Genomic DNA, 55,309 nt, shown 5'->3' with positions numbered 1-55,309 from the left:
TCGATCTCGCCACGCCACTCGTCGTAGGTCAACTGCGCGACCGGCCGCAGCACCCCCTGGCTGGCCCGGCTCGCCAGGCCGGCGTTGTTGACCAGCACCTCGACGTCACCCAACTGCTCGGCGACCGCGTCGGCCAGCGCGCCGACCTCCGACTCGTCGGTCAGGTCGGCGACGAAGCCGGTCACCCCCAGCTCGCCGGCCCGCTCGTGGATGCGCCGGGTGGTGGAGACGATCGCCACCCGCGCCCCCAGGTCGGCGAGCCGCCGGGCCGTCGCGTACCCGATGCCGTCCGGGCTGCCCGCCCCCGTCACCAGGGCGACCCGACCGTCGAGCCGCATGGTCACCGGGTCGGGTAGCGCGACCGGCTCGTCGGGGCCGGGAGCGCCGGCCGGCGTGGCCGCACGGCCGCGTCGGGCCACACCTGGCCGGCTCACGTCCCGTCTCGGTCGACTGCCGGAACGGTCCGCGGCGCGCGAGTCGATTGCCATGCCAGGGATCCTGCCCGTTGCGACCGGCCCGGGCAACGCGGCACCCGGGAGCGGGGGCGTCGGGTTTGGTCACCTCTGGCTACCCTGACGGCGCACCCGAGCCGACGGAGAGTACGCATGACCAATCCCCCGCCCCCCGGCGACTGGAACGACCCCACGTGGTCGGCTCAGCCGTCGAGTTCACCGCCGGACCCGACCCTGGTGGCCGGTCAGCCGGTGCCCACCCAGCCCGGCCCCGCGGACCCGTACGCGCCGGTCGACCCGTACGCCGGTGGGCAGACGCCGCCCGGGCAGCCGGCATACCCGGGACAACCGATGGCGTACGCCCCGCCCGGCTATCCGCCGTCGTACCCCGGTTACGGCTACCCGACGCCGCCGAAGACCAACGGATTGGCCATCGCGTCGCTGGTGCTGGCTCTGGTCGGCGTCACGTCCTGCGGCATCACCTCGCCGATCGGGGCGATCCTCGGCCACGTGGCGCAGAAGCAGATCCGCGCCAGCGGCGAGGGCGGCGAGGGCATGGCGAAGGCCGGCATCATCGTCGGCTGGATCCTCACCGCGCTGATGGTGCTGGGCATCGGCGCCTACATCGCCATCATCATCTTCGCGGTCGCGATGGACGCCGCCAGCGACAGCAGCTACTGAGGGGACGGCGGGTCGGCGTACCACCGCCTGTCGGGCCGGGTCGACAGCCGGCGGCGGTCGACCCGGCCCGGCCACTCACTCTGCCGGTGGGGTGAACGACGAGGTACGGCTCATCCCGGCGGCCCGGCCCTTTGCGGCGATCACCAGCGCCATCTTGCGGGACGCCTCGTCGATCATCTCGTCGCCGAGCATCACCGCGCCGAGCTTGCCGCCGGCCTCCGAGGTGAAGTGCTCGTACGCGTCGAGGATCAACTCGGCGTGGTCGTAGTCGGCCTGTGCCGGCTGGTAGACCTCGTTGGCGGCGTCGATCTGGCCCGGGTGCAGCACCCACTTGCCGTCGAAGCCCAGCGCCGCCGAGCGCTTGGCCACCTCACGGAACCCGTCCACGTCCCGGATCTGGAGGAACGGGCCGTCGATGGCCTGCTTGTCGTGCATCCGGGCGGCCATCAGGATCCGCATCAGGATGTAGTGGTACGGGTCGCCCGGGTAGTCCGGGATCAGCGCGCCGACCACCAGCGACTTCATGTTGATCGACGCCATGAAGTCGGCCGGGCCGAAGATGATGGTCTCCACCCGGGGCGAGGCGCCCGCGATGGCGTCCACGTTGACCAGCCCGGCGGCGTTCTCGATCTGCGCCTCGATGCCGATCCGGCCGACCTCCAGGCCGAGCGTCTTCTCAATCTGGGTGAGCAGCAGATCCAGCCAGTGCACCTGCTCGGCGGTCTGCACCTTCGGCAGCATGATGCAGTTGAGGTTCGCGCCGGCACCCTCGACGACCTCGATGACATCCCGGTAGGTCCACGGGGTGGTCAGGTCGTTGACCCGCACCACGCGGGTCTTGCCGGCCCAGTCGCCCTCGTTGAGCGCGGCCACGATGTTCTTGCGCGCATCCGGCTTGGCCAGCGGGGCGACGGCGTCCTCCAGGTCGAGGAAGACCTGGTCGGCGGGGAGGCCCTGCGCCTTGCCGAGCATCTTGACGCTGGACCCCGGTACGGCGAGACAGGACCGGCGGGGACGACCGACTATGGCCATGGATGCACTCCTTCCAGCGTTCGGCGGGCACGCCGACGCCACCTGACGACAGATCCGAGAAACTTAACGATCCCAAAGGGCGTGGTGACGCCACGGTAACCTCGCGCCATGACCGGGGTGAATGGACCTGTGGAAGATCTCACTGAGCGTCGACTGGTGGTGGTGACCGGGGCCAGTTCCGGCATCGGGTTGGCCGCCGCCGTGCACCTCGCGTGCCGTGGTGACCGGGTGGTGCTGGTCGGGCGGGACCCGGCCCGCCTACAGGCTGCGGCGGAACGGGTACGGGAAAACTCGGGTGAGCGCCCGGAGCTGTTCCGGGCCGACTTCGCGGTGCTCGACGACGTGCGTCGGCTCGCCGAAGGGCTGCGCGACGCGTACGACCGGATCGACGTGCTGGTCAACAACGCCGGTGCGATCGCGCTCCAGCCACTCACCACCGTCGACGGCTTCGAACTGTCGATCCAGGCCAACCACCTGGCCCCGTTCCTGCTGACCAACCTGCTCGCCGACCGGGTCGGCCGGATCGTGGTCACCGCCTCCGGCGCCCACCGCTTCGGTGCGCTCGACCCGGACGACCTGAACGCGCCGCTGCGGGGCTACCGGCCGATGGGCGCGTACGGCACCAGCAAGCAGGCGAACATCCTGTTCACCGCCGAGGCGGCTCGCCGCTGGCCAGGCATCCCGGCGCACAGCTTCCACCCCGGCGTGGTGCGGACACGGTTCGCCAACGACAGCCGGCTGGTCGCCCTCGGCATGCGGGTCCTGCCGTTCCGCAGCCCGGAGAAGGCCGCCGAGACGCTGGTCTGGCTGGCCAACCAGGACCGCTCCCGGCTGGTCGACGGCGGCTACTACTACAACCGTCGGTTGCGCCGGCCGTACCGCAAGGCCGCCGACCCGCAGCTCGCGGCCCGGCTCTGGGCGGCCAGCGCCACGGCCGTCGGCATCGATGGGTAGCGTGGCCGCCAAGCCGCCCCGACCACCCGAGTCATCGAGGTGAACGAGGTCTAGGAACGTCGTCAGCCGTTCAACGGGGTCGCGTCGGTCGGCAGCGCGGTGGGTGCGGTCCGGCGGCCACCGAGCACCACCACCGCCACACCGACCAGCAGCAGCGACATGCCCAGCAGCGCGTACGGGCGGGGTGACTGCTCCAGCCAGACCCAGGCCAACAGGGCGGCACCGGGCACCTCCAGCAGGATCAACACGCTCACCGTGGTCGCCGGAATCCGGTGCAGGGCGTAGTTGAACATCGAGTGCCCGAGCAGTTGGGCGCCGGCCACCAGCGCCAGGATGGCCAGCCAGGTGCGTCCGTCGAAGCCGGTCAGCCGGACCCCGCCGAGCAGGCAGATCACCAGCAGGATCAGCGCGCAGATGCCGTAGCAGATGGTCGTGTAGGTGGTGGTGCTGATGCTGGCCCGGGCGCGCTCACCGAACGCGGTGTAGACGGCGCCGAACACGCCACCGGCCACCGCCAACAGGTCGCCGACGACAGCCTTCGCGGAGATGCCCACGTCCGCGCCGGTGGCGATCACCGCGCCGCCCACCGTCACCGCGATGCCGACCCAGACCACCGGTGGGAGCCGACGACCCTGGGCGCGGGCGATCAGCCCCTGCCAGACCGGCTGGGTGGCGACCAGAGCGGTGGCTGCGGCAACCGAGGTGAGCTGGACGCTCGGCATCCAGGCGGCGAAGTGCGCGGCCAGCGCGACCCCGGAGAGGACGCAGAACAGCCCTTCCCGTCGGCCCGCCCGCCCTACCAGTGCGCGGAACTCGGCACGTCGTCGCGCCAGCGAGAACGGGCTCAGCACGGCCACCGCCAGCAGGTTGCGCCAGAACGCGATGGCCAGCGCCGGGGCGGCCGCGTACGCGATCAGCGGCGCGGACGACGACACGGCGACCACGGCCAGACCGACCGCGCCGGTGGTCAGCGGGTCCAGGGGCGGGCGATGCGAAGCAGGGGGCACGGGAAGCAATCTTCACATGATCACCACCGACACAGATGGTCAGCGCTCCGTTACGATCAGGCAGCGTCGCGCGAGCGACCCGAAGACCGCCCGGAGGCGTACCCCATGCCCAGCTACCAGGCGGTGCTGTTCGACTTCTTCGGCACTCTGACCCACTCCGTGCAGCGCGGCGCCGCGCACCTCCGCACCGCCGAACTGCTCGGCTGCTCCACCGCCACGCTGTACGAGGTGCTGAACCGCACCTTCTACGAGCGGGCCACCGGTCGTCTCGGCAACGCGGAGGCGACCATGCGCTGGGTCTGCGCCCAGGCCGGCGTACACCCCAGCGACCATGCGGTGCGGGCGGCCGTGGCGTCCCGGCACCGGGCGGTCCGCGCGGACACCCGGCTGCGGGCCGACGCGGTGCCGGTGCTGGCGACGCTGCGCCACCGCGGCCTGCGCACGGGCGTGATCAGCGACTGTACGCACGAACTGCCGGCCTTCCTGCCCCAACTCGCGATCGCCCCGCTGCTCGACGCACGGGTCTTCTCCGTGCAGGTCGGACGGTGCAAGCCCGACCCGGCGCTCTACCTGACCGCCTGCCAGCGGCTCGGAATGACACCGGCCGACTGCCTGTACGTCGGCGACGGCGGCAGCCAGGAACTGACCGGCGCCGAGCGGGCCGGGATGACCGCGGTCCGGCTGGCCGCGCCCGACCTGGCCGGGCACATGGTGTTCAACGCCGACCGGGATTGGCGCGGCCCGACGCTGGGCAGCCTGCGCGAGGTGCTCGACGTCGTGGGCATCACCGACCTCGCGGGGGTCGCCACCGAAGCCGTGGGCGTGGGCGCCGCCACCGGGGTCGCCGGGGTGGGCGGCCCGGCAGGCTGACCGATACGGGCCGACAGGTCAACGGTCAGCGGCCCGGTGGGTCAGGGGTCAATGGTCAGCGGCCCGGTGGGTCAGGGTCAGCGGCGGCGGACCCGGTGCAGGCGAAACGGCTTGCGGGTGGCGCGGACCGCCGGTGTCTCCCGGGGCGGCTCGGCCTGCGCGTCGGACGGCAGATCGGCGCCGGACAGCGGCGCACCGGCCGGGGCGAGTCGGTTCACCGCGCAGCCGTCGGCGGCCCACCGGGCCACCAGGTCGGCTGTCGGGCCGTGCGCGTTCAGGCGCTTGCCGGCTACCAGCGGCGCCGTGGTGTCCCACGCCTCGGTGCCCGGCGACAGCCTGGTGACGCGGGCCGGCCAGGTGACGATCCGACCTCCGTGGTCGCCGCGCAGGGTGACCTGCGCCTCGGCGGCGTCGGCCAACCCCGGGGCGGCCTGCTCGCCCGGCCCGCTCACCACGAAGAGCGCGCCCTCCAGCGGGGCGCACCAGAGCGCGAGCGCCGGCCCGCCGGACACGCTGACCCAGGCCATAGCGGCCTTCTTCATCGCCTCGTCGACCAGCGGCGTGCCACCGGTGGCATCCTCGTCCGTCACACCCGCATTCTCCCGCATCGAAGCCCGCGCGCCGCTCAGCCCACGAACGGCGGTACGGCGATCTCGCCCCGGGCCACCGGCATCACCTGGCCGGCGACGGTCGCGCCGACCGCCACGCCGTTCGCCGCCGTCACCGTGCAGGCCAGCGCGGAGGGACGCTTCATCTCCACACCCTGGCGCACCGCGTAGTGGGACAGCCCGTCCCCCGGCAGCAGGCCGGTCGCCACCAACCAGACGCCGAGGCCGAGCGCCGCCGAACCGGTCGCCGGGTCCTCCGGGACACCGAGCCCAGGCACGAAAACTCGGGCGTGCGCGGTTTGCGTGGCGGCGTCCCAGGAGAAGACGCTCACGTGATCCACCCCGTACCGCTCCGCAGCCGCCGGGTTCACCCGGGCCCGGGCCACCGCATCTGGAAACACCGGCAGGTACGGGAACTCCAGCCCGCAGCCGGCAACCCGGGGTGCCGGCCCGCTGTGGTCGTGGTCGCCGGCGACCAGACCGGCGATCTCCAACAGCGGCTCCGGCTCCAACTCGGGGCCGAGGGTTGGAGTCCCCCCGGTGAGCGTCGCGCCGGAGGTGGTCACCTCGATCGGCAGCACCCCGGCACCGCACTCCTGGGTGACCTGCCCCACGCCGAACATGCCGCGCCGGCTCGCGGTGACCGCCGCACCGACGCTGGGGTGCCCGGCGAACGGCAACTCCTCGGTCGGGGTGAAGATGCGCGCCCGGTAGGTCGCGCCCACCTGGGTCGGTGGCAGCACGAACACCGTTTCGGAGAGGTTGAACTCCAGCGCGAGCGCCTGCATCTGCTCGGTGGCCAGCGCCTCCGCGCCGAACACCACGGCCAGCGGGTTGCCGGCGAACGGGCGGTCGGTGAAGACGTCCACGATCTCGTAGGCCAAGGTCGACATGTTGCTAAACACTAGGCGCTTAGGCTGGTGCCCGTGAGCACGCCGACCCGGATCTACATCGCCCGCCTCGCCGGAGTCGCCGTTTTCGATCCGAACGGTGACCAGGTGGGCCGGGTCCGTGACGCGGTGGCCCGGCTGCGGTCGACCGCCCGTCCCCCGGAGGTCGTGGGTCTGGTCGCGGAGATGCCGATGCGCCGGCGGATCTTCCTGTCCATCAACCGGATCACCTCGATCGACGCGGACGCGGTGGTGCTCGGCTCCGGCACCCTCAACCTGCGGCGCTTCGAGAAGCGACTGAACGAGCTGCTGGTGCTCCAGGAACTGCTGGACCGGCGGGTACAGCTCGAACCGGGCGGCCAGCCCGGCACGGTGGTGGACGTCGCGATGGAGTGCGCCCGCGGCGGCGAGTGGTCACTCACCCGGGTCGCGGTCCGCGAGCAGACCGGCCGGCTCACCCGCCGTGGCCACCTGCACCAGGTCGAGTGGGACCGGGTGCGCGGGCTCAGCGGCATCGCCGACAACCGGGGTACGGCGAATCTGCTCGCCGTCCTGGAGGACATGCGCCCGGCCGACCTGGCCAACGCCCTGCAGGACCTGCCCGACGCGCGGCGCAACGAGGTCGCGGCAGCGCTGAACGACGAGCGGCTGGCCGACGTACTCAGTGAACTGCCGGAGCACGACCAGGTGGAGATCCTCGCCGCGCTGGACCGGGAGCGGGCCGCGGACGTGCTGGAGGAGATGGACCCCGACGACGCGGCGGACCTGCTCAACGAACTGCCGCCGCCGGAGCAGGACGTGCTTCTGGACCTGATGGAGCCGGACGAGGCCGACCCGGTGCGGCAGTTGCTCAAGTACATGCCGGGTACGGCGGGCAGCGTGATGACCTCCGAGCCGGTCATCCTGCCGCCGGACGCCACCGTCGCCGAGGCTCTGGCCCGGATCCGGGAGCCGCAGCTCTCCCCCGCCGTCGCCGCGCAGGTCTTCGTGACCCGGGCACCGCAGAACACCCCGACCGGCCGCTACCTGGGCATGGTGCACTTCCAGGCGTTGCTGCGCGAACCGCCGGCCGACCTGCTGGGCAAGGTGGTGGTCAACGACATCGACCCGCTGCGCCCGACCACGCCACTACCGGAGATCACCCGCCGGATGGCCACCTACGACCTGGTCGCGATGCCGGTGATCGACCGGAGCAACCGGCTGGTCGGCGCCGTGACCGTCGACGACGTGCTGGACCACTCGCTGCCCCGGGACTGGCGGGACCGGGACGCCCTCGGTGTCCCGGGCGCCACCGATGCGGTGCTGGACGGCACCGATGGCTGACCAGCGGCGGACGGAGCGGCTCGACCAGCCGCGCGAGCCCCGGGCGATCAAGCTGCCCCGGTTCGACGCGGAGGCCTTCGGCCGGTGGTCGGAGGGCATCGCCCGCGGCATGGGCACCGCGAACTTCATCGTCGTCATGACGGTGGTGATCGCCATCTGGTTCGCCTGGAACACCCTCGCCCCGGCCGAAATGCGCTTCGACCCGTACACCTTCACGTTCCTCACGCTGGTGCTGTCGTTGCAGGCCAGCTACGCGGCACCGCTGATCCTGCTGGCGCAGAACCGGCAGGCCGACCGGGACCGGGTGGCGCTGGAGGAGGACCGGCGACGGGCCACCGCACAGAAGGCGGACACCGAGTACCTGGCGCGGGAGATCGCCGCCCTGCGGATCGCGCTCGGCGAGGTGGCGACCCGCGACTTCCTCCGCTCCGAGCTGACCCGGCTGGCCGAGGAGCTGGACGAGGCGGGGCAGCGCCGGCAGCGGCTGGAACGCCGCCAGCAGGAGAAGGACAGCCGGCAGGAGAGGCGCGCCCAGCGGGCGACCGACGGCGCGGGGCTCGACGAGCCGCGCGACGACCTGGACGGCGACCTCCCCCGAGGCGCCCAGTCCGACGGCACCGGCCCGCGTTCCCAGGACGGTTGATCAGCCAGTCGAGGCGGGTCATCGATTGGCTCACACCGTTCCCGGCCAGCGGTCGGAACGGATGCCCCGCGACGTAGCATTGCGGGCATGTCAGCACCCGTCAGCACCGTCGAGGACGCGATCCAGGCCGCCCTGGCCACCGTCAACGACCCGGAGATCCGCCGGCCCATCACCGAGTTGGGCATGGTCCGCTCCGCCACGATCGGCGCCGACGGCGTCGTACGGGTCGAGCTGCTGCTCACCGTCGCCGGCTGCCCGCTCAAGGACAAGCTGCGTACGGACATCACCGCCGCGGTCGCCGCGGTGCCCGGTGTCACCGGCGTGGAAATCGACTTCGGTGTGATGAGCCCCGAGCAGCGGCAGTCGTTGCAGTCGCAGCTGCGCGGCGGCGGTGCAAGCGAAGAGCCGGTCATCCCGTTCGCCCAGCCGGGCTCTCGCACCCGGGTGTACGCGGTGGCCAGCGGCAAGGGTGGCGTCGGCAAGTCCAGCGTGACGGTCAACCTGGCGGCGGCGCTCGCCGCGCGTGGGCTCTCCGTCGGCGTGGTCGACGCCGACATCTACGGCCACTCGGTGCCCCGGATGCTCGGCACGGACGCCCGGCCGACCCGCGTCGAAGACATGATCATGCCGCCGCAGGCGCACGGCGTGAAGGTGATCTCGATCGGCATGTTCACCTCGGGCAACGCGGCCGTGGTGTGGCGTGGCCCGATGCTGCACCGGGCGCTGCAGCAGTTCCTGGCCGACGTCTACTGGGGCGACCTGGACGTGCTCCTGCTCGACCTGCCCCCGGGCACCGGCGACGTGGCCATCTCGCTGGCCCAGTTGCTGCCCAACTCGGAGATCCTGATCGTCACCACCCCGCAGACCGCAGCCGCCGAGGTCGCGGAGCGGGCCGGTGCGATCGCCCTGCAGACCCACCAGCGGGTCGTCGGCGTCATCGAGAACATGTCCTGGCTTGAGCTGCCGGATGGCTCCCGCATGGAGGTCTTCGGTGCCGGCGGCGGCGCGGTCGTCGCCGAGTCGCTGAGCCGGACGATCGGCGCGCAGGTGCCGCTGCTCGGGCAGATCCCGCTGGACACCCGGGTCCGCGAGGGCGGCGACGCCGGCAACCCGATCGTGCTGGCCGAGCCGACGTCCCCGGCCGCGCAGGCGCTCGGCACAATCGCCGACCGGCTCGCGCTGCGCCGTGAGTCGCTGCTCGGCAAGCCGCTCGGCCTCAAGCCCGCCGGCCGCTGAGCCAGCACGACCCGCCGAATTCGGTAGGGGCCTGCCCGGGTTCCGGCACGCTCCGGGGTTCGGGCACGCCCGGGTTCGGGCACGCCCGGGTTCGGGCACGCCCGGGTTCGGGCACGCCCGGGTTCCCACGACCCCGGTCCCGCGCGCATTCCCTACGGCCCCCGTCCCGCATGGCCTGGGCTCCCCGCGGCCCGGATTACCCACGCCCCGGGTTCACCCGGGTCCCGCACGGATCCGATCCCGCCTCCCGCACGGACCGGGTCCCGCACGGACCCGGTCCTGCACGCTCGGGGTCGGGTCCCCCTTGTTGTCGTCCTTTGGAGCTGATGTCGTAAACGGATCGACCCAGGCGGACTCGCTCGGTCGGAGGTGAGGACTCGCGCGGACCGCACCGGCCGTCAGCCGGCCTCGACAGTGACGATGCACACGGAGCGATCAGCGTCGCCCGGCACCGGCACCGACACCGACACCGACACCGACACACGATGACGCAAACGATTCAGCTCCAAAGGACGCGACCTAGGTGGGGCGGGCCGAGGCGCCTTAGCCGGTGAGAGGGGTCAGGCTGCGGCAGCGCATCTGGCCTGAGGCCCGATGGGGTCGGATCAGGCCGCGCCTTCGCAGCTGGGCATAGGGCCAGGGCCGGGGGGCGGTGTCAGGCCGCGCCGCCATAGCTGGCCTGAGCGCCGGCGGGGCCGGATCTTCACAGCTGGGCTGTGGGCGAGGCCGTGGGGCGGGTCAGGCCGTGTCGTCGCAGCCGGCCCGAGGGCCGGTGGGCGGGGTCAGGGTCGCGTCGTCACAGCTGGCCTGAGGGCCGTGGGGCGGGGTCAGGTGGCGTCGTCGTAGCTGACCCGGGGGGCCGGCGCCGACGGGGTGCTGGTGACCGTGCCGGGCCGGGAGCCGTTCGACCGGATGTCCGCGGCCTTGGCCACATCCTTCAAGTCGTTGTGCACGCCGCTGACGTCGGCGCGCAGGTCGTCGTAGACGCCCTGCAACGGCTTGCGGATCGCCGCCTCGTCCTCCTCGCTGAGGAGGTGCTTCCGGATGAAGGCCTTCGGGTGCAGATCCTCGAGCTGGATGTCGGTGCCCAACTCCCGACTGAGGTCACCGGTGGCGTTGCGGGCCATGTTGCGCAGATTACGGACCATCCGCAGGCCATCGCTGATCACAGCGGGCAACCGGTCACCAAAGATCAACAGCGCCAGGAGCAGCAGCGCACCGATCTCCCACCAGTTCAGGTTGTCGAACATTCCGCGGGCCTCCTATCGGCGTCAGCAGCAAGACTACGCACGTGAGCCGACTTTCGGGTAAGGGGTGACCCGCTGTTCACTTGGCATCCGCGGCCAGGGTGACCGAGGTGTTCTGCCGGGCAGTGCCGCGCCGGTACTCGACCGTCACCACCGAGCCGGGAGCGAACTTGCGGACCAGGGCGATCAGGTCCGTCGGCTCGGTCATCGGCCGGCCGTTGAGCTTCATGATCACGTCGCCGACCTTCAACCCGGCGTCGGCCGCCGGCCCGGACGGTTCCACGGCGGCCAGGCGTACGCCGCCACCGGTCCCCGCACCCGGACCACCGACCTGGGCACCGATAACCGTACGCCGGGCCTTGCCGGTGCCGATGATGTCCTGGGTCACCCGCTTGGCCTGGTTGATCGGGATGGCGAAGGCGAGCCCGATGTTGCCGGCCTCCTGCCCCTCGGCCACCAACGACTTGATCGTGGAGTTGACCCCCACCACCCGTCCGGCGCCGTCGACCAGTGGGCCGCCCGAGTTGCCGTGGTTGACCGCGGCGTCGGTCTGGATGGCCGCGTAGTAGCGCACCGGGCCGCCCGGCTCACCGGCCTGCATCGTCCGGTCCAGGGCGCTCACGATGCCAGCGGTGACCGTGTTGGCCAGCGAGAGCGGTGAGCCGATGGCCAGCACCGGGTCGCCGACGGCCAGCGCCTCGGAGTCGCCGAACTCCACCGGACGCAGCCCGGTCCGGTTGACCTTGATCACCGCGACGTCCGACTCCGGGTCCTGACCGACGATGGTCGCCGGCGCGGTGGTGCCGTCGTTGAAGACCACCGAGGCCTTGCCGCTGCCACCGGCCACCACGTGGTCGTTGGTGATCACGTGCCCGTCGGCGCTGGCGATGAAGCCCGAGCCCTCGCTGGTGCCGCCGAGGCTGCTCACCCGCACGGTGACCACGCTGGGCAGGACCCGTGCGGCGACCCCGGCGAGCGACTCCGGCTTGCGCTGGGCCAACGCTGGCGGCTCGGCCGGCTCGGCGCCGAGCACCGTCGGGCCGGCGCCGCCGCGCACCGCGAACGCGTAGCCCAACGCACCGCCCAGCGTGCCGGCCAGCAGCGCGGTGATCAACGGGATGAGCAGCAGGTGGCGCAGCGTCGGTCGGCCCGGAGCGTCCGGGTCGGTGACCGGCTCGGGCTCGGTGCCGGGCGCCACCACCCCGGGCACCACCACCGCGGCCGGTGCCGCCGGGTCGCGCCACGGATCGCCGAGCGCGTCGGACCACCAGGGTGAGGCACCGGCCGCACCGGTTCCGCTCGCGGTCGGTGCCGGCCAGGTCGGCGCCGACCCGGCGTACGGCACACCCGCCCCGGGCGATGACCCGGCTGGCGGTGACCCGGCTGTGGGCACGTTGCCGCTCCCCGGCATGGCCGGCGACCCCGCCGGAGGGGCCCCTGCCCCGGGCGGTCGCGCCGGAGCCGGAGTCTCACCGCCCCGGCGCCAATCCCAGCCGTCGGTCACGTCGGTGCCTCCCAGTCCCGTCCCCGGATCCCGCGCGGCGTCGCCCGGCCACGGTTCGGCGCGGTCGAGGCCCACGGAATACCGCTTCCAGGATTGCACGGATGCGCGCGGTGGAGTCAGCGGTTGCGGCCGGTGATCGCAAGGGACGGAGGCGCGGCTGCGCCTCTCGGCGGTCGCCTCTACGCTCACAGTGCCCACCCGCCCCCGCACCACGCACCGCCCGGAGGTGCCCCATCGCCACGGTCGCCGGTTCCGGCAGTTCGACGACCCAGGCTCAGCAGTTCGCCGAGTCGTACGTGACCGAGGATCTCGTGCTCCGCACCGCCCGCAGCCTGGCCCACGAGGTGGGTCTGGACGCGGTCACCCCCGGCGCAGGCGCGGCGCTGCGGCTGCTCGCCGCCGCCGGCAATGCCCGCGCGGTGGTGGAGATCGGCACCGGCACCGGGGTGAGCGGTGTCTGGCTGCTGCGCGGCATGCGCGCCGACGGCGTGCTCACCACCATCGACCTGGAGGTGGAGCACCAGCGGATCGCCCGTCGGATCTTCACCGAGGCGGGCTTCGCCGCAGGCCGCACCCGGATCATCACCGGTCGCGCGCTGGACGTCCTGCCCCGGCTCGCCGACGGGGCGTACGACCTCGTGTTCGTCGACGCCGAGGCGACCGGGTTCCATGCCTGCGTGGAGGCGGCTCTGCGGCTGCTGCGCCCCGGCGGCGTGCTCGCGCTCAACGGGATGCTGGCCGGCGGCCGGATCGCTGACCCGGCCGCCCGGGATGCGGAGACGGTGACCGTCCGCGAGACGATCAAGGCGGTCCGGGAGTCGGAGCACTGGATCCCCGCGCTGCTCCCGGTCGGGCACGGGGTGCTCGCCGCCGTGAAGTGCTGACTGCTGACCCTGCGGTCAGTCGATGCTGGCCAGCCAGCGCAGCAGCGAACGTACGCCCCAGCCGGTCGCCCCTCGGGTGAGCTCGGCGTGATCGCCGTCCGCCCAGGATGGGGCCGACATGTCCAGGTGTAGCCAGCGGTCCCGCAGCTCACCGGTGAACTCGCGCAGGTAGAGCGCGGCGAGCACCGATCCGGCGCCCTGGGTGGGCGCGCTGTAGAGGTCGGCGATCTCGCTGCCCAGATACTCGACGTAGTCAGTGTGCAGGGGCATCCGCCAGGCCGCCTCGCCGGCCGCGTCGATCGCGGCCAGCACGTCGACGGCCAGTTCGTCGTTCTCGCTGTACAGGGCGGCGGTGCGCTTGCCCAACGCGACGGCGTTGGCTCCGGTGAGGGTGGCCAGGTCGATCAGCAGGTCGGGTTTGAGCTGCTGCACCGCGTACGTCAGCGCGTCGGCGAGGACCAGGCGGCCCTCGGCGTCGGAGTTGGTCGTCTCGCTGGTCATGCCGCCGTAATGCCGGATGACGTCACCCGGGCGGAACGCCGAGCCGCTGACCATGTTCTCGGCGAGCGGGGTCAGGGTGGTGACCCGGACCGGCAGGCGCAGCGCAGCGGCGCCGAGGGTGGCAGCGATGACCGCGGCCGCACCTGCCATGTCCTTGCGCATGAGCTTCATCGCCGGCACCGGCTTGATCGAGATGCCGCCGGTGTCGAAGGTGATGCCCTTGCCGATCAGCACCACGTGGGTACGCGCGTCCGCCGGGTGCCAGTCCAGCTCGACCAGGCGCGGGCCGCTGGCGGAGCCGCCGCCCACCGCGAGGATCCCGCCGAAGCCCTCGGCAGCGAGTTCGGCCGGGCCACGAACGCGTAGGCGCAGGTCGGGCAGATCGGCTGTGGCGGAGATCACCTGATCGACGAACCACTGCGGGTTCTTCTGCGACGAGGGGGCGTTGGTGAGGTCGCGGGCGAGGCAGGTCATCGCGGCGGTGGTCCGGGCCGTGGCCACGGTGCTGTCGTGCGCGGCCGGGTCGGCGAGCAGCAGGTCGACGCCGCTCAGCGCGGGTGGGTCGCCGGCGTCGGTCAGCCGGAAGCGGTACGAGGCGAGCAGCAGCCCCTCGGTCAACCCGCGAATCACGTCGGCCGTCACGTCGGCCGGCAGCGCGATAGTGATGTGCGTCTCATCTGCCGCAGAGCGGGCCAGGGCCGCGCCGGCGGACCGCCACGCCGACTCGCTGCCGTCACCGATGCCGAGCAGGAGCAGCCGGCCAGGGCTGCGACCGGGGCGCAGTTGCGTACGGATCTCGCCGGCCCGGCCACTCAGCCGGGCGACCGGCACCAGCGCGGCGGCCTCCTCGGCGGTGCCGTCCGGTGGCGACACGGCGGTGGGCACCGGCACTGCGGAGGCATCGCCCTCCGGCGCCGCATCGGAGGGGCGGACGGGCAAAACGAGGACGTCGAGCCCGTCGGGCTCGGCGATCGGACGGATGACGAGCACGCGGAACCGTACCTCCAGGGAGTGTCGCGGAGCGGGAGCCGGACCCGCCTGTCCGCACGGATGAAGACCCTGAGCCACCGGCGGTGCCGGTGGCTCAGGGTCAGGGAGCGTTCCGGGCGGCATACGCCGCCCGGGGCGCTCCTCACTCAGCCGGCGGCTGCCTTCAACGCGTCACCGAGCGCATTGGCCTCGTCGGGAGTCATCTCGACGACGAGCCGGCCACCGCCCTCCAGCGGGACTCGCATGACGATGCCCCGGCCCTCCTTGGTGACTTCCAGCGGACCGTCGCCCGTCCGCGGCTTCATCGCCGCCATGTTGTCTCCCCTCAGACCTACACCAGGGTCGGTGGGTTGCCCCACAGCCACTTCGTCACGCCACCCGCAAAGGTCGCGGGGGTGTCGACCAACGATTTTCCCTGATGAACACCGCCGGACCCAAACCGGAGCAGTATTGATGTAACAGCATCTAGCTTATCTTGAGAAGGCCTGTCACAATGTGCGGTCATGCAGGCACGGTCGGCACTCTTCGACCTGTACGGCGACCATCTCCGACCGAGAGGTGGCCGCGCACCGGTCGCCGCCCTGGTCAAGCTACTGGCACCGTTGGGAATCGCGCCGCCCGCCGTTCGCACCGCCGTGTCCCGGATGGTGCGTCAAGGCTGGCTCGACCCGCTCCGACTGGCCTCCGGACCGGGATATTCGATCACACCAAAAGCCGCCCGGCGACTCGACGAGGCGGCGGCCCGGATCTACCGGACGGGCCGGGTCACCTGGGACGGCCGGTTCGATCTGCTCGTCCTGGAGGCGCCGGGCTCCCGCCGGGACCGACAGCGCCTCGCGGCGAACCTCAGCTTCCTCGGCTACGGCACCCTCGACGAACAGACCTGGGTGGCCACCCGGCCCGCCGAGGACGTCGACCTGCTGCTCGCCGAGGCCGGCATCCGGTTCGAACGGTTCACCGCCGCGCACTTCTCCGGCACCCCGGGCGCGATGGGTGTGGTCCGCCGCGCCTGGAACCTGACCGAGATCGGCCACGCCTACGAACGGTTCGTCGCCGACCAGCGCCCCCTGCTCGCCACGGTCACCGTGCGCAGCAGCGACGAGGAGGCGTACGCGGCCCGGTTCCGGCTCGTGCACGCGTGGCGTACCTTCCTGTTCCGGGACCCGCAGCTGCCCCCGGCGCTGCTCCCCGAGCGCTGGCCCGGCACCGCCGCGGCCAGCTTCTTCGACCGGCACGCGGCCCGCCTGCGTCCGGCCGCCGACCGGTACGTCGAGCAGTGCCTCGACGCCGGCAGCCGCATCGTTCGACAGAAGGGTCGTTAGACAGTGACCGAACCGTTGCTCGTCGACCGGACCGACGCCGTCGTCACCCTCACGCTGAACCGGCCGCACGCCATGAACGCGCTCGACCTGGCGCTCAAGGAGGCGCTGCGGGACACGCTGGCCGAGCTGGAGACCGACCGCTCCTGCCGGGCGGTCGTGCTGGCCGGGGCGGGTGGGGCGTTCAGCGCCGGCCAGGACCTGCGCGAGCACGTGTCGACCCTGGAGAAGTCCGCCGGCCCGCCGCTGGACACCGTACGGATGCACTACAACCCGATCGCCGCCCGGTTGGCCAATCTGCCCAAGCCGGTGGTGGCCGCGGTCCGGGGGATGGCCGCCGGGGCGGGCGCGTCGCTGGCCTTCCTCGCCGACATCAGGATCGGCGGCCCGAGCACCAGCTTCCTGATGGCCTTCGCCAAGGTCGGCCTCGCCGCCGACACCGGCGCATCCTGGACGCTGCCCCGGCTGGTCGGCCACGCGAAGGCGGTGGAGCTGCTGATGCTGGCCGAGCCGGTCCGCGCCGAGGAGGCCTGCCGGCTGGGGCTGATCACGCGCCTCACGGACGACGACGAGCAGGTGCTGCCGACCGCGCAGGAGCTGGCCGCCCGCCTCGCCGCCGGCCCCACCGTCGCGTACGGGGCCATCAAGCGGCAGCTTTCCATCGCCGACGCCGGCACCCTCGACGACGCCCTGGCGGCGGAGGCGCAGGCGCAGGCGATCTGCGGTGCCACGGCGGACCACCGGGCGGCGACCCTGGCGTTCGTGGCCAAGCAGAAGCCGGTCTTCGAGGGACGCTGAACCCGCCGGTCAGTCGTCCTCCTCCGGGTCCTGGTTGGCCTCCGCGCCCAGCACGAACGCCTGCATGGCCAACTCGTCGCCGGACGGTGACACGAACGCGGGCAGCTCACGCGGCCCCAGGTCCTGCACGTAGGACCAGAACAGCCGGACCGCCTCGGCTGGCGTGCCGGCCTCGATCGGCAGGTCGAGGCTGACCAGCCAGGTGCGCCGCGCCGGGGGCGGGCCCAGCTGGTCGGCCAGCGCCCGGAAGGCCGCCGGGGCCAGTGCGGTGAGTGGCCCGTCGAACGCCAGCAGGTCGGCCGGCACCGGCTCGTCGAAAGATCGCCGGGTGTACGCCACGACGAGCGTCCCGGGCTCGACCGGGGACTGCGGGTCGTCCGGGTCCTCCCGGTGCCGCTGGGCGGGCGCGGTGACCCGGCCGAGGGCCACCAGTCGGGGCGGCTCGTCGGCCAGCACCGCCACCTGGTCACCCGGGCGCGGCCGGCCCACGTCGGTCAGCCCGGTCAGCTCCAGCGTGTCGTGGTGCACGAGTCGCTCGGCCTCGTAACGCTCGGCGGGCAGGAGCACGGCCCAGGTGCCAGCCCCGTCAGCGTGGCCCGTCCCGCCGGCCCGGTGCGCGGTCTCGGTCGTCATGCCTGCCATCCCATCACGCCGCCGTTGCGAGCGGGACGTGACAGCCGACGATGTGATCGTCGACCATTCCGGTGGCCTGCATGAGCGCGTACGCGGTGGTCGGGCCGACGAACCGGAAGCCGCGCTTCTTGAGCGCCTTGGCCATCGCCGTCGACTCGGGGGTGATCGCCGCGACCTCGGCGAACGAGGCGGGGCGGGTCGACCGGGGTGCCGGGGCGAACGACCAGAGCAGCGCGGACAGCCCGTCGGGCAGCTCCAGCGCGGCGCGGGCGTTGGCGATCGCCGCCTCGATCTTGGCCCGGTTGCGGACGATGCCCGCGTCGGCGAGCAGCCGGGCCACGTCGCCGTCGTCGTAGCTGGCGACGGTCGGAATCCGGAACTCGTCGAAGGCCAGCCGGAACGCCGGGCGCTTGCGCAGGATGGTCAGCCAGGACAGGCCGGACTGGAACGCCTCCAGCGTCATCCGCTCGTAGAGCGCGTCGTCACCGCGCACCGGCCGACCCCACTCGGTGTCGTGGTAGATGGCGTAGTCGGGGGTGCTCGACCCCCAGGCGCAGCGAACCAGCCCGTCGGCACCGATCACCAGGTCAGTCACCTCGTACACGCTAGGGCATCACACCGACAGCCCCTTGCCACCGGCCCGGGGCCCCCGCGCCGGGTGTGGTCAGGGCAGCCGGCCCTGCTCGACCAGACGGGCGAACCTCTTCAGCGCCTGGGTGAGGCTGAACTTGGAACCGGGCCAGAGCACCGGCCAGGCCAGCCGACCGGCCCGGCCGCCGGGCAGGTGGAACCACTCGTGCCAGACGACCTGGGTACGGGACCGGTCGAGCTGGGTGCAGCGCAGCACGCCCGGGCCGCGCAGCAGTTGGCCGCAGTGCACCACGCCGATCTCGTAGGGCTCGTCGACCCGGACGACCCGCATCTCGTCGCGCAGCACGGCCGGGCCGAGCGCGGTCACCGCCTCGATCCGGCTGCCCTCCCGCCCGTCGCCCTCGATCACCCGCACCCGGGTGAACGGGATCCAGTCGGACTGCCGTTCCCAGGCGAGCAACGCGGTGAAGACCCGGGCCGCCGGGGCGTCGACGATCACCGTGGCCGTGACCTCACCGGCACCGGGCTGGGCCACCTCACCAAGATCGCCAGCGCCCCGCGGGTCGGTCACGCCGACTCCGACCGGACCACCGCGCCGCGCTGCTCGGTGCCGTCGGCCGGCACGCCGTCGGCCGGCACGCCGTCGGCCGGGGTCCCGTCGCCGGCCGGGGCCACGCCGTCGGCATCCGCCATCGAGGATGTGGCGGCGGGCGGCTGGCCCGCCTCGGTCGAGCCGGCCGGGGCCACGCCGTCGGCCTCCGCCGTGGACGAGGTGGCGGCGGGCGGCGCGCCCGCCACGGTCGAGCTGGCCAACGGCGCGTCGTCGACCGGGGTCAGGTCAGCGCTCGCCTCGGCCGTGCCCGGCACCGCCGCGGCGGATTGCTCCCGGGCCTGGCGCAGCACGTCCGCGTCGTCGGTGCGCCCCTCACGCAACGCGGCGACCTCCGACTCCAACACGCCGATCAGCTCGGACTTGTAGCCGATGTCGTAGGCGGCACGGTGCAGCACCTGATCGACCTGGGCCATCCGGTACCCGCGCAGCGCGGTGTCGAAGCGGACCGCGCCCACATCGGATTCGCGCAGCGGCCGGGTGCCTGGCAGCGGCATGGCCTGCGAATCCGGCTCGGCGGGCACCAGGCCGGGATCGCGGCCGCTGACCAGCACCGTCACGCCGAACACCACCGCCGCGACGGTCAACGCGACAACCAGGTAGAGCAGAAGCTGACCCATGCACTGATCGTGGCACGACCGCCGGCCCGGAGCGACCCCACACCCCGATCACAATCGACGCCCACGCCCGCCCCGCGTACCGGTCGATCGACCGGCTAGCGTCGGGATCGGCCGGCGCGGCGGCGCTGGTGCGGAATCTCAGGAGGCGGCATGGCCGGGGCACTTCGGCTGGGTGGGCGGACGTTCGCCCCCGGTGAGCTGGTCGTGATGGCCATCGTCAACCGCACGCCGGACTCGTTCTACGACCGTGGCGCCACCTTCGCCCTCGACAGCGCGCTGCGCGCGGTCGAGCGGGCGGTGGACGAGGGCGCGGAGATCATCGACATCGGCGGGGTGAAGGCCGGCCCCGGCGCCGAGGTGGACGTCGCCGAGGAGATCCGACGCACGGTGGACACCATCGCCGCCGTACGAGCCGCGTTCCCGGAGGTGGTGATCTCCATCGACACCTGGCGGGCCGAGGTGGCGACGGAGGCGGTGGCGGCCGGCGCGGACCTGCTCAACGACACCTGGTCGGGCGCCGACCCGGCGCTGGCCCGGGTGGCGGCGAGCACCGGCGCCGGGCTGGTCTGCTCACACGCCGGAGGGCTGGTCCCGCGGACCCGGCCACACCGGGCCGCCTTCGACGACGTGGTCGACGACGTGGTCGCGACGGTGACCGGGCTCGCCGAGCGTGCGGTGGCGGCAGGGGTACGCCCGGACGGCATCCTCATCGACCCGGCCCACGACTTCGGCAAGAACACCCGGCACTCCCTGGAGATCACCCGTCGGCTGGACGAGTTGACCGGGACCGGTTGGCCGGTGCTGGTGGCGCTCTCCAACAAGGACTTCATCGGCGAGACGTTGGACCAGCCGGTGGCCGAGCGGTTGGAGGGCACGCTCGCCGCGACGGCGGTCTCCGCCTGGCTGGGCGCCCGGGTGTTCCGGGCGCACCAGGTCGGGCCCACCCGCCGGGTGCTGGACATGGTCGCGTCGATTCGCGGTGACCGGCCACCCACGGCGACCCGCCGGGGCCTGGCCTGACCGGTCGTCGGGGCGACCGACCATGAACGGCCGGCGGACCGGCACGATCGCCGGAGGTCGGGGCGGTCAGGTCCAGCGCAGGATGTTCCTACGCCAGGCATAGAGGATGCCGAGCGCGAGCACCGCCACGAACACCGCCATCTCCACCACCGTCACCAGGCCGAAGCCCGGTCGGTCGAAGACCACCGCCCACGGGAAGAGGAACACGGCCTCGACCGCGAACAGCACGTACAGGTAGGCATAGACGTAGTAGCGGATCTGCATCTGCGCCCAGTCCGCGCCGACCGGGTCGAGCCCACACTCGTAGCTGGTCCGCTTGCCGACCGGGTCGGCGGGACGGGCCGGACGCAACACGCGGTTGGCCCCGAACGCCGCAACGAAGAACAGGACGCTGACGAGCAGCAAGAGACCGAGCGTCGCGTACGAGCCCAGGTAACCGGTCACGCCGGGAGCCTACCGCCCGGGCTGGAAGGCCCGTACCAAACACGTTACGGATTTGTTTCCGGTTGAGACTAGTGCACATGGGCAACTGTTACCGAATATTGGACTTCCATCCATGGCACCGGAGGTCAGATGGCCCGCGTGAACGTTTCGCCCCGGCACCGGGCGACGGGGCTGCGTCCCACGCGCCTGCTGGCGACCTCCCTCGCGGTCGGCCTGCTCGCGGCGCTCGCCGTGGCGCCGGCCTGGGCCAGCGCGGCGGCACCGGCCGGCGAGCCACTTTCGGCCGTGACCGACCCGTCGGCCGAGCCCGGGGCCGACCCGGAGACCACCGCACCCTCGCAGGAACCCACCCTGACCCAGGAGCCGAGTGACGGCCCCACGCCGACCATCCCCGCCCCGGAGACCACGGCGCCGCCGCCGGTGACGACGCCACCGGCGCCGCAGACCACCGCACCGGACGTACCGCCGCCCACCACCGCCCCCGCGCCGGGCGGCACCACGCGGTCGCCGACGCTCGGCCCACCGGCGCCCCCGGTCCTGCCGATGCCACCGGGCGGTACGCAGGTGCCACCGAGCCCGCTCGGCGTGCAGGTCACCACCGAGGACATCACCCTGCCCGGGGCGTACTGGAACGCGGCCAGCACGGCCACCACGCTGCGGGTGACGGTGGCCAACACCGGCACCACCGCACAACAGATCCGGCTCTCGTACACGCTGCCGGCCGGGCTGACCGACGCCGGGACGAAGGGGTGCGTCGCCGCAGGCGGTGGCGCGTACCGCTGTGGAGCCTGGACGGTCGGGGCGGGCACCCGGTTCAGCAGCCTGATCCGGTTGCGGGTCGCCGGCACCGCCTGGGAGCAGATGCCGCTCAGCGGCTCCGTCCAGGTCATCGCGGACGCGCCCGGCGTGCCTGGCCAGGCGACCGACGACCATGGGTTCGCGGTGCTGTTTCCGCCCGGCCCGCCAGCACCCGGCATCTCGCTTGCGGCCGACGAGGTGGCGTTCGACATCAGCGGCGCGGCGAGCAGCCTCGCGGTCCGGCTGGTCAACACCGGAACGGTGGACGCCGCCGGCCTGATCGAGGTGGTCCTGCCGGTCGGGGTGAGCGTGCCGACCCCACCGGCCGGCTGCGTGGCGGTCGACCCGACGCGGACCCGGTGTGACGCGGGTCTGTTGCCGGCGGGTCAGACCGGTGAGCTGCGGCTGCCGGTGGAGGCAAGTCCGCACGCCCAGAGAAACGCGCCGCTGTCCGGTGCGGTGATCGGTCAACTCGACCCGCGCAGCGGCCCGACCCGTCGGGTGCAGATGAGTTTCCGCATCACCGCGGCGGCCGCGCTGGCCACCCCGGTGGTGTCGCCGCCCGCGCCGACCGGCTCCCAGGGCGTACTCCCCGCGGGTGCCACCCGCGACGACCAGGCGATGACCTCGGTGCAGCGCACCGCGATCATCCTGGTCACGGTCTCCGCGCTACTGGTGGTGCTGGCCCTCGCGCTGGCCACCACCGCCCTGCGTCGCCGGCTCAGCGGGCCCTCGACCGGACCCACCCCCGAGCCCACTGACTGATCGATCACCCGCGACCCCGAACCGACGCCCGGCCAGAGTCACCGGGCGGCCTTAGCTGGTGATCTGAATTACGGCGCGCGGTGCGAAAGCCCGTAATTCAGGGCATTTCTCACCCCGATCCGGTCCCAGTTGGCCTACCTACAGGAAGGCTCAGGGGTCCGTTGGACGTAGGCTCTCGGTGAGGAACAACAGCGGACCGAGCCAGCCTGGGCGGTGCGGTCCAGCGTTGCGTCAAGGAGGTCCCGTGACCGGGCAAGGCGAGGTCACCATCATGCTCAGCCGCCCGCGCGACCACGCGCAACGAGGTGCAGGCGTGAGCGCGAGGATTGAGCCGGTTTTGCGAGCCCCGCAGCCGCGAACGAAGGTGGCACAGTGACCAAGCAGATCCGTCAACTCGACCGGGTGGTCATCCGGTTCGCCGGTGACTCCGGCGACGGCATGCAACTGACCGGCGACCGGTTCACCTCCGAAACGGCGCAGTTGGGCAACGACATCTCCACGCTGCCCAACTTCCCCGCCGAGATCCGGGCACCCGCCGGCACCCTGCCCGGCGTGTCGAGCTTCCAGGTGCACTTCGCCGACTACGACATCCTCACCCCGGGCGACGCGCCCAACGTGCTGGTGGCGATGAACCCGGCGGCGCTCAAGGCCAACCTGGCCGACCTGCCGCGCGGCGCGGACATCATCGTCAACACCGACGAGTTCACCAAGCGCAACCTGGCCAAGGTCGGCTACCAGGCGAGCCCGCTCGACGACGACTCGCTGGCCGGCTACGTCGTGCATCCGGTGGCGCTGACCTCGATGACGGTCGGCGCGCTCGCCTCCTTCGAGGTGTCCAAGAAGGACGCCGAGCGGTCGAAGAACATGTTCGCCCTCGGCCTGCTCTCGTGGATGTACTCCCGGCCGTACGAGTCGACGCTGCGCTTCCTGGAGCGCAAGTTCGCGGCCCGCCCCGAGCTGGTCGCCGCGAACGTGGCCGCGTTCCGGGCCGGCTGGAACTTCGGCGAGACCACGGAGGACTTCGCGGTCCGCTATGAGGTCAAGCCGGCGAAGATGCAGCCCGGCACCTACCGCAACATCACCGGCAACGCCGCGCTCTCGCTGGGTCTGGTCGCCGCCGGGGTCCGCTCCGGGCTGCCCGTCTTCCTCGGCGCGTACCCGATCACGCCGGCGTCGGACATCCTGCACGAGCTGAGCAAGCACAAGCGCTTCGGCGTGCTCACCATGCAGGCCGAGGACGAGATCGCCGCGGTCGGCGCCGCGCTGGGCGCGTCGTACGGCGGGTCGCTCGGCGTGACGACCACCAGCGGTCCGGGTGTGGCGCTCAAGAGCGAGACGATCTCCCTGGCGGTGGCGCTGGAGCTGCCGCTGGTGATCGTGGACGTGCAGCGCGCCGGCCCGTCGACCGGCATGCCGACCAAGACCGAGCAGGCCGACCTCAACATGGCCCTGTACGGCCGGCACGGCGAGGCGCCGGTCGCGGTGATCGCACCACGGTCACCGTCGGACTGTTTCTTCGCCGCGCTGGAGGCGGCCCGGATCGCGCTGACCTACCGCACCCCGGTGATCCTGCTGTCCGACAACTACGTCGCCAACGGCTCGGAGCCGTGGCTGCTGCCCGACGTGGAGTCGCTGCCCGACCTGCGGGTCGATTTCGCCACCGAGCCCAACGGCGAGGACGGCACCACCTTCCTGCCCTACCTGCGCGACCCGGAGACGCTGGCCCGGCCGTGGGCGATCCCGGGCACGGCTGGGCTGGAGCACCGGATCGGCGGCCTGGAGAAGGCCGACAAGACCGGCGACATCTCGTACGACCCGGCTAACCACGACTTCATGGTGCGTACCCGAGCGGCCCGCATCGAGACGATCCCGGTGCCGGACATCGAGGTGGAGGACCCGGACGGCGACGCCCGGGTGCTGGTCCTCGGCTGGGGCTCCACGTACGGGCCGATCGGCGCGGCGTGCCGCGGGGTCCGCCAGCGCGGCCTTTCCATCGCCCAGGCGCACCTGCGGCACCTGGCCCCGATGCCGGCCAACCTCGGTGAGGTGCTGCGCTCCTACGACCGGGTGGTCATCCCGGAGATGAACCTGGGCCAACTCGCCCACGTCATCCGGGCCCGCTACCTGGTCGACGCCATCAGCTACAACCAGGTCCGCGGCCTGCCGTTCACGTCCGCCGAGCTGGAGACGACGCTGGAAGAGGTCCTGAAGAATGTCTGAGCCCGTCGCCCTCAAGCTCACCGCCAAGGACTTCAAGTCCGACCAGGAGGTGCGCTGGTGCCCCGGCTGCGGTGACTACGCGATCCTGGCGGCCATCCAGCAGTTCATGCCGGAGCTGAACATCCCCCGCGAGCGGACCGTCTTCGTCTCCGGGATCGGCTGCTCGTCCCGCTTCCCGTACTACATGAACACGTACGGGATGCACTCGATTCACGGCCGCGCCCCGGCGATCGCGACCGGCCTGTCGGTGTCCCGGCCGGACCTGTCGGTCTGGGTGGTCACTGGCGACGGTGACGCGCTCTCCATCGGCGGCAACCACCTGATCCACGCGCTGCGGCGCAACGTCAACCTCAAGATCCTGCTGTTCAACAACCGGATCTACGGTCTGACCAAGGGTCAGTACTCGCCCACCTCCGAGGTCGGCAAGATCACCAAGTCGACGCCGGCCGGCTCGGCGGACGCCCCGTTCAACCCGCTCTCCCTCGCCCTCGGCGCGGAGGCCAGCTTCGTCGGACGGACCATCGACTCCGACCGCAAGCACCTGCAGTCGGTGCTGCGGGCCGCCGCCGAGCACGAGGGCTCGGCCTTCGTGGAGATCTACCAGAACTGCAACATCTTCAACGATGGTGCGTTTGACCAGCTCAAGGACCCGTCCACCCGGGACGACTACCTGATCCGCCTGGAGCACGGGCAGCCGATCACGTTCGGCGCCGACGGGCGGTTCTGCGTGGTGCACCCGCCGGGCGGTTTCGGCCTGGAGGTTCGGGAGACCAGCTCGGTCCGCCCGGAGGAGATCGTCGTGCACGACGCGACGGTCGCCGACCCGGCGTACGCCTTCGCGCTGTCCCGGCTGCCCGGCCTGGACCTGCGCAACACTCCGATCGGTGTGTTCCGCTCGGTGGACCGGCCGTCCTACGACAGCGTCGTGCAGAGCCAGTTGGCCGCCGCCAAGGCGACGGTCACCGAGACCCCCGAGCAGCAGCTCGCCGGTCTGCTGGGCAGCGGCGACACCTGGACGATCCTCTGACGCGTACGGCATGACGTAACGGCCGTCCCCGGAAGCGGGGGCGGCCGTTTCGTCATGCCGGGTGCTGTTCAGCGCTGGGCGGAGGCGAGCACCCAGAGGTTGTCGATCTCCTTCTCGGCCGCCGCGAGGCTCGCCTCGTGCAGCGGGATCAGCTCGGCCATCGCCGGGACCACGGGGGCCAGGGTCAGCTCGGCGGTGATGAAGCGCGGCTGCAGACCGGTCAGGGACAGGCCGTGCGGGAGCCAGGGCTCGGCGTGGTCCCAACCGTTGCGCGGGGTGCCCTCGCCGTAGCCACCGCCCCGGCTGGCCAGCACGATGAAGTTGCAGTTGCTGAGGTGACCTTCCTGGGTCGTCGGGTCGTACGACAGACCGGCCATGATCAGGTGGTCGACCCAGGCCTTGACGCTGCTGGGTGCGCCGTAGTTGTAGAGCGGCAGGCCGAGCAGCACCGTGTCGGCCTGCTTCACCTCGTCGATCAGCCGCTCGCTGAGCTGCCAGACCTCGCGCTGCGCCGGAGTGTGCTGGTCTGGCGGCGTCACCCGGGCCTGGGCGGCAATCGGGTCCAGGTGCGGCAGCGGTTCGGCCCCGAGGTCGCGGTAGGTCACCGTTCCGTCCGGGTGAGCCGCACGCCAGACGGCGGCGGCGCGGGCGGTGAGCCGCCGACTCACCGACAGCTCACCCTGGATGCTCGAATCGATATGCAGCAGGTGCATGGCTTCTCCCTCAAGGATCGTCTGCGCTGGGTCAACTATTTATAGCAGGCCGATGTTCCCTGGTGTCGGTAGACTGGCTCACATGTCCGCCCCACCCCTTGATCCCGCAGAGCACCGCTCAGGTGCCCTGCTGGACCATCTGGCCCGGCGGATGCGGCTGCGGTCGGAGTCGGTGCTGGCACCGTTGGGCCTGCGCCCCCGGCACCTCGTCGCGCTCACCGTGTTGCGCGACGGCGGCGGCACCAGCCAACAGTCGCTGGCCACCGTCCTGGAGATGGACAGCACGAACATCGTCGGGCTGCTCAACGACCTCGAAGCCGAGCATCTGGTCGAGCGACGCCGCTCACCCGAGGACCGTCGGCGACACGTCGTCGACCTCACCGCCGAAGGGGTCAAACGGCTCAGCGCGGCGGAATGTGCCCTCGCGGGTGCCGAGGACGAGGTCCTGGGCGCACTGGATCCCGCCGAGCGGGAGACGCTCTACGAGCTGCTCCGGCGGGCCGCCAACACGTCGCCGGCCATCTGCACCGACGCGCTCCGGAGGGACGTCGACGCCTGCTGACGGCGGCGGGGGTCAGGCCGTGGTGCTGGACTCCGGGCGGTCGTCGCGGACGTGCACCAGCATGTCGCCGGTCTCGATCACCGCACCGGCCCGGTCGGCCAGGGTGACCACCTTGCCCCGCCGCACCAGGGCGATCACCAACGATTCCAGCTCACGCGGCGAGCGACCCACCTCGTCCCGCTCCGCCGAACGCATCGCCAACGCCATGCCCTGACCCGGCGTGAGCAGGTCCTCCACCACGTCGATCAGCGGCGGTGCCGAGGTGGACAGGCCGAGCAGACGACCGGCGGTCGCCGAGGAGACGATCACGTGGTGGGCGCCGCTCTGCTTGAGCAGCGGGGCGTTCTCCGCCTCCCGGGCCGCCGCGATGATCCGAACCTGCCCGGCGGTGAGCTGCCGTACGGTCAGCGCCACCAGCACCGACGCGTCGTCACTGTCGGTCGCGATGATCACGGCCTTCGCGTTGCGGACATGCGCCTCGTTGAGGACCGACGACCGGGTGGCCGACCCTTCGATGGCCACCAGCCCGGCCGACGTGGCCTGCCGCAGGGCGGCACCGTTGCGCTCCACCACCACGATCCTCGACCGGTCCAGCCCGTTCTCCATCAGGGCGTTGACCGCGCTGCGGCCCTTGGTGCCGTAGCCGCAGATGATGACGTGGTCCTTCACGCTTCTCCTCCACCGCGACAGGCGACGGCCGGTCCGGTACTGCTCGGTCAGGACTTCCAGTGTGGTGCCGACCAGGATGATCAGGAAGAGCACCCGGGCCGGGGTGATGAAGAGGACGTTGACCAGTCGGGCCGACGGTGAGGCCGGCGTGATGTCGCCGTAGCCGGTGGTGGAGAGCGACACGACCGCGTAGTAGAAGGAGTCGAGCAGGGTGAGCCCGTCCTCGTTGACGTCGCGGTAACCGTCCCGGTCCAGGTAGACCGCAGCGACCACGGCGAAGACCAGACCCAGGGCGGCAGCGAGCCGTAGGCTCAGCGCGCTCAGCGGACCCCGCCGCTGAGCTGGGAAATGGATCACCGTCGAACCTGCTCCGCCACCGTCGCCTGCACGCCCACAACATAGCGGGTACGCCGCACACCGCACGCCCGGGCTGCGCAGCGGGCAACCGAGCCGGCCCCGCGTGGCGAGCGGCAGCGCGGGTCCGCAGGGGCAGCCGGTCGGCCCGGCAACGGGCATGATGGGGATGTCCCCGACGACGATCGCGAGAGTGAGGCCCGCATGTCGTTGCTGCGACGAGTGATCGGCGGGGTGCTGCGGCGCCACCGCCAGCGTCAGGGCCGCACGCTGCGCGAGGTGGCCGAGTCGGCCGACGTCTCGGTGCCTTACCTGTCGGAGGTCGAGCGGGGCCGAAAGGAGGCCTCCTCGGAGGTGCTCGCGGCGATCTGTCGAGCGCTCGGCATCAGCCTCGCCGACCTGCTCGGGGAAGCCCGCGACGACATGCGCCGGGTCGAGCCCCGCCTCCCGGCCGCGCCGCGCGCCGCGCTGACCCATCTGGAACGGGTCGACGCGGCCCGACGCGAGATCGGCAACGCCACCTTGCTGGCGGGTCCACGCATCAGCGGGTTCGCCCTGTGTCACGGGCCGGGGGCGGACGAGCCGGCCCTCAGCGTCGGCGCGTCGGCCTCCGCTGGTGGCTTGCGCACCGTTCCGCGTACCTCCGTTCGGGCTGGCGACGCCGCGGCCCAGACTGGCGCGCGGCGGCTGACCGCCGCGTAGGCCGCGCGGTTCTGCCGTCGGCGGATCTGCCGGCGGCAGAATCCCTGGGCCACGACCGCAGGCCGCCGCACGCTGGAAGGGCCGGTCCACCGGGCGGTCCCGCCGCCCGCCGGCACGGCGGAAGGCGGCAGCGAATGATCGGGTACGGCGTGCGAATGCTGGATGGTGGGCAGCCATCCTTCGGTGACCACGTGTTCGAGCGGCTGCTGCGGGAGCGGATCATCTTCCTCGGCAACGAGGTGACCGAGGAGTCGGCCAACCAGATCTGCGCGCAGATCCTGCTGCTCGCCGCCGAGGACGCGGACCGGGACATCTTCCTCTACATCAACTCGCCGGGCGGGTCGGTGAGCGCGGGGATGGCGGTCTACGACACGATGCGCTACGTCCGCAACGACGTGGCCACGCTGGCGCTCGGGTTCGCCGGCTCGATGGGGCAGTTCCTGCTCTGCGCGGGCGCGGCCGGCAAGCGGTACGCGCTGCCGCATTCGCGGATCATGATGCACCAGCCGTCCGGCGGGATGGGCGGCACCGCCTCGGACATCACCATCCAGGCGGAGAACATGCTGCACGTGAAGCGGACCATGCAGGAGTTGATCGCCCAGCACAGTGGACGAGATCTGGACGAGATCCAGCGCGACTGGGACCGGGACCGCTGGTTCACGGCCGTTCAGGCCCGCGAGTACGGCCTCATCGACCAGGTGCTCACCCGAGCCGATCAGCTGACGGCGCTCTGACCCGCGGTGGCGGCCGGCGTTGGTCCCGCCGGCCGCCACCGCGACCCGCAAATCCGCGCAGGTAACCCGCGCCGGTGCCGGACGCGGCCCCCTCGATCCGCGCCCAACAGATACAGACGACCCTATTCCCACGGGTGGGAATAGGGTCGTCATCGAACCGCAGCGCGTTTCTGCACAATCTCGTTACACGGACAGGCACGAATGCGAAAGACGCGGTCTGTCCGGCTGCCCTCCCCCGGATCACGACGCCGCAAGCTCCACACCCGGGAAAATCGGCTGGCACCGGCCCGTTAGGGTCACGTCTATGCGTCGACTGATCCCAGCCTTTTCGATTGCCCTCACCGCCGTCCTCGTGGCCGGCTGCGGCACGACCTCCAGCGACACCGGAGGTTCCGCGCCCTCCGCCGCGCCCGAGACGACCAAGGTCGAGCCCGTCGCCGCCATCCGACAGGCCATGGACCGCAGCCTCACCGGCACAGTCACCATGGACGCCTCCGTCAAGGCCGGCCCTCAGGCGATCACCCTCAGCGGAAAGATGGACCCCGTCGCCAAGGCGATCCAGGTCACCGGAAACGCCCCGGATCCGATCGAGGCCCGCCTGATCGGCGACATCGCCTACATCAAGTCGGATTCGCTCGACGGCGACAAGCCGTGGATGAAGATCGACCTCAACAAGCTCAAGCCGACCAGCTCGATGCGCCAGTCGTTCGACCTCAAGGCGCAGACCGGCATCATCGGCGGCGTCGTGACCGCCCAGGAGGTGAGCCCCGGCCGTTACACCGGCGTCGCCGACCTGGGCAAGGCGGCGGAAGCCGCCGGCGCCGACGGCGGAATGCGCGAGGGCCTCGAGTCAACCGCCAAGCTGGCGAAGGACCCGGCGGCGATCCCGTTCGAGGCGACCATCGACGCCGACGGCCGACTCACCGCGCTGTCGTACACCATCGCCACGAAGAGCGTCGGTGACCTCGTCACCGAGATGAAGATGAGCGGCTTCGGCGAGCCGGTCTCGGTGAAGGCCCCGCCCGCCGGCGACACCGAGGCGGCCTCCGAGGAGATGTACAAGTTCCTCTGACCAACCGGGACGACGGTGCCCTCCGGAGGAATCCGGAGGGCACCGTCGCGTCGCTGGGCCAGGCGTCTCCCGCGCCGACGATCACGCGCTCCGTTGCCCTGGTTTCGGCGCGAGCCGGCTGTTGGGCATGTGCACGACCCGGAGGAACGCGGGCAGCCGCCACGGCCTCGGCCCGCCGATGACGACGTCGCGGCGCAGCACCGCGTGCGCGATGCTGATCCGGCCGAACATCATCAGGTTGAACCGGGCGGGACGGAACGTCACGCGCGCGTCGATCGGGCCGTCGGGCGGCGCGATCCACACCCTGCGATCACCCAGGGTCAGCGTCGTGGTCGCCGTGTAAGGCGATCGGAACTGCACCGACACGGGCTGGCGGGGCATCGGCAGCTCGGTGTTGAGCAGCACCCCGTACGTGTCGCGCAGCATGTCGAACATGAACAGGTCCCAGTAGAGCGCGGCGTGGTCGTCCGGCATCGGCCACGGCCGGCGCAGCGCCCGTGCGATGTCCCAACCGTGCACGAGCAGCTCGTTGGTCAGATGGGCGAACAGACCGCCGACCGTCACCCGCGCGTTGCCCAGCCAGCTCACCGTCGATCGTTGATCCGCCGTTGTGGCCAGCAGGCTGTCGACAGCGGTGTTCAGCTGCGACAGCAGGACCCCCAGGTCGCGCTCGGTGAAGTGTGCGAGCACATGGGTGTTGACGTCGGCCACCGTGTCGACGTTCGTGACGGCCAGCATGTCCTCCAGGCCCGGCACGGGAATGGCGACCTCGGTGCCCTCCAGCCTCGACACGTACAGCATCGCGATCGACACCACGTGCGCGACGGTGTCGGCCACAGTCCAGTCGGCGGTCACCATGACCCGGGGCGACCGCGCGGCGGCCACCAGATCGGTGAACCGATCGGCAGCCGCCCGCAGTGCCGTGTTGGCCAAGCTCCAACGATCTGGATCCGCCACGTCAGTCACATCGAACAGCATCGAGCATCTGCCCCGCCGCGACTTCTTCGCACGTGCACTCTTTCGCGCGGATGTCAGTTGTAGAACATGGTCGGGAACCAGCCGAAGCCGAAGATGGCGGGCACCCGGACATCCCAGTACACGACGGTGAACACGCCCAGTGCGATGAGCAGCGCGCCGCTGAGCACCATGCTGCGCCGCACGTCGGCGGTGAGCCAGCCGATGAAACGGCCCCGGGTGAGCACGATCAGCAGCGCGAACAGCGCGGTGACCACGACGATGTTGCCGAGGGACTGCAGCACGAACGCGGCCGAACCGTACAGCGGGTTGCCGCTGTCGACCGCCCAGTGGAAGAGCTTGTTGAACAACGGATAGGGCCGACCGATGAGGAACCCGCCGATGAGCGCGCCGAGGGTCACCACCCGTGCGACAGGTCGGTCAGCGAACACGTCCGGCACCGCCCGGATCGCGGCCAGCCCCAGATAGATGAGGGCCAGCCCGATGAGGCCGAACACCACCGACGACTGGATGATGCGTACCGGCACCCCACCGGCGGTCTCGGTCGACAACTGCGGCAGCCGGTCACCCAGCAGAACCCCGACGAACCCGTACACCGCCGCGACGACGACCATTCCCAGGGTGAGGTAGCCGACCGGCCGCAGCAGCAACCGGAGCCGGTCACCGCTGCCGCTGCCGGCCGCGCCGAGCGGCCCGATGGACGCGAGCATCGCGATGTTGCACGCGGTGAACGTGCCGGCGAGGCCCGACACGAACGCGAACACCAGGCCCGCGGCGGTACCGGAGATCGCCGTCGCCTTCGCGTCGTGACCCAGGAGCCCGCTGGCGACACTGTCACCGATGACCGAGTCGACGAACTCGTACGACCACAGCACCGCCAGCAGAACCCCGGCCGCCGCGCTGGCCGCGATGATGACACCGTTGCGCTGTGGTGGTGGCCCTTCGGTGGGAACGCTCACGAGGTTTCGGGTGGCTGTGGTTGGCGTATCCGTCATCAATCTCTCCCCAGACCGATTGGCGTCCGATGACTGTGCGCGGCGAGGATGTCACTCAGAGCACCAGGGGTGCATCTCCGAACGTGCGCAATCGGTGGCAGGGAGTCACGGCTTCGGTCTCATGTGGTCTGGGGCAACCTCGCTCGACTTGTCCACGGAGGCCGCCATGGCCCGACCACGGGCCTCCCCTGATCGCCCGCGCCACTGCCGAGCGGTAGGCACCGGCCACCACCGCGAGCAGCACAACATTGCCGGCAACCGGCTTGTCCCGTCACGGGACATGCTTGACACCCGCGTCCCACCGGACGCTTGACAACGTCATTGCCGGCAGTTGCGCTGTGTTCACTCCGCAGTCAGCGGAACCGGCTGCCCTTGCCGCGCTTCAAGGACTACCCGCTGGCCCAGCGGTTGAGCCAGATTCAGAGTGGCTGTCCGCGCGTAGCCCGCAAGCGTGCAAACCTCGTTGGTGGCGTGGGGCTGCGCGATGACGATGACGACGACCGCGTTAGCCGATTCGACGGCCTCGGCGTGGTAGTCCGCACCGCAACGTTCGGTTGCCGGTCCCGGAGTGCCAGTGAAGGTGACAGCCAATCGAGTACCAGCCCTGGTGCCGGTCGCTGATTCGATAGAGATGCCAGGTGGTGAATCCCATGGCGGCGGTGTCACGCTGACGGTGGCTGAACCACCAGCACTGATGACAGCCTGGTCATAGCGGGCCAGGGCCTCGCCCGCCTGCTGGCGCATCTCGCCCAAGCTTTCTCCCTTGGGTAGTGCGCCCTCGTGCGGGTTGTTCACCTCCGAGCTGCAACCAGCGAGCAGGGCCACTGCCGCAGCCCAGAGCACCCACCGCCGTCGAGCCATTACCAGTTACCTCCGCAGCTCATGTCGAAGGTCGTTCGCCTGAACGACACATCGGGCGACTCCGTCGGTCGGCGGGGAGGGGCTGAGCCGCCATCGGCGGCCACCAGAACTCAATGGTCACCAACAGTATCGATCGCGGGCTGGATGTCTAGACCAGCCGCGCAGCATCTGCTGGGACGGAAGTGTCAAGCATGTGGTGGGACTAGACACGCCGGCAGCCGCCTGTCCGGTCTCGGGACCTGCGTGACAGATCGGTATCAGGACGCTGGAACTGCTGATCGCTGTTACCTACGTCGGCCAGCGGGGACGAAAGGCGAAACGTGGTGAGCGCCTGGTCGCGTTCTTCGCCTGCCTGCACTTTGCGCACCTGTTCGAATCGAGCAGCGCGCGTATTGCCAGCTCAGATGGCGTTTCGGCTGTGTATCGAGGTGCCCCCGGCAGGATTCGAACCTGCGACACACGGTTTAGGAAACCGATGCTCTATCCCCTGAGCTACGGGGGCGCGAGGGCCCAGTCTAGCGACCTGGGCGTTCACCTGGGGTGGCAGGGAGTGGCCCACGTTCACCCACGTCACCCGGACCCGTGTTCGCCCAGCCCAGGAGCACACCCGGAGCACACGAACCCCGGTTTGCGACCGGGGTTCGCCGCGGTGACCCGCGTTGGCACCGGTTCACCCCGGTTGGCATCCGCTGGAGGAGTCTCTACGCGAGTTCGCACAGCGCCAATTCTGCCGAACTTGGTTGTTTGGTCTGGTAGGGGGTCTTGGCGCGAATGCAGGCCCAGAGGACGTTGAGGCGTTGTCTGGACAGGGCGGCGATGGCTTGGCGGTGAGTCTTTCCTTCGACTCTCTTCTTGTCGTAGTAGGCGCGTGATCGTGGGCAGTGGGACAGGGCGGCGAAGCTGGACATGCTGAACACCCGGCGTAGGCCGCGGTTGCGCATTGACCCGAGGTTTGGTTGCTGCTTCGCGGTGTGGGGGGTACCAGCAGGGACCCTCAGCCGGTGGGCGAGGTGCCTACGCTGGGATTATGGATAACCGGGCGGAAGCCAGCGCTTTCCTCAAGTCGCGCCGAGACAAGATCACGCCGGAGCAGGCGGGCGTGCAGTCCTACGGCGAGCGGCGGGTACCGGGGCTGCGTCGCAGCGAGGTCGCCCAGCTGGCCGGGGTGAGCGCCGAGTACTACACCCGGCTTGAGCGTGGCAACTTGGGCGGTGTCTCCGAGAGCGTCCTGGACTCGCTGGCCCGGGCGCTGCAACTGGACGAGATCGAACAGGCCCACCTGCATCATTTGGCGCGTACAGCGGCTACCCCGCGATCCCGGGCGAGCAAGCGAGCCGTGGCCCCGGCGGTGCGGCCGTCGGTGGCGCGGATGATCGAGGGCATGCCCAGCATGCCGGCGTACGTGAATAACAATCGTCTTGATGTGCTGGCGGCCAACTCGCTCGGCCGCAGCCTGTTGACCGACCTGTACGCCGACCCCGCTTGCGACGAGAACATGGCCCGGTTCGCGTTCCTGAACCCGGCTGCCCGGCACTTCTTCGTCGACTACGACCGCATCGCCCGTAGCACCGTCGGGCACTTCCGGGCCGAGGTGGCCAAGTTTCCGTACGACCGCCAGCTGTCGAATTTGATCGGTGAGTTGTCGACCCGTAGCGACACGTTCCGGGTGTTGTGGGGCTCGCACGACGTGTACGCCTTCCGCGACGGCAGCAAACGCTTCCGGCACCCGGTCGTCGGCGAGCTCACCCTCGACTTCGAAGCGCTGCCCCTACCGGACGACAGCGGCCTGCAGCTGTCGGTCTACAACGCCGAGCCAGGCAGCGCCGCCGCTGATGCTCTGACGTTGCTGGCCAGCTGGGCCGCGACCGTCACCGGCACGGCGGACGGCTCCCTGGCCGAAAGCTGACCGGGGGTCCCTGCCGGTACCTCCCATGTCAGGGACTCTCACCCGAGCCGGATCCCGGGCTTTCCTAGAAGGGCAGGAACGACCACGACAGATCACGAGGAGCACGATCATGAGCAAGGTCCCCACCATCACCCTGAACAACGGCGTCGAGATGCCTCTGCTCGGCTTCGGCGTCTTCCAGATTCCGCCGGAGGACACCGAGCGAGCTGCCCTCGAAGCGCTCGAGGCCGGCTACCGCTCGATCGACACCGCGGCGGCCTACCAGAACGAAGAAGCCGTGGGGCGCGCGATCGCCGCCAGTGGCATCCCGCGCGACGAGCTGTTCATCACGACCAAGATCTGGATCCAGGACGCCGGCGACGAACCCGCCAAGCGCGCGTTCGAAACGTCGCTGCGCAAGCTCGGCCTCGACCAGCTCGACCTGTGCCTGATCCACACGCCCTACGGCGACTACTACGGCACCTGGCGCGCGCTGGAAACCGCCTATCACCAGGGCACGGTACGCGCCATCGGCGTCTCCAACTTTCACCCCGACCGGCTAACCGACCTCATCGCGCACAACGAGATCCTCCCGGCCATCGACCAGGTCGAGACGCACCCGTACTCCCAGCGCATCGCTGACGAGCAGGCCATGCGCAAGCGCACCGTGCAGATCGAAGCCTGGGGTCCGCTGGCGCAGGGGCAGCACCACCTGCTCCAGGACCCGGTGCTCACCGAACTGGCCAGCGCGCACGACAAGTCCGCAGCTCAGATCGTGCTCCGCTGGCTGATGCAGCGCCAGGTGCCGGCGGTCGTGAAGTCCACCAAGCCCCAGCGCATCCGCGAGAATCTCGCCGTCTTCGACTTCGAACTCACCGACGCCGACATGGCGCGTATCGCGACCCTCGACGGCAGGACCGGACCGGCCTTCGACCACCGCGACGCCGACACCGTCGACTCCATCAACAACATGAAGCTCACCTGATCGCAGCTACGGGGGTAGCCCGTCAGAGGCCTCACGTCGAGCACCTCCTGCTGGCCGTGCTCAACGGCAGCGGCCAGCCCTCCGCACGGCGTTCGAACGCAGGTTCGCGTTGCCGCGGTACCCGGACAGCTTCCGCGCTATAGATGCGCCCGAGGCACGCAAGGCTTCCCTTCCGGCCGTGACGGGGCCGCGCCCACGGAGCAATTGTCGTCGTGGGCCCGGATCACGCCAAAGCGAGTCGTGGCACTCCGCTCCCGGCACACCCGCGGGGACTTGGCGTGACGCAGGGTTCCCGATCAGGGACTTCGGGTTGGCCGTCGCGGCCGTCGTCCTGGCCGCCCTACGGTGACGTCCGCTCGCCCGTCATTCTGCCGCCGGCCGGTCCGGCCCGTACCGCAGAACGGGCCCGGCGCGAGGAGTGGTCCTCGCGCCGGGCCGCGGTATCTGGTGGGGTCAGCCGGCCGCGCAGGTGGCCGTCGCGCCGGTGCCGGTGCCGGTGCCCTGGAAGCCGAAGTTGGTCGTCTGCCCGGCGCCGACCTGTCCGTTGTAGCTCACGTTGGTGAACCGGACGGTCCCACTGGTGCCGCTTGCCTGGGCGTTCCAGGTGCTGGTGACCGCGGCACCGCCGGGCAGCACGATGGTCACGGTCCAGCCGTTGATGCTCGCAGAGCCGGCGGTGACGTTCACGCTCGCGGTGAAGCCGCCGGACCACTGGTTGAGCGCCACCGACGCGGAGCAGCCGTTACCCGTCGGCGGCGGCGTGGTGGGGGGTGCCGTGGTCGGCGGGGCGGTCGTCGGCGGGGCCGTGGTGGGGGGAGCCGTGGTGGGGGGCGCCGTGGTCGGCGGCGCGGTCGTCGGGGGCGGGTTGGGCGCGCCGTTGGCCAGGCTGAAGGCCAGGTCGGGCTGGAACGAACCGGCCGTGTAGCGGCAGCCGTCGGCCTCCCCCGGCGGCTTTACCCAGAGGTACGCGTCGATGTTGCTGTCGCCGGTGTTGGTCGTCGGATACTGCCCGATGCGCCGGTCGGTGTTGTCGTCGCCGCACCAGTCCCCGCTGGCACCCCCGTTGCGGCTGGTGTCGATGACCTGGCGCTTGCCCGAGATGCCCATGCCGTTGAGGGCGGAGATGACCGCCCGGCCGAAGTTCGCCTCGCCGGAGGTGGAGTTGTAGTTCGACACGTTGGTGAAGAAGCCGTCGGCGTACTGCACGCCGGCCGCGCGGAGCCGGTTGGCCGTCTCACCCGCGCTGTTCCAGGTGGAGTGGCCGCCGTCGAGGTACACCTTGGCGTTGGGGTTGCCCGACTTGATGGTCCGGGTGGCCGTCGAGATCGCCTGGTTGCGCGCGTTGATCTCAGCGCTGCTCAGGCAGGTCAGCAGGGCGAGCGAGTCGGTCTCCAGGATGATGATGACCGTCTGGTTGCCCAGTCCGCGGGAGAAGTTGGTCACCCACGTCTGGTACTGGTTGAGGTCCGGCGCCCCACCGGCGCTCGCCCCGCCGCAGTCCCGGTTGGTGATCTCGTACACCGCCAGCACCGGGATCTGCTGCGCCGCGTTGGCGGCACCGATGAACCCGGAGACCTCGGACTGCACAGTCGACGGGTTGAAGTTGGCGAACCAGCGGGCCTGCGGCTGACTCGCGATCTTGTCTCGGATGACGGCGGTACGGGAGTCGCCGGGGTTGGCGGCGACCCAGCGGACGACAGCCGAATTCGGGTCGCGGTAGAGCGATCCGGACAGCGTGCCGGCGGAGGCGCTGCCGACGGTGAGGCCGATGCCGACGGCGGCGACGCCCGCGACGGCAGCCACGCTGGCGGCCACCGATCTGCGGCGTAGCGAGGACAGGGTAGCCACGACGTGTTTCCTCCTGATCACATTGATGTATCCAAGTTCATGGGAGCGTTTCCATGGACGGTAGCGGAGGCGCGCCCCGCTGCCAAGGTGTGCGGTTACGTCGACGCGGAAGCGACGGTCGTTGATGTCATGGCTCGCGCCGAGCGCGACGTGGCGCTCGCGCCGGGGCCGGCGGATTGCCGTCCGGCAGCCGGCTCACCTGCCTCTGTCGCGGCCCACGATGGTGCCGTTGAGCACGGTGGCGAAGAGGGGCCATGCGGCATACGGGGCCAGTGCGGCACCGGCCCAGGCGGTCCGCACGCGCGGCGCGGCCGAGCAACACCAGGTTGGACTTCGACGTCCTCCACGACCCGATCGCCAGCTGGAACGCCCGTGGTTACCCGGTGATCTGGACCGGTGACACCAACCGCGACCCGATGCCGAAGCTCTTCCCGGCGAAGGAGACGCGCGCCTTCGCCACCGGCATCGACCAGATCGGCTGGCTCCAGGGCACCAACGGGGTGCAGATCCAGCTCCGCAAACGCAAGGTCATCCCCATGCACGTCGACGGCCATGACGCCCGCGTGGCGGTGCTCCAGGTCCGCCGGGCCTGATCGACAGTTCGCGGACACGCACGTGCCCGGCGTCCCACGGGACGCCGGGCACAGCGGGTAGGGCGACGATCGCCGACCTGCGCCGTCGATCAGGGCTGTTAGTTTCCTGGACCATGGACGACACCTCTCGCTGGTACCGCCCGAAACCCAATGTGCTGCTCCTGATCGGCACCGCTACCGCACTGTTCGGCTACCTGTCCCCGTGGTTCCGTGGCAGCCGCCGCCGTCAGTGGTGGTACTCGGGCTGGGCCTACCTGGAGACGGAGGGCAGCTGGACCTGGTGGGTCGTGGTGCTCCTCGTGATCGCCATCGGTGCCAGCCTCTGGGCCGGCCGGTCGGTGGGGCTCGCCCTGTTCGCGGCCGGCGCGACGGTGGCCGGGATGTTCCTCGCCGGTGCCGTGGTCGCGGTGAGCCTGGGCATGCTGCCGGAGCGCACCGGCATCGACTGGGTCGGTGAGCTGCCCTTCGGGTTGGGGATGCCACTGATGGCCATCGGATTCGGAACCGCGATCGCCGGAGCGCTGGCTGCCGTTCGCCGTGACGGTGAGTCGTTATGATCGTCCGCGTCAGCGACTGTTGGGCGCCGCGCCGACGTCACGGTACGACTATCGTTCTGGCATGGTGATCGATTCGTCCGCTGCCATCGCCGCCGCCTTCCTCGCGGACGGGCCTGCCGAAGGCGTCGACCTCAGCCTGTTCGGGTAGTTCGCCGGGTCCTGGTTGTTGGACTGCACCGAGTACGACCCCGAGTGCGCCTCGACCGTTCGTCGAGGCGAGTGGCACTTCGGGTATGCGTTGGGCGGGTCGGCAACCACCGATGTCTGGATCCTGCCCGGCGTCGAGCACGGCGTCAGCCTGCGATTCCCGGACCCCACAGCCGGTGCGGGGATCTGGCGCTCGACCTGGGTGGGGCCGGGCCGACGTCGGACGCACACTTTCCTGGCCTCCCGCGTCGCCGACGAGATCGTGCTCGACGGTGACGATCTGCGCTGGACCTTCTCCGACATCGAGGCCGACGAGTTCCGCTGGCGCAACGAGGCTCGTCAGCCCGACGGAGCGTGGCGGCTTCAGCAGACGTTCCGAGTTTGGCGGCAGCGCTGACGTGACAGTGCACTACCACCGGCGCGGGACAGACCTTTGGAGTCCAGGCCCGCGATGACGAGAGGTCGTCCGAGCCCGGGAGTCCACCGGACAGCCGGTCGCGGCAGAAGTCCCGGAACGACCGGGGCGGGCGGTCGGTCACGTCCGCGACGGTGGTGGTCCGGTCCTCCGCGTCGGCCGCGACCACCGTGTCCAGCAGGCGCGATGCGGACGAGCGGTCCGGCGGCGAGCGAGACCCAGGTGACCCGACTCACCTACCGATCGGTACAGAACCTGCTATGATTTGACTTGCGACCGAGCGGTACAAAACATGGACGGGTCTGCTCCAGCCGCACCGCCGATAAGCACCGCTGAGAAATCCTGTGTGGAGGCACCTGTGACAACAATTGCGATCGTCGGCGCCGGCGAGGTGGGCAGTCAGATTGCGCGTGCGGCGATAGCGAGCGCGTATGAGGTTGTCATCGCCAACTCGCGTGGGCCTGGGACATTGAAAGGTCTTGTTGCCGAGCTCGGCCCGGCGGCCCGTGCCGCGCATGCGTCGGAGGCTGCGGCAGCGGGCGATTTCACGATCCTCGCCTTTCCGTACAAGACCGTCGTTGACCTACCTGTCGAGGAGCTCGCGGGCAAGATCGTGCTGGACACCAACAACTACATGATCTGGCGCGACGGACATATTCCAGTGATCGACTCCGGCGGGAAGACCGTTCACGAGCTACGCCAGGAGCAACTCCCGAGGTCTAAGATCGCCAAGGCATTCACTCACATTCAGGCTCCCAGCCTGCTCAGGATGGGACGACCCGCAGGCGCTCCCGACCGGATTGCGCTGGCGGTCTCAAGCGACCACCCCGAAGCGGTTGAACTTGTCACGCGGTTGTACGACCAGTTCGGATTCGACACCGTCGACAACAGTCCGTTGAGCGAATCGTGGCGCTCCGCTCCCAGCACACCCATGTGGAACCGTTCCGTGCCCGGGCAGAGCCGCGAGGAGTTGGTCCTCAACCTGAAGAGAGCGAAGCCGGTAATCATGAGGTGACCTTTCCCATCCAACCGGGCCACACCCATTGCCGTGGCGGTGGTGCCGCTCCCCCGGCCGCCACCGCCACGGCGGCCACCACGGCGAAGGCCGACGACGCACGTTCACGCGCGGCGGACCGCCACGGACGCGCTCAGGAGCCGACGGCGATCCGGATCGCGAGGATGATCAGGATCACGCCGGTCAGCCGCTCGATCACCTTGAGCACTGACGGGCGGGTCAACCAGGGGTGCAGCCGGTCGATGAGCAGGATGTAGCAGGCCCACCAGAGCACCGCGAGGCCGATGAACGTCGCGGCCAGTACTGCCGTGCGGGCTGCCGCCCCGTCACCGGGCTTGACGAACTGCGGCACGAACGACACGTAGAAGATGACCACCTTGACGTTCAGCAGTTGGCTGGTGATCCCCATGATGAACGACCGCCGCGCCACGTGCGGTTCCTCGTCCGCAGGGGGCTCCACGACTGTCGTACTCGTGCCGTTGCCGCCCGACCCCGCGCCGACCGTGACCGGTTGCTCGGCCGGGACCACCCGCCGTGGCCGGGTGGCCCAGAGGATTGTGCCGCCCAGGTAGACCAGGTAGAGGGCGCCGGCGATGCGCAGCACCGTGTAGAGCACCGGCGAGGAGAGCAGCAAGGCGGACAGACCGGCCGTGGCGAGCGAGGCGTGCACCAGGGCTGCCACGACGAGCCCGGCCAGCACCACGAAACCCGCCTGCCGGCCATACCGGACGGTCTGCCTGGTGACAAGCGCGAAGTCCACCCCCGGGACGATGATGATCAGGAGGCTGGCGGCGACGAAGGCGACGATCTGGATGTCAGACATGCTGCGGGTTCTTTCTCTGAGCGGCGAAGGCTGGTGCGACCTCCTCGATGACGGACACGCCGCTGTCCGGCCGTGGGCCGTGTCGGCGCCACTCCTCGCGCAGCCGGATCCGTCCGTCCGGCAGCCGCTCGGGACGGGAGACACACTCGCCGACCACGATGGCACCGTCGGTGAGCACCTCCATGTACGCGAACCGCACCACGCCCTCGGCGTCGCAGGTCCCGGCCAGCGAGCCGCGTCGCACGGCGCCGCCGGTGATCTCCGCCCACACGAGGTCGCCCCGCTGGTGGTAGTGCCCGCTCAGCGGTGCGGCATCGGGATCGCAGTGGTCCACGGAAACGAAGATCTTGTCGTCGTAGTCGAATGTGGTCATCGCGCTCACGCCCACTGGGTGCTGAGGTAGTCGTCGCGGAACGGGCAGACGACGCGGCCGGCGATCGAGTTGAGGATCATCGCGCTGCGGATCGGCAGGATGCTCAGGTTGGAGTCGACCAGCCCTTGCACGTACCGCCCCCGGTTCAGCACGAAGATCTTGTGGTCGTCGGCGTGCTTCCACCGGATCGAGTAGTCCGACTCGATGATCGGTTCGCCGCGCTCGTCGACGTCGACCAACGCCGACAACTCCGGGTCGAAGGGGAGCGGTGCGAGCCGTCGTCCCGCCGCGACGATCAGGTTCGTCGCCCGGTGCCGCTCCTCGCCGCTACCAGCCGTGAGGCACTCCAGCTCGACTTCCCCGTCCAACTGTCGGGCACCGATCACGGTACGGCTCGGCATGATCGTGACCGGGAACCGCCCAGCCCGCAGCCGCTCCTCGTAGTTGTGCTGGTAGATGCCGCGCAACGTGCCGGGCGAGATGCCGTCGCTGGTGAGGATCTGACCGGAGACAAGGCGTTCGCGTACGTCCCGGGAGAGGTTGAGAAACGCCTCCTGGTAGGCGGGCCGGTACAGATCGTTGGCGGACGGGGAGTCCTCCAACGGCGCGAACCACGACCGGCGGCCGATCCACTTGATGTTGCGGCACCCCCGGCTGAGCAGCGCCGCGACGCACTCGGCGCTGGTCTGGCCGCTGCCGATCACGATCCAGGGCTGGTCCGGCTCGTCGGGCACGGTGGCGAGGCGCTGGTGCAGCTCGTCGGCGATGAAGAGGTGCCGCGGAGCGAGGGCACCCAGGAACTCCGGCACGTAGGCCGTGGTCCCGGTGCCCACCACCAGGTGCTGGGAGCGGGCGACGGCCTCCCCGCCGCTGCGGCTCACCAGCGAGCCGTCGAACTCGACGCGGTCGACCCGGGTGCCGTAGGTGATGTGCGGCAACCGGCTCGCAGCCCACACCAGGTACTGCTGGTACTCCACCCGTGGGATCGTGTCGAAGCCCGCACCCAGCAGGGCGTAGACCCGGCCCGTGGTGACCAGGTAGTTGAGGAACGACAGCGGATGGGTCGGGTCGTACAGCGAGACCAGGTCCTTGACCCAGCCGGTCTGCATCCGTACGCCGCCGTGCAGCATCCCGTCGTGCCACCCCGGCTGGTCACGCGCCTCGAACAGGGCGATCTGGTGTGGCGCGAGGACGTCGTACATGGCCGCGAGGCTCAGGTTGGCTGGCCCGGCGCCAATACCCACTGCGTGATATGTCTGCGTCATCTTCTGCCTCTGTCTAACCCGTTGGGACATTGACGGCGGAACGGTTGTTGAGCAGGGCGGTGGCGGCGAGGCGGCTGGCGGCCAACGCGGTCTTGGCGGCGCCTCCACTTCCGCCGGTGAAGGTGAAGGTGTGCGCGGTTCCGGCGACGGCTCGCAGCGCCAGACCAGCGGGCTCGCTGTAGCAGTCGACGGCGCTGACCGGTGGGGCCAGCGGTCGCGGGTCCAGTCCCGGTAACCGCAGCAGGGCGGTCGCCAGGACCCGCTCCGCCAGCTCGGTGTCGGGCTCGGGGGTCGGCGGTTCGACGTCCCAGCGTCGACTGGGCAGACCGAGCAGCAGCCGTCCCGCCCCGGCTGGCCGGCCATAGAGGCCGCTGGTCTCGTCGACGAAACACGGCAGGTCGTTCCGGCCCACGGCGTAGTGGGCGTACTGGATGTGCTTGGTACGCAGGGTGGTGGCGAACCCGGCGGCACGCAGCAGGCCCGGGGTCCACGCGCCGGCGGCGACGACCACGAGGTCGCCGGTGAGCCGCCGGCCGTCGCGCAGCTCGACCGTGTCGTCGTCGAGCCGGGCCATCGGCGTGGCCTCGGTGTTGTCCAGACCACGTAGGACGGCTCGGCGCAGGCGGTCCGGGACGACGTACCCGGCGTGCCGTTCCCAGACAGCCACACTGCGCTCCGGCAGTCGGTCGAAGCCGAACCGGCGAGCGACCTGCTGACCGGCCAACACCTCGACCCCGGCGGCCTCCACGCCGGTCGGGACGCCCGGGTCGTCGGTGTCCAGCAGGTAGAGCGAGCCGGTCTCCCGCCAGCCGGCATGCCCGGCCAGCAGCGGATCGGCCAGCAGCTCGGCGAGGCTGGCGGTGGCCAGGGCCCGGGCGGCCGGGTCGGGCTCGAAGGCCCGCACCAGACCACCGGAGGCGGCGGTGGCGTCGCCGTACCCTCCCGACGGCCCGTCGGCGCCCGTGCCGATCAGCACCGCCTGTGCGCCGGCGTCCTGCAACCGTCGAGCCAGCAGAGCCCCGCTCAGACCTGCGCCGACGACGAGCACCCGTGGCTCAGCCACCGGACTCCGCCGGGAGGGTGCCCCCGACCAGACCCAACAGCCGGGCCGCCCGCTCGGGACGGCTGCGGTACGCGGTCAGTGCCGCGCGGACCGCCGCGGCGGGATCGAAGTGCTCCAGGCGCAGCGCCTGCTCACCACGTGTCAGCTCGATGTCCGCCAGCGCCGCGTCGAGGCCGGGGGCAGCGCCGTCGAGAGCCTCGGCGTATCGCGCCTTGAAAGCCTGGTACGCCTCCGGCCGGAAGTCGGACTCGTAACTGTCCGGCCGGTCCCAGCTGACGAACGCCCGCACCACGGCCGGGTCCTCGCTGGACAGGAACTCGTGGGCCCAGATGGCGTGCTCCCGGCTGGTGGAGAACTTCGCTCCGGTGAGCCGGTAGAACTCGTTGACCACCAGACCGGTCGGCCGAGCGGGCAACCCGGCGGCGAGATGCAGAGCCGGGATGAGGACGGCGTAGTAGAAGGCGTTGTCGACCCCCAGAAAGATCCACTGCTCGTCGATGCCCTGCCACGCGTCGAAGTACCCGGCCAGGGTGTCCGCGCCCGGACGCAGGTGGCGGGCGGGCAGAACAAGGTTGGCCAGGGCCATCTCGGCCCACACGTCGATTCGCAGACCGTCGTCCCACTCGACACCCCAGTCGGTCGGGTAGGCCAGTGGTACCTCCGGCAGCCCGCCATCGAGGTATGCCGCGACCAGCCGGCGCAGTCGAGGTGGCAGCACCGCCCGGGACCAGAACTCCGCCAGTCGCTCCCGGTGCTCTGCCAGGCGGAGCACCGGCACCGTGTGGGTGACCGGTTCGGGCTCGGCTGAGCAGCAGGTCGATCGCGCTCCGACCAGGGTCGCGGCGGTAAGGAAACTGCCGCAGCCCTCACACGTGCCGCCGGCCGCACCCGCCCCGCAGACCGGGCAGCTCCCGACGACCCGGACGTGGTGCAGGACCCGGTGACAGGCGGCGCACTCGCGCAACGACACCGGGGCGATCTCGACGACCTTCGCGTCGACCAGTTCGGTGAGCAGCCCGGCGACGGCGCTGCGGTAGCCCGCGTCGGCCAACGGGTCGGCCATGACGTCGTACCGGATGCGTGCCGCGTGCAGGGCCGCGCCGATCGACGCCTGGAAACGGGCGGCGGTGTCCGCGACGGCTTCCTCGTGCGCCTCGGCCCGCGCCAGCACGTAGTTCTGGTGGGCGTCCAGGCCGCACTGGGTCAGCACCCGGCGGCCACCGGCGCGTAGCGCGCGGGCCGCGATGTCCCCGGCGACGTACGGGCCGGAGAGGTGGCCGACGTGCAGCGGCCCGTTCGGTGTCGGTGGTGGGGTCACCACGAGCACCGCGCCCTCAGTCACGGCCCGCACCGTCGGGTTCGGCGCTGTCGACCTGGGGCATCCAGTAGATGCTCAGAATCGTCAGCGACTGTTCCGGGGAGGGATTGTGGATGACGTGACGCTGTTCGGGATCGAGCAGGATGACGCCGCCGGTAGGCACCTCGACCTTCTCGCCGCCCGCCTCGTAGACGGCCGTGCCGCGGGTCACCACGGCGAACTCCACCTCCGGGTGCACGTCCTCGGCGCTACTTCCGCCGGGCGGGATCACGCACCACATCGCGTCGAACGGCAACGCCCCCAGGTCCCGATACTGCTTCCACCGGCCGATCTGAATGCCGTACTCCTCGGTAAGTTCCGCGACGTCGCTGACGTATCTACGCATGCCCATCCTTCCTGCTCGGTTGGACCCTGAAATTCCGCGGAGCAATGATTGACACCGATATCAGACGTTGATCAAACGGGGTCTGATGTACGGCGAGTCACCGGCTGAGAACACCGCCATCCCGGTTCGGCAACTTCCACGGCGACAGATGGCGGTAAGGCCACTGTGGACATAAAGTGACCACGCCAACAGGAATCGAACCGGCAGATCACCGGCAATGTCTCCACTGGCTCCCAGCCAGTGACTCGAATCCGGCTGTGTCGCCGGCACGATTCGGCCAAATTCGTACGGGGCCGACGAATGGGGAAGGCGCTGTGGTCGGCTTCATCGACACTCTGAGTGACGAGATAATCGCGGCGCGACAACGTGCGAATCTCACCCAGGAGGAGCTGGCCGCCAGAACCGGGCTGAGCGTCCGGAGCATCCGCAACCTGGAGTCCGCGCGGGTAACCCAGCCGCGACCGGCGACCGTCCGGCTGCTCCGCGACGCGCTCGACCTCCCTGTCCGTCCGGCACCATCGGCGCGGATCCGTCCCATGCAGCTGCCGCTGGAGACTCCCGGTTTCGTCGGCCGATCAACGCAGCTCGCCCAGCTCGACCGCCTGCTCGACGGCGGACCACGGCGGATGTCAGCCGTGGTGATCTGCGCCCTCACCGGGCACAACGGAATCGGCAAGACGGCGTTGGCCCTGCACTGGGCACACCGGGTCGCTGCTCGCTTCGCCGACGGCGTACTCCACCTCGACCTGCGAGGTAGCCGCTCTGGGGAGCAGGCGGTGGCGGCGTCCGACGCGCTCGGCAGCCTCATCCAGGCTCTCGACGTACCCGGCGAGATTCCGTGCGATCTGGCCGCGCGGGCCGGGCTGTACCGAAGCGCCCTGGCCGGGCGGCGGATGCTCATCGTGCTCGACGACGCGCGGGACGCCAATCAGGTGCGCCCACTGCTGCCCGGCGTCGCGGGGTGCATGGTCGTGGTGACCAGCCGGGACCGCCTGAGCTGCCTGGTCGCGGGAGAGGCCGCGCGGCCCGTCGTGGTCGACGAACTGGCCCCCGCAGAGGCGTGGGAGCTGCTCCGGTCCCGTCTCGGCGAGCGCCGCCTCGCGGGAGAACGCGAGGCGGTCCAGAGGATCATCGCCCACTGCGCGGGCGTCCCCCGGGCGCTGACAGTAGTGGCCGCCGCTGCGGCCACCCACCCCCGGCTGTCCCTTGAGGAGCTGGCCTCGCAACTGGGATAGGACGCCACCGTCAGCCCGGTGGGACACCGGCTCGCTGACGGTGGCACCACCGGACAACCGGCGCGATCCCGCCCTGCCGCCGCCGATCAGGGCCGATCGACGCGGGCTCCGACGCGGGCGGCCACGTGCGCCGGCACCGGTACGGTCGCGGGCAGAACAGGGTCGGTCAGCGGTTGCTGCCACCGCGCGACCAGGGGCAACTCCCCCGCCCAGTGGCCACGCGCGGCGTCCGGGCCGTCGCCGTCGTCCGGCGGGCCGCTGCGCGTCTTGACCGACGCCTCGGTGAGCGGAAGCGCCAGCAGGACGGTGGCCGCCAACTCCTTGCGGTTCGGCTGGCGCACGTAGTCCCACTGGCCGGGGGCGACATGCTCGGTGAGCGTCCGCAGGCCATGCAGCTTCTCATCGAGGTCGGTCACCCAACGCGGCAAGCCGTAGACCATCGCACTGCGGTAGTTCACCCCGTGTTCGAACACCGAGCGTGCCAGGACCAGACCGTCGACGACCGTCACCGTGGCACAGACCTCCACCCCGGTGGTGAGGCTCCGACTGGCCACCGACCCGTGCAGGTAGAGGTGCTCATCGTCGAACCCGTAGACGGTCGGAACCACCATCGGGCAGCCGTCCACGAGCGCACCGAGATGGCAGACGAAACTGGCCCGGAGGACGTCGAAGAGGGCGCTCCGGTCGCTGTGCCCCTTCTCCTTCATGCGGCGCAACGCGGTTCGGGGCGTCGCGGACAACGGCAGGTCGGCGTCGGTCATCAGTCGTCTCCCGTCAGTCTCCGTGGCTCGGCGGCCCGGACCAGTCGGGGCGTGGTCAGGGCTAGGTGTGTCCGAGGCTGGAGTGTAGGAGCGTTGCGGCGCGTCTCCTAGATGCAGCAGTATCCGTTGCGCTGTGAACCGGGCGCCGTCGTCGAGCTCGGCGACCGGCTGGGATCGGTCCGCTGCTGTGTGTGCTGTGGTGGCCGGCTACCGCTCGTACGCCCGATCGCCGAGTAGGTCGCCGACGTCCCGGCCAGATCATCGCCGTCGGCGGTAAGGCCCTGCGCGGCTCCCGCACCAAAGACACCCGGTCCGCCACGTGATGACCGCCGGTCCCGCAAGGTGCCCGTTGCGCACACCCCGTAGGGATTTGCGAACAGCCGGACGGCTTGGCTCTAGTCCGGCAATTGCGGTACCAGAGCTTCTCAACCATCGAACGAGGGACCTATGAGGCTTCGAGATAGAGTTTCCACGATTCGGCGTCGAACGCCCGATAGTAAACTCCACGCAGTGATTGGGCTCGTCATGGTCCCCGCCACCGACCTGGAGATGGTTCTGGTCGGCGTCCGGAGCACAGAGGGCAACACTCGCCATCCGGGGGTGGTCAGTGTGCCCACCATGCGCGTACCGCTCGACTGGGCAACTCAGCAGACAGGAGTTGTCAGAAATGGTGAGTCGAGGCCTCTGGCAGCGAGTACGGGGACCTTCGGTCGGCCGGGCTCCTCGTCCATGGAGGTCGGCTACGCGCTCGAAGCCCTCCTCGCGAAGAAGATTGTCGACGGCACACTGCTCGACAAAGGCGCCGTCAGTGGACGATGCGCCTTCCGGCTTGCCATGCGCGGTCAGGTCGATGATCCGTCAGGGGCCGACGGCGAAATCGAAGATACTCTCATGCTGACAATTCTCGCGATTTGCGACTCTGGCATGGACGCGCTGCCGGGGCGTACTCACAGTTACTCCCAGCTTGAATGGGTCAGATCCTCGGATCTACTGAAGGCTTGGCGGCAACGAGACGGCCAACTGCTATTCCCTGACTCCAACCCGTTGGAAGTATGTATCCGTGGGCTCTGTGTCGAGTCAGCGGTGCACCTACTCGGCACGGCAAAGGCTGTCAGCCTGTAGACCACGGCCGGCCCGGCCTGGATCGTGCGGCTCGGCACCAACGCCGGGACGCCAGGCCCCGCGCGGGGCCTGGCGTCCGTCGGGGCGATCAGCTGGTTGCGGCCTGCCGGGCGAGCGTGCGGGCGTCCTCCGCCTGCCGGCGGCGCCAGCCGCGCCACAGGTTGCGGCCCCACATCGCCAGACCTCCGCCGTTGAGCAACGCGGCCAGCACCGCGACCGTGGCGAAGTCGGCCGACGAGAATCGCGTCGGCTCGCCCACCGCCAGCAGCACGAACTGCTCCACGTAGACCCACAGCACCGGCAGGATCGTGAACACCAGGGCGAACAGCGAGAAGATGCGGCCGAATACCCACGCCGCCGCGTACACCCGCACCTTGCGCATTTCGCCACGCGGGATGCCCGCCTGCGAGACCACCTTGTCCCGGCGGAAGGTCAGCCGCTTGATTCCGTTGGACAGGAACCGCTCGGTGTCCGACATCAGGTTGCGGCAGTTCAGGGCGGTCGCGATCACGTAGTAGACGTCGGTCCGCAGGTAGAAGAAGAACTGGAATCCGATGCGAACCAGGAAGGTGAGCAGGGCCGCGCTGGCCAGCAGGGACATCCAGTTGGGCACGTCGAAGACGTTGCGCCGGATGGCGAACAGGAACGCGACCAGCAGGGAGGCGGCGAACGCGTCGACGAAGAATCCGGCGAGGAATGCCTTGAACCGCGCACGCTTGGAGGCCATCCAGATGCCGCTGATGTCCGTCTGGGCGACCAGGATGTACATGAGGTTGCTGATGCCGAGCGTCGCCGACACACCCACCGAGCGAGCCGCCAGGGCGTGCGCGAGCTCGTGCAGCGACAGCCCGAGCATCGCCAGGGTGACGCTGATGATGGTGAGGATGGCGAAGTTCCCGCCCTCGAACAGCAGCGCCCGGGGGCCGGGCACCAGGCCCGGATCGCTGATCGCCATCGCCACGCCGGCGAGGATGACCGCGAGGCCCGGAACGATCACGGCAGCACCGGTGAGTCGGCGCGCGGTGGCCGGGGAGATCCAGTCGAAGCTCCAGCGCTTGATCGTCCGATGCGCGTGTTCGGGGGCCGGTTCGGTGGCGGCGCTGGACTCGCCGCCGCGGGTGACGAAGCCCTCGTCGGCCAGCACGGCGACGAAATCCTCGACGTCCACGCTCTCGCCGTGCTTGCGCTCGTAGATCCGGGCGGTTTCGGCGATGGTGCGGCCCTCGGCGAGCGCCTGCAGAATGTCCAGCCCCTCGGCCGGAATGGCGAGATAGACCTTGCGGTCGGTGTCGCCGATGATGACGTCCGCGCCGTCAGTGGTCGAGACGAAGGGACGGACGGTGACGACGGACTCAGCCGTGTTGACGGCCATGGGGCGATTCCTTCCACTTCCGCAGTACAGACGGCGCTCGGCGGGAACCGGAGCGATCACTCACGCCGGTCCCCGCCGATCATGAACCCTTTGTCACAGTGCCGCAGGCACGCAGTCCGCGTTGGCGCTGGTCTTGATCGGCTCGAGCTTGCGAACGACAAGCTTCTTCATGTGACCTCCTTGGGAGTGGGTACTTGGGGAGCATCTTCTACCGCTGACCGCCCGGTGGTCTGCTCACTAATGAGCAGTCATTGCGTTGCGGTGGAAATCCACGAGGAAAGCCGCTCCTCGTGCACGGTCAGATGCGACCGAGGCGTGAAATTGACTATTTCCAGTTCACGGAATCGCTTGAGGAACTGGCCGATGCGGGTCCGCGTGGTGCCGACCATCTCGGACAGATCCTCCTGGGTGAAGGCGATGTCGACCCGGGTGCCACCCGGGCCGCGCCGGCCGAAGCGCTCGGCCAGATCGAGCAGGCGCACCGCGAGGCGCAGTTCGCTGGGCAACGTCACCATGTCCGCCACCACCTGCTGCTGGTGGCGCAGGCGGATGCTGAGGTGACGCGCGAGCACGTCACCGGAGCCTTCGGCGGCCAGCACGGCGGCGGCCCGCGCTGCCGGGACACGCAGCAGGACGGTCCGGGTCAACGCGATAGCGGTCTCCAGCCGCTCCAGACCAAGCAGGGTGCTCTCGCCGAACAGGTCACCCACGACGTACACCGAAAGTAGGCAGCGTTTGCCGCTCGCGGCCACCATCTGTGTCTTTACCTGGCCACGCTCCACGACGTAGACGTGGTCGTCGCGTATTCCGCTGCGGTAGACGTGGTTGTTGCGGGAAATTTCGATCAGCGAGGTCCCGGAGACTCGCCGCGCCAGCGCCCGGAAATCCGAGATGTCGTGCCTCGGCAGGGACTTGGCTTGTGTCACGTCGGCCCACCTTCCGCCCGGCACAGCACACATAGAGGAAACCACATCCTCGCCGCAGACACTAGACAAGACCCATGCATAGTCGTAAAGACGAGCATGAGCCCTCCTGACCTCGTGGACGCGTCCCAGCACCCGTAACAGGTCGGAAACCTCCTGTGGGCTGGACGATCCCCACCTTGTGGAGAACCTTCGAGATGACGTAAGAAGACTTGCACATACGAACACATACGACCTCGGGAGTGTCGCCGATGCGGCTGGGCATGCCTCTGAACTACCGCGCCGGCATCACCGACGTCGCCGACGAGCTGGTCGACTTCGAGCAGGCAGGCCTGGACCTGGTCCTGGTGGCCGAGCTGTACACGTTCGACGCCGTCAGCCAGCTGGGATTCATCGCCGGGCGAACCCGGCGGCTGGGGATCGCCTCCGGGGTGATGCAGCTGTACACGCGTACCCCAACTCTGATCGCCACCACGGCGGCCGGACTCGACCACGTCTCATCGGGCCGCTTCACCCTCGGCCTGGGCACCTCCGGCCCGCAGGTCATCGAGGGGTTCCACGGCGTGCCGTTCGACGCGCCCGTCGCCCGTACGCGGGAGGTGATCGACGTCTGCCGGCGGGTCTGGCGCCGGGAGAAGCTGGTCCACCAGGGCACCCACTACCGCATCCCGCTCCCCGCCGAGCAGGGCACCGGTCTGGGCCGGCCGCTCAAGCTGATCAACAAACTGGTCCGGGAACGCATCCCGATCACGCTCGCCGCCATCGGGCCGCGCAACGTCGAACTGGCCGCGGAGTTGGCGGAGGGCTGGCAACCGGCCTTCTTCTACCCCGAGCGGTCCGCCGCGGTGTGGGGCGAGAGCCTGGCCCGTGGCGCCCAGCGGCGGGACGCCTCACTCGGGCCGCTCGACGTGAGCGTCAACGCCCTGCTGGCGATCGGTGACGACGTCACCCACCTGCGCCGGCTCGCCCGGCAGGAGCTGGCGCTCTACCTCGGTGGCATGGGCGCGGTGGGCGCGAACTTCTACAACACCCTCGCCGAGCGGTACGGGTTCGGCGAGGCGGCCCGCACGGTGCAGGAGCTGTACCTGGCCGGGCGACGGGACGCTGCGGCCGCGGCGGTGCCGGAGGAACTGGTGGAGGGCACCTGCCTGATCGGTCCCGCCTCCTGGGTGGCCGAGCGGCTGGTCGCGTACCGGGAGGCGGGGGCGACCACCCTCAACGTGACCCCGCTGGCCCGCACACACCGCGACCGGGTGCGTCTGATCGAGCGGCTGCGCGACCTGCTCGCCGCGCCGTAGTCCCCCGCCGGCCAGGCGCCGCGAGTGGCCGCCCGCCGTCCGCTGCCGGACGTCAGGCGTCCGGTCCGAAGTAGCGCTGCCGCAGCGTCTCGCCCTTGCGGTAGGCGGTGCGGAACATGCCGCGTCGTTGCAACTCCGGGATGAGCAGGTCGCAGATGTCGCCGAGACCGTCCGAAGGGCTGCACGGGATCAGGTTGAAACCGTCGACGTCGGCGACCTCCAACCACTGCTCCATGCGGTCGGCGATCTCCTCGGCCGTGCCGAACAGGGTCATCGGCGCGTCCCGGCGGGCCCGCCGGGGGCGGGAGACCAGGTACCGCACGTCGCCGATGGTCCACGACCGCTCCGGGCTCAGCCCGCGCAGGAAGCCCAGGAAGGACTGGCTGCCCTGGTTCTTCACCTCGTCGACCGGCGTCTCGTCCGGGTACGCGGCCAGATCGATGTCCATCCAGCCACACCACTTCGCCAGCTGCCCCTCCGGGCTCCACAGCTCGTGGTACTGGGCGGCCTTGCGCTTCGCGTCGGCGCGGTCGGCGCCGACCATCACCATGGTGCCCTGAAGGGCGCGTACGCCCCGTGGGTCGCGTCCCGCCTCGGCCACCCGCTGGCGCAGCCGCCGGACCGTCTCGGCCCCGCTCGACGGGTCGGCCATGGTCAGGAAGATCACCTCCGCGTGCCGGGCGGCGAACGCCATGCCGCGCCCCGACGCGCCCGCCTGGTACAGCACCGGTGTGCGCTGCGGCGACGGTTCGCACTGGTGCGGGCCGCGCACGGTGAACCAGCGGCCCCGATGGTCGATCGCGTGCACCCGGGACGGGTCGGTGAAGACGTCGGCGTCGGTGTCGCGGACCACCGCGCCGTCGTCCCAGCTGCGCTCCCAGAGCGCGCGGGTCACCTCGAGGTATTCGTCAGCCCGGTCGTAGCGCAGGTCGTGGTCCAGATAGTCGCCGAGCCCGTTGTCGGTGGCCGAGCGCAGGTACGAGGTGACGATGTTCCAACCGATCCGGCCCCGGGTGAGGTGGTCGAGCGTGGAGAACAGTCGGGCGCACTCGTACGGCTGGTGGTAGGTGGTGGAGTAGGTGACCGCGAAGCCGAGGTCGGTGGTCGCCATCGCCGCCGCGGCGACGACCGGCACCGGGTCGATCGAGGGAATCTGCACGGCGTGCCGGACCGCGCTCGCCCACGACCCCTGGTAGACGTCGTAGGTCCCGTGGATGTCGGCGAAGAACAGCGCGTCGACGCAGGCCGCCTCCAGCCGCCGGGCGACCGCGGCCCAGTAGTCCAACGACCGGTAGCCGGTGCCGGTGGCGTCGCCGGGCGCCCGCCACATTCCGACGAACTGGGGCGACGGCGAGCATTCGGTGAACACGTTCAGGTGCATCTTTCCCCCTTCCCGAGGGTCGCGCCGCCACCCGGCTCTGGGTGGCGACGCGACCGGTGACGCTGGTCAGGACCGGGCCGAGCGATCCGGGCCCAGGCGTTCGATGGCGGCGAGCAGGTCGGCCGGCTCGGTTCGCTCCCAGTGGCGCGCGTACGCCGAGGCGAAGCGGAGGACGCCATCGGTGTCGGCGAGGAACACCCCGGGCATCGTCATGCGGTTGCTGTCGTCACCGTTGATCTGCGAGAAGTTCATGCCGAAGCTGCCCCACACGTCGAGCAGGTCCTGGTTCATCGTGTAGGTCAGGTTGAACCGCGCGGCGTAGGCGTTGCCCCGGTCGCTGAGGATCCGGTACGAGAGTTTGTTGCGGCGGATGGCCGCCCGCAGGTTGGGCATGGTCACGGGCGACACGGCCACCAGGTCGGCTCCGAGTTCCCTGATCCGTGGGTAGACCTTCTCCAGCGCCTCCAGCTCGAAGTTGCAGTAGTCACACCAGGCGCCGCGGTAGAAGACGACCGCGAGCGGCCCCCGGGACAGCAGGTCGGCGGAGGAGACGACGTCGCCGAACTCATCGGGCATCTCGAAGGACGGGAACGGCGCTCCCGCTTTCAGCACCCGGTCCTCGGCGCCCGAGGCGGCCAGGGCGTGCGCCTCCCGGTAGATCACCTCAAGGTGGGCCGGCGTGATCGGTGGCACCTCGCCTGACTCCTGACGGGTCTTGTACTCCCGCAGCCGTTCGTTGAGGGACATCGATCTCCTTTCCAGCGGCCTGGCCCCGGTCTCAGGTCCAGCCCACAGGCATCGACTTGATGCCATTGACGAAGTTGGACTCCAGTCGGACGACCGGGCCCGTGGTGGCAAGTCGGGGAAGGTGCGGGGCGACGGCGTCGAGCAACGCGGCCATCTCCATCCGCGCCAGGTGGGCGCCCAGGCAGAAGTGCGGGCCCACGCCGAAGCTGAGGTGCGGGTTGTGCGCCCGCTCCAGGTCCACCCGATGGGGGTCGGCGAAGACCGCGGCGTCCCGGTTGGCGGAGACGTAGAACATGACGACCTTGTCGCCCTCGGCGATCCTCGTACCGGCCAGGGTCGTGTCCTGGGTGGCGGTCCGGCGGAACTGCATGATCGGGGTGACCACCCGGAGGAACTCGTCGACGGCGGTGGCGGTGGGCAGCGGCGTGCCGAGCCAGCGCCTACGTAGCGCTTCGTCGTGCAGCAGCAGGTGCAGGGCGCCGGAGATCAGGTGA

The 55,309-nt window shown here is 70.6% G+C and carries 59 protein-coding genes, 1 tRNA gene and 1 pseudogene (2 of these 61 running past the window's edge); 27 read left to right on the top strand and 34 right to left on the bottom strand.

Annotated features, from left to right (window positions below; all coding sequences use genetic code 11):
- Positions 1-419, bottom strand: partial view of an SDR family NAD(P)-dependent oxidoreductase gene (locus ABZ780_RS07585; protein WP_357009594.1) — the 5' portion only. The gene continues 418 nt to the left of window position 1, outside the view; 419 of the gene's 837 nt are visible here — the first part of the coding sequence; it begins with the start codon at positions 417-419; the stop codon falls past the left edge of the window.
- Between the two features lie 186 nt (positions 420-605).
- Here ABZ780_RS07585 and ABZ780_RS07580 point away from each other — a divergent pair, with 186 nt between their 5' ends.
- On the top strand, positions 606-1,133 hold the full coding sequence (locus tag ABZ780_RS07580) for a DUF4190 domain-containing protein (protein ID WP_357485052.1): 528 nt from the start codon (positions 606-608) through the stop codon (positions 1,131-1,133).
- 75 nt (positions 1,134-1,208) lie between these two features.
- Here ABZ780_RS07580 and ABZ780_RS07575 read toward each other — a convergent pair whose 3' ends face one another.
- Positions 1,209-2,165: a CoA ester lyase gene (locus ABZ780_RS07575; protein ID WP_357485050.1), complete on the bottom strand. Its 957-nt coding sequence runs from the start codon at positions 2,163-2,165 to the stop codon at positions 1,209-1,211.
- A 129-nt stretch (positions 2,166-2,294) separates the two neighbouring features.
- Here ABZ780_RS07575 and ABZ780_RS07570 point away from each other — a divergent pair, with 129 nt between their 5' ends.
- Positions 2,295-3,119, top strand: a complete 825-nt coding sequence (locus ABZ780_RS07570; RefSeq protein WP_357009452.1) for an SDR family NAD(P)-dependent oxidoreductase — start codon at positions 2,295-2,297, stop codon at positions 3,117-3,119.
- A 62-nt stretch (positions 3,120-3,181) separates the two neighbouring features.
- Here ABZ780_RS07570 and ABZ780_RS07565 read toward each other — a convergent pair whose 3' ends face one another.
- Entirely contained in the window at positions 3,182-4,126 is a 945-nt protein-coding gene (locus ABZ780_RS07565; RefSeq protein ID WP_357485048.1) for a DMT family transporter, read from the bottom strand.
- 105 nt (positions 4,127-4,231) lie between these two features.
- On the opposite strand from ABZ780_RS07565, the gene ABZ780_RS07560 reads away from it, so the two are divergent.
- Positions 4,232-4,996 (top strand): HAD family hydrolase, encoded by a 765-nt coding sequence (locus ABZ780_RS07560; protein ID WP_357485045.1) that lies wholly within the window; start codon positions 4,232-4,234, stop codon positions 4,994-4,996.
- Between the two features lie 77 nt (positions 4,997-5,073).
- Here ABZ780_RS07560 and ABZ780_RS07555 read toward each other — a convergent pair whose 3' ends face one another.
- Positions 5,074-5,604, bottom strand: coding sequence for a hypothetical protein (locus ABZ780_RS07555; RefSeq protein WP_357009461.1), 531 nt, complete (start codon positions 5,602-5,604; stop codon positions 5,074-5,076).
- Positions 5,605-5,621: 17 nt separating this feature from the next.
- Positions 5,622-6,497 (bottom strand): PhzF family phenazine biosynthesis protein, encoded by an 876-nt coding sequence (locus tag ABZ780_RS07550; protein WP_357485043.1) that lies wholly within the window; start codon positions 6,495-6,497, stop codon positions 5,622-5,624.
- 33 nt (positions 6,498-6,530) lie between these two features.
- Between ABZ780_RS07550 and ABZ780_RS07545 the strand changes: the two genes are divergently transcribed.
- The 3 genes from ABZ780_RS07545 to ABZ780_RS07535 all read left to right on the top strand — a co-directional run bounded on the left by ABZ780_RS07545 (position 6,531) and on the right by ABZ780_RS07535 (position 9,696).
- On the top strand, positions 6,531-7,817 hold the full coding sequence (locus ABZ780_RS07545; RefSeq protein WP_357009467.1) for a CBS domain-containing protein: 1,287 nt from the start codon (positions 6,531-6,533) through the stop codon (positions 7,815-7,817).
- On the top strand, positions 7,810-8,460 hold the full coding sequence (locus tag ABZ780_RS07540; protein WP_357009470.1) for a DUF1003 domain-containing protein: 651 nt from the start codon (positions 7,810-7,812) through the stop codon (positions 8,458-8,460). Before ABZ780_RS07545 ends, ABZ780_RS07540 begins: the two co-directional genes overlap by 8 nt.
- A gap of 87 nt (positions 8,461-8,547) precedes the next feature.
- Positions 8,548-9,696, top strand: coding sequence for an Mrp/NBP35 family ATP-binding protein (locus ABZ780_RS07535; protein WP_357009473.1), 1,149 nt, complete (start codon positions 8,548-8,550; stop codon positions 9,694-9,696).
- A gap of 827 nt (positions 9,697-10,523) precedes the next feature.
- Here ABZ780_RS07535 and ABZ780_RS07530 read toward each other — a convergent pair.
- Positions 10,524-10,946, bottom strand: a complete 423-nt coding sequence (locus ABZ780_RS07530) for a preprotein translocase subunit TatB (RefSeq protein WP_357009476.1) — start codon at positions 10,944-10,946, stop codon at positions 10,524-10,526.
- A gap of 76 nt (positions 10,947-11,022) precedes the next feature.
- Entirely contained in the window at positions 11,023-12,447 is a 1,425-nt protein-coding gene (locus tag ABZ780_RS07525) for a trypsin-like peptidase domain-containing protein (RefSeq protein ID WP_357009479.1), read from the bottom strand.
- Between the two features lie 296 nt (positions 12,448-12,743).
- Between ABZ780_RS07525 and ABZ780_RS07520 the strand changes: the two genes are divergently transcribed.
- Positions 12,744-13,331 carry an O-methyltransferase gene (locus tag ABZ780_RS07520; RefSeq protein ID WP_357009481.1) on the top strand — a complete coding sequence of 196 codons (588 nt, stop codon included), beginning with the start codon at positions 12,744-12,746 and terminating at the stop codon, positions 13,329-13,331.
- Positions 13,332-13,346: 15 nt separating this feature from the next.
- On the opposite strand, the gene ABZ780_RS07515 is transcribed toward ABZ780_RS07520, so the two are convergent.
- Positions 13,347-14,822 carry a leucyl aminopeptidase family protein gene (locus tag ABZ780_RS07515; protein ID WP_357009484.1) on the bottom strand — a complete coding sequence of 492 codons (1,476 nt, stop codon included), beginning with the start codon at positions 14,820-14,822 and terminating at the stop codon, positions 13,347-13,349.
- Positions 14,823-14,968: 146 nt separating this feature from the next.
- Positions 14,969-15,136 (bottom strand): DUF3117 domain-containing protein, encoded by a 168-nt coding sequence (locus tag ABZ780_RS07510; RefSeq protein ID WP_007455245.1) that lies wholly within the window; start codon positions 15,134-15,136, stop codon positions 14,969-14,971.
- Positions 15,137-15,325: 189 nt separating this feature from the next.
- On the opposite strand from ABZ780_RS07510, the gene ABZ780_RS07505 reads away from it, so the two are divergent.
- Both ABZ780_RS07505 and ABZ780_RS07500 read left to right on the top strand, forming a co-directional pair.
- Positions 15,326-16,144 (top strand): PaaX family transcriptional regulator C-terminal domain-containing protein, encoded by an 819-nt coding sequence (locus ABZ780_RS07505; protein ID WP_357009486.1) that lies wholly within the window; start codon positions 15,326-15,328, stop codon positions 16,142-16,144.
- 3 nt (positions 16,145-16,147) lie between these two features.
- Positions 16,148-16,939, top strand: a complete 792-nt coding sequence (locus ABZ780_RS07500; RefSeq protein ID WP_357485041.1) for an enoyl-CoA hydratase-related protein — start codon at positions 16,148-16,150, stop codon at positions 16,937-16,939.
- A 9-nt stretch (positions 16,940-16,948) separates the two neighbouring features.
- On the opposite strand, the gene ABZ780_RS07495 is transcribed toward ABZ780_RS07500, so the two are convergent.
- From ABZ780_RS07495 to ABZ780_RS07480, 4 genes are all read right to left on the bottom strand, one after another.
- Positions 16,949-17,572 carry a hypothetical protein gene (locus ABZ780_RS07495; RefSeq protein WP_357485039.1) on the bottom strand — a complete coding sequence of 208 codons (624 nt, stop codon included), beginning with the start codon at positions 17,570-17,572 and terminating at the stop codon, positions 16,949-16,951.
- A 13-nt stretch (positions 17,573-17,585) separates the two neighbouring features.
- The gene (locus tag ABZ780_RS07490; protein WP_357485036.1) at positions 17,586-18,167 is read right to left on the bottom strand and encodes a DNA-3-methyladenine glycosylase I; all 582 of its coding nucleotides are present in this window, start codon (positions 18,165-18,167) and stop codon (positions 17,586-17,588) included.
- 69 nt (positions 18,168-18,236) lie between these two features.
- A complete protein-coding gene (locus ABZ780_RS07485; protein WP_357485033.1) occupies positions 18,237-18,734 on the bottom strand; it encodes an SRPBCC family protein in 498 nt (165 codons plus the stop codon).
- Positions 18,731-19,393, bottom strand: a complete 663-nt coding sequence (locus ABZ780_RS07480; RefSeq protein ID WP_357485031.1) for a DivIVA domain-containing protein — start codon at positions 19,391-19,393, stop codon at positions 18,731-18,733. Before ABZ780_RS07480 ends, ABZ780_RS07485 begins: the two co-directional genes overlap by 4 nt.
- 150 nt (positions 19,394-19,543) lie before the next feature.
- On the opposite strand from ABZ780_RS07480, the gene folP reads away from it, so the two are divergent.
- A complete protein-coding gene (gene folP, locus ABZ780_RS07475; RefSeq protein WP_357485028.1) occupies positions 19,544-20,413 on the top strand; it encodes a dihydropteroate synthase in 870 nt (289 codons plus the stop codon).
- A 66-nt stretch (positions 20,414-20,479) separates the two neighbouring features.
- Here folP and ndhC read toward each other — a convergent pair whose 3' ends face one another.
- Positions 20,480-20,857, bottom strand: a complete 378-nt coding sequence (ndhC, locus tag ABZ780_RS07470; protein WP_357009504.1) for an NADH-quinone oxidoreductase subunit A — start codon at positions 20,855-20,857, stop codon at positions 20,480-20,482.
- 129 nt (positions 20,858-20,986) lie between these two features.
- Between ndhC and ABZ780_RS07465 the strand changes: the two genes are divergently transcribed.
- The 3 genes from ABZ780_RS07465 (at position 20,987) to ABZ780_RS07455 (ending at position 25,667) form a co-directional block, all read left to right on the top strand.
- Positions 20,987-22,420: a hypothetical protein gene (locus ABZ780_RS07465; RefSeq protein WP_357009506.1), complete on the top strand. Its 1,434-nt coding sequence runs from the start codon at positions 20,987-20,989 to the stop codon at positions 22,418-22,420.
- Between the two features lie 372 nt (positions 22,421-22,792).
- Positions 22,793-24,640 carry a 2-oxoacid:acceptor oxidoreductase subunit alpha gene (locus tag ABZ780_RS07460; RefSeq protein WP_357009508.1) on the top strand — a complete coding sequence of 616 codons (1,848 nt, stop codon included), beginning with the start codon at positions 22,793-22,795 and terminating at the stop codon, positions 24,638-24,640.
- Complete coding sequence (locus tag ABZ780_RS07455) at positions 24,633-25,667, top strand: 2-oxoacid:ferredoxin oxidoreductase subunit beta (protein ID WP_357009511.1); 1,035 nt, start codon at positions 24,633-24,635, stop codon at positions 25,665-25,667. The genes ABZ780_RS07460 and ABZ780_RS07455 overlap by 8 nt, the downstream gene beginning before the upstream one ends.
- A gap of 68 nt (positions 25,668-25,735) precedes the next feature.
- Here ABZ780_RS07455 and ABZ780_RS07450 read toward each other — a convergent pair whose 3' ends face one another.
- A complete protein-coding gene (locus ABZ780_RS07450; protein WP_357485025.1) occupies positions 25,736-26,380 on the bottom strand; it encodes an NAD(P)H-dependent oxidoreductase in 645 nt (214 codons plus the stop codon).
- Between the two features lie 82 nt (positions 26,381-26,462).
- Here ABZ780_RS07450 and ABZ780_RS07445 point away from each other — a divergent pair, with 82 nt between their 5' ends.
- On the top strand, positions 26,463-26,942 hold the full coding sequence (locus ABZ780_RS07445) for a MarR family winged helix-turn-helix transcriptional regulator (RefSeq protein WP_357009516.1): 480 nt from the start codon (positions 26,463-26,465) through the stop codon (positions 26,940-26,942).
- A gap of 12 nt (positions 26,943-26,954) precedes the next feature.
- On the opposite strand, the gene ABZ780_RS07440 is transcribed toward ABZ780_RS07445, so the two are convergent.
- Positions 26,955-27,968, bottom strand: coding sequence for a potassium channel family protein (locus tag ABZ780_RS07440; RefSeq protein ID WP_357485022.1), 1,014 nt, complete (start codon positions 27,966-27,968; stop codon positions 26,955-26,957).
- A gap of 201 nt (positions 27,969-28,169) precedes the next feature.
- Between ABZ780_RS07440 and ABZ780_RS07435 the strand changes: the two genes are divergently transcribed.
- From ABZ780_RS07435 to ABZ780_RS07425, 3 genes are all read left to right on the top strand, one after another.
- Positions 28,170-28,667: a helix-turn-helix transcriptional regulator gene (locus tag ABZ780_RS07435; protein WP_357009522.1), complete on the top strand. Its 498-nt coding sequence runs from the start codon at positions 28,170-28,172 to the stop codon at positions 28,665-28,667.
- A 134-nt stretch (positions 28,668-28,801) separates the two neighbouring features.
- Positions 28,802-29,401, top strand: coding sequence for an ATP-dependent Clp protease proteolytic subunit (locus ABZ780_RS07430; protein WP_357485020.1), 600 nt, complete (start codon positions 28,802-28,804; stop codon positions 29,399-29,401).
- A gap of 304 nt (positions 29,402-29,705) precedes the next feature.
- Positions 29,706-30,473, top strand: coding sequence for a hypothetical protein (locus ABZ780_RS07425; RefSeq protein ID WP_357485017.1), 768 nt, complete (start codon positions 29,706-29,708; stop codon positions 30,471-30,473).
- Positions 30,474-30,554: 81 nt separating this feature from the next.
- Here the strand turns inward: ABZ780_RS07425 and ABZ780_RS07420 are convergent, their stop codons facing one another.
- The 5 genes from ABZ780_RS07420 to ABZ780_RS07400 all read right to left on the bottom strand — a co-directional run bounded on the left by ABZ780_RS07420 (position 30,555) and on the right by ABZ780_RS07400 (position 34,212).
- The gene (locus ABZ780_RS07420) at positions 30,555-31,406 is read right to left on the bottom strand and encodes a maleylpyruvate isomerase N-terminal domain-containing protein (protein ID WP_357485014.1); all 852 of its coding nucleotides are present in this window, start codon (positions 31,404-31,406) and stop codon (positions 30,555-30,557) included.
- A 98-nt stretch (positions 31,407-31,504) separates the two neighbouring features.
- A complete protein-coding gene (locus tag ABZ780_RS07415; RefSeq protein WP_357485012.1) occupies positions 31,505-32,407 on the bottom strand; it encodes a hypothetical protein in 903 nt (300 codons plus the stop codon).
- A 378-nt stretch (positions 32,408-32,785) separates the two neighbouring features.
- Positions 32,786-33,196, bottom strand: coding sequence for a hypothetical protein (locus ABZ780_RS07410; protein WP_357485009.1), 411 nt, complete (start codon positions 33,194-33,196; stop codon positions 32,786-32,788).
- 537 nt (positions 33,197-33,733) lie between these two features.
- A tRNA-Arg gene (locus ABZ780_RS07405) sits at positions 33,734-33,806 on the bottom strand.
- A gap of 199 nt (positions 33,807-34,005) precedes the next feature.
- Positions 34,006-34,212 (bottom strand): hypothetical protein, encoded by a 207-nt coding sequence (locus tag ABZ780_RS07400; protein WP_357485007.1) that lies wholly within the window; start codon positions 34,210-34,212, stop codon positions 34,006-34,008.
- A gap of 119 nt (positions 34,213-34,331) precedes the next feature.
- Here ABZ780_RS07400 and ABZ780_RS07395 point away from each other — a divergent pair, with 119 nt between their 5' ends.
- Together ABZ780_RS07395 and ABZ780_RS07390 are read left to right on the top strand one after the other, a co-directional pair.
- A complete protein-coding gene (locus tag ABZ780_RS07395; RefSeq protein WP_357004749.1) occupies positions 34,332-35,210 on the top strand; it encodes a helix-turn-helix transcriptional regulator in 879 nt (292 codons plus the stop codon).
- A 109-nt stretch (positions 35,211-35,319) separates the two neighbouring features.
- The gene (locus ABZ780_RS07390) at positions 35,320-36,174 is read left to right on the top strand and encodes an aldo/keto reductase (protein WP_357004747.1); all 855 of its coding nucleotides are present in this window, start codon (positions 35,320-35,322) and stop codon (positions 36,172-36,174) included.
- Between the two features lie 453 nt (positions 36,175-36,627).
- Here the strand turns inward: ABZ780_RS07390 and ABZ780_RS07385 are convergent, their stop codons facing one another.
- The gene (locus ABZ780_RS07385) at positions 36,628-38,022 is read right to left on the bottom strand and encodes a glycoside hydrolase family 6 protein (protein ID WP_357485004.1); all 1,395 of its coding nucleotides are present in this window, start codon (positions 38,020-38,022) and stop codon (positions 36,628-36,630) included.
- Positions 38,023-38,348: 326 nt separating this feature from the next.
- Here ABZ780_RS07385 and ABZ780_RS07380 point away from each other — a divergent pair, with 326 nt between their 5' ends.
- The 4 genes from ABZ780_RS07380 to ABZ780_RS07365 all read left to right on the top strand — a co-directional run bounded on the left by ABZ780_RS07380 (position 38,349) and on the right by ABZ780_RS07365 (position 40,749).
- A complete protein-coding gene (locus ABZ780_RS07380; RefSeq protein ID WP_357004741.1) occupies positions 38,349-38,615 on the top strand; it encodes a hypothetical protein in 267 nt (88 codons plus the stop codon).
- Positions 38,616-38,728: 113 nt separating this feature from the next.
- Entirely contained in the window at positions 38,729-39,172 is a 444-nt protein-coding gene (locus tag ABZ780_RS07375; protein ID WP_357485002.1) for a hypothetical protein, read from the top strand.
- 166 nt (positions 39,173-39,338) lie between these two features.
- On the top strand, positions 39,339-39,716 hold the full coding sequence (locus ABZ780_RS07370) for a hypothetical protein (RefSeq protein WP_357484999.1): 378 nt from the start codon (positions 39,339-39,341) through the stop codon (positions 39,714-39,716).
- Between the two features lie 376 nt (positions 39,717-40,092).
- A complete protein-coding gene (locus ABZ780_RS07365) occupies positions 40,093-40,749 on the top strand; it encodes an NAD(P)-binding domain-containing protein (RefSeq protein WP_357484996.1) in 657 nt (218 codons plus the stop codon).
- 133 nt (positions 40,750-40,882) lie between these two features.
- Here the strand turns inward: ABZ780_RS07365 and ABZ780_RS07360 are convergent, their stop codons facing one another.
- The 6 genes from ABZ780_RS07360 to ABZ780_RS07335 are packed head-to-tail and all read right to left on the bottom strand — an operon-like array spanning position 40,883 to position 45,976.
- Entirely contained in the window at positions 40,883-41,572 is a 690-nt protein-coding gene (locus ABZ780_RS07360) for a LysE family translocator (RefSeq protein WP_357484994.1), read from the bottom strand.
- Positions 41,565-41,945, bottom strand: coding sequence for a hypothetical protein (locus ABZ780_RS07355; protein WP_357004726.1), 381 nt, complete (start codon positions 41,943-41,945; stop codon positions 41,565-41,567). The genes ABZ780_RS07360 and ABZ780_RS07355 overlap by 8 nt, the downstream gene beginning before the upstream one ends.
- 5 nt (positions 41,946-41,950) lie before the next feature.
- Positions 41,951-43,210, bottom strand: a complete 1,260-nt coding sequence (locus tag ABZ780_RS07350; protein WP_357484991.1) for a SidA/IucD/PvdA family monooxygenase — start codon at positions 43,208-43,210, stop codon at positions 41,951-41,953.
- Between the two features lie 13 nt (positions 43,211-43,223).
- Complete coding sequence (locus ABZ780_RS07345; protein WP_357484989.1) at positions 43,224-44,273, bottom strand: FAD-binding oxidoreductase; 1,050 nt, start codon at positions 44,271-44,273, stop codon at positions 43,224-43,226.
- The gene (locus tag ABZ780_RS07340) at positions 44,266-45,615 is read right to left on the bottom strand and encodes a class I tRNA ligase family protein (protein ID WP_357484986.1); all 1,350 of its coding nucleotides are present in this window, start codon (positions 45,613-45,615) and stop codon (positions 44,266-44,268) included. The genes ABZ780_RS07345 and ABZ780_RS07340 overlap by 8 nt, the downstream gene beginning before the upstream one ends.
- Positions 45,608-45,976, bottom strand: coding sequence for a cupin domain-containing protein (locus ABZ780_RS07335; protein WP_357484983.1), 369 nt, complete (start codon positions 45,974-45,976; stop codon positions 45,608-45,610). Before ABZ780_RS07335 ends, ABZ780_RS07340 begins: the two co-directional genes overlap by 8 nt.
- A 176-nt stretch (positions 45,977-46,152) precedes the next feature.
- On the opposite strand from ABZ780_RS07335, the pseudogene ABZ780_RS07330 reads away from it, so the two are divergent.
- Both ABZ780_RS07330 and ABZ780_RS07325 read left to right on the top strand, forming a co-directional pair.
- Positions 46,153-46,470 (top strand): annotated as a pseudogene (locus tag ABZ780_RS07330) (helix-turn-helix transcriptional regulator); the annotation flags it as partial.
- 42 nt (positions 46,471-46,512) lie between these two features.
- The gene (locus tag ABZ780_RS07325) at positions 46,513-47,211 is read left to right on the top strand and encodes an NB-ARC domain-containing protein (protein ID WP_357485329.1); all 699 of its coding nucleotides are present in this window, start codon (positions 46,513-46,515) and stop codon (positions 47,209-47,211) included.
- An 86-nt stretch (positions 47,212-47,297) separates the two neighbouring features.
- Here ABZ780_RS07325 and ABZ780_RS07320 read toward each other — a convergent pair whose 3' ends face one another.
- The gene (locus ABZ780_RS07320; protein WP_357484980.1) at positions 47,298-47,972 is read right to left on the bottom strand and encodes a pyridoxamine 5'-phosphate oxidase family protein; all 675 of its coding nucleotides are present in this window, start codon (positions 47,970-47,972) and stop codon (positions 47,298-47,300) included.
- A gap of 510 nt (positions 47,973-48,482) precedes the next feature.
- Between ABZ780_RS07320 and ABZ780_RS07315 the strand changes: the two genes are divergently transcribed.
- Positions 48,483-49,094 (top strand): hypothetical protein, encoded by a 612-nt coding sequence (locus ABZ780_RS07315; protein WP_357484977.1) that lies wholly within the window; start codon positions 48,483-48,485, stop codon positions 49,092-49,094.
- Between the two features lie 88 nt (positions 49,095-49,182).
- On the opposite strand, the gene ABZ780_RS07310 is transcribed toward ABZ780_RS07315, so the two are convergent.
- Both ABZ780_RS07310 and ABZ780_RS07305 read right to left on the bottom strand, forming a co-directional pair.
- Positions 49,183-50,466, bottom strand: a complete 1,284-nt coding sequence (locus tag ABZ780_RS07310; protein WP_357004698.1) for a hypothetical protein — start codon at positions 50,464-50,466, stop codon at positions 49,183-49,185.
- Between the two features lie 248 nt (positions 50,467-50,714).
- Positions 50,715-51,392: a Crp/Fnr family transcriptional regulator gene (locus ABZ780_RS07305; RefSeq protein WP_357484975.1), complete on the bottom strand. Its 678-nt coding sequence runs from the start codon at positions 51,390-51,392 to the stop codon at positions 50,715-50,717.
- Between the two features lie 248 nt (positions 51,393-51,640).
- Here ABZ780_RS07305 and ABZ780_RS07300 point away from each other — a divergent pair, with 248 nt between their 5' ends.
- On the top strand, positions 51,641-52,687 hold the full coding sequence (locus ABZ780_RS07300) for an LLM class F420-dependent oxidoreductase (protein WP_357484973.1): 1,047 nt from the start codon (positions 51,641-51,643) through the stop codon (positions 52,685-52,687).
- 52 nt (positions 52,688-52,739) lie between these two features.
- Here the strand turns inward: ABZ780_RS07300 and ABZ780_RS07295 are convergent, their stop codons facing one another.
- The 3 genes from ABZ780_RS07295 to ABZ780_RS07285 all read right to left on the bottom strand — a co-directional run.
- Positions 52,740-54,068 carry an LLM class flavin-dependent oxidoreductase gene (locus ABZ780_RS07295; protein ID WP_357004690.1) on the bottom strand — a complete coding sequence of 443 codons (1,329 nt, stop codon included), beginning with the start codon at positions 54,066-54,068 and terminating at the stop codon, positions 52,740-52,742.
- 66 nt (positions 54,069-54,134) lie between these two features.
- Positions 54,135-54,815 (bottom strand): peroxiredoxin-like family protein, encoded by a 681-nt coding sequence (locus ABZ780_RS07290; RefSeq protein ID WP_357484970.1) that lies wholly within the window; start codon positions 54,813-54,815, stop codon positions 54,135-54,137.
- A gap of 31 nt (positions 54,816-54,846) precedes the next feature.
- Positions 54,847-55,309 carry the 3' end of a cytochrome P450 gene (locus tag ABZ780_RS07285; RefSeq protein WP_357484967.1) on the bottom strand. 794 nt of this gene lie beyond the right edge of the window, so only the last 463 of its 1,257 coding nucleotides appear in the window; its start codon lies beyond the right edge, outside the window; it ends in the stop codon at positions 54,847-54,849.

The sequence above is a fragment of the Micromonospora sp. NPDC047467 genome (assembly GCF_040643095.1).
In the GTDB taxonomy this organism is placed as follows: Bacteria; Actinomycetota; Actinomycetes; order Mycobacteriales; family Micromonosporaceae; genus Micromonospora.
The sequence above is the reverse complement of the archived record's forward strand: the minus strand, read 5'-3'. Positions and strand labels throughout refer to the sequence as shown.

Bases quoted from the DNA above. Each gene is read 5' to 3' on its own strand.
- ABZ780_RS07535 (WP_357009473.1), top strand. From the start codon at position 8,548: ATGTCAGCACCCGTCAGCACCGTCGAGGACGCGATCCAGGCCGCCCTG.
- ABZ780_RS07400 (WP_357485007.1), bottom strand. From the start codon at position 34,212: ATGTCCAGCTTCGCCGCCCTGTCCCACTGCCCACGATCACGCGCCTAC.
- ABZ780_RS07455 (WP_357009511.1), top strand. From the start codon at position 24,633: ATGTCTGAGCCCGTCGCCCTCAAGCTCACCGCCAAGGACTTCAAGTCC.
- ABZ780_RS07360 (WP_357484994.1), bottom strand. From the start codon at position 41,572: ATGTCTGACATCCAGATCGTCGCCTTCGTCGCCGCCAGCCTCCTGATC.
- ABZ780_RS07355 (WP_357004726.1), bottom strand. From the start codon at position 41,945: ATGACCACATTCGACTACGACGACAAGATCTTCGTTTCCGTGGACCAC.
- ABZ780_RS07425 (WP_357485017.1), top strand. From the start codon at position 29,706: ATGCGTCGACTGATCCCAGCCTTTTCGATTGCCCTCACCGCCGTCCTC.
- ABZ780_RS07575 (WP_357485050.1), bottom strand. From the start codon at position 2,165: ATGGCCATAGTCGGTCGTCCCCGCCGGTCCTGTCTCGCCGTACCGGGG.
- ABZ780_RS07430 (WP_357485020.1), top strand. From the start codon at position 28,802: ATGATCGGGTACGGCGTGCGAATGCTGGATGGTGGGCAGCCATCCTTC.
- ABZ780_RS07505 (WP_357009486.1), top strand. From the start codon at position 15,326: ATGCAGGCACGGTCGGCACTCTTCGACCTGTACGGCGACCATCTCCGA.
- ABZ780_RS07480 (WP_357485031.1), bottom strand. From the start codon at position 19,393: ATGGGTCAGCTTCTGCTCTACCTGGTTGTCGCGTTGACCGTCGCGGCG.
- ABZ780_RS07465 (WP_357009506.1), top strand. From the start codon at position 20,987: ATGGCCCGCGTGAACGTTTCGCCCCGGCACCGGGCGACGGGGCTGCGT.
- folP (WP_357485028.1), top strand. From the start codon at position 19,544: ATGGCCGGGGCACTTCGGCTGGGTGGGCGGACGTTCGCCCCCGGTGAG.
- ABZ780_RS07395 (WP_357004749.1), top strand. From the start codon at position 34,332: ATGGATAACCGGGCGGAAGCCAGCGCTTTCCTCAAGTCGCGCCGAGAC.
- ABZ780_RS07550 (WP_357485043.1), bottom strand. From the start codon at position 6,497: ATGTCGACCTTGGCCTACGAGATCGTGGACGTCTTCACCGACCGCCCG.
- ABZ780_RS07510 (WP_007455245.1), bottom strand. From the start codon at position 15,136: ATGGCGGCGATGAAGCCGCGGACGGGCGACGGTCCGCTGGAAGTCACC.
- ABZ780_RS07390 (WP_357004747.1), top strand. From the start codon at position 35,320: ATGAGCAAGGTCCCCACCATCACCCTGAACAACGGCGTCGAGATGCCT.
- ABZ780_RS07540 (WP_357009470.1), top strand. From the start codon at position 7,810: ATGGCTGACCAGCGGCGGACGGAGCGGCTCGACCAGCCGCGCGAGCCC.
- ABZ780_RS07375 (WP_357485002.1), top strand. From the start codon at position 38,729: ATGGACGACACCTCTCGCTGGTACCGCCCGAAACCCAATGTGCTGCTC.
- ABZ780_RS07290 (WP_357484970.1), bottom strand. From the start codon at position 54,815: ATGTCCCTCAACGAACGGCTGCGGGAGTACAAGACCCGTCAGGAGTCA.
- ABZ780_RS07335 (WP_357484983.1), bottom strand. From the start codon at position 45,976: ATGCGTAGATACGTCAGCGACGTCGCGGAACTTACCGAGGAGTACGGC.
- ABZ780_RS07350 (WP_357484991.1), bottom strand. From the start codon at position 43,210: ATGACGCAGACATATCACGCAGTGGGTATTGGCGCCGGGCCAGCCAAC.
- ABZ780_RS07450 (WP_357485025.1), bottom strand. From the start codon at position 26,380: ATGCACCTGCTGCATATCGATTCGAGCATCCAGGGTGAGCTGTCGGTG.
- ABZ780_RS07300 (WP_357484973.1), top strand. From the start codon at position 51,641: ATGCGGCTGGGCATGCCTCTGAACTACCGCGCCGGCATCACCGACGTC.
- ABZ780_RS07435 (WP_357009522.1), top strand. From the start codon at position 28,170: ATGTCGTTGCTGCGACGAGTGATCGGCGGGGTGCTGCGGCGCCACCGC.
- ABZ780_RS07580 (WP_357485052.1), top strand. From the start codon at position 606: ATGACCAATCCCCCGCCCCCCGGCGACTGGAACGACCCCACGTGGTCG.
- ABZ780_RS07445 (WP_357009516.1), top strand. From the start codon at position 26,463: ATGTCCGCCCCACCCCTTGATCCCGCAGAGCACCGCTCAGGTGCCCTG.
- ABZ780_RS07530 (WP_357009476.1), bottom strand. From the start codon at position 10,946: ATGTTCGACAACCTGAACTGGTGGGAGATCGGTGCGCTGCTGCTCCTG.
- ABZ780_RS07310 (WP_357004698.1), bottom strand. From the start codon at position 50,466: ATGGCCGTCAACACGGCTGAGTCCGTCGTCACCGTCCGTCCCTTCGTC.
- ABZ780_RS07325 (WP_357485329.1), top strand. From the start codon at position 46,513: ATGCAGCTGCCGCTGGAGACTCCCGGTTTCGTCGGCCGATCAACGCAG.
- ABZ780_RS07295 (WP_357004690.1), bottom strand. From the start codon at position 54,068: ATGCACCTGAACGTGTTCACCGAATGCTCGCCGTCGCCCCAGTTCGTC.
- ABZ780_RS07555 (WP_357009461.1), bottom strand. From the start codon at position 5,604: ATGCGGGAGAATGCGGGTGTGACGGACGAGGATGCCACCGGTGGCACG.
- ABZ780_RS07320 (WP_357484980.1), bottom strand. From the start codon at position 47,972: ATGACCGACGCCGACCTGCCGTTGTCCGCGACGCCCCGAACCGCGTTG.
- ABZ780_RS07560 (WP_357485045.1), top strand. From the start codon at position 4,232: ATGCCCAGCTACCAGGCGGTGCTGTTCGACTTCTTCGGCACTCTGACC.
- ABZ780_RS07495 (WP_357485039.1), bottom strand. From the start codon at position 17,572: ATGACGACCGAGACCGCGCACCGGGCCGGCGGGACGGGCCACGCTGAC.